54 protein-coding genes (2 of these 54 running past the window's edge) are annotated in these 57,671 nt (G+C 54.2%); 16 read left to right on the forward strand and 38 right to left on the reverse strand.

Translation table 11 applies throughout. The annotated features are described in order from the left end of the window. On the forward strand, positions 1-449 hold the 3' portion of the coding sequence (locus Q0775_RS07395) for a PTS sugar transporter subunit IIA (RefSeq protein WP_298858812.1). 16 nt of this gene lie to the left of the window's left edge; 449 of the gene's 465 nt are visible here — the last part of the coding sequence; the start codon falls outside the window, past its left edge; its stop codon occupies positions 447-449. A 5-nt stretch (positions 450-454) separates the two neighbouring features. Here Q0775_RS07395 and Q0775_RS07400 read toward each other — a convergent pair whose 3' ends face one another. The 7 genes from Q0775_RS07400 to cysQ form a co-directional block, all read right to left on the reverse strand. After that, a complete protein-coding gene (locus Q0775_RS07400; protein WP_298858814.1) occupies positions 455-1,882 on the reverse strand; it encodes a nodulation protein NodH in 1,428 nt (475 codons plus the stop codon). Next, complete coding sequence (locus Q0775_RS07405) at positions 1,883-3,562, reverse strand: beta-1,6-N-acetylglucosaminyltransferase (RefSeq protein ID WP_298859982.1); 1,680 nt, start codon at positions 3,560-3,562, stop codon at positions 1,883-1,885. Positions 3,563-3,582: 20 nt separating this feature from the next. Next, complete coding sequence (locus Q0775_RS07410; protein WP_298858816.1) at positions 3,583-4,593, reverse strand: glycosyltransferase family 2 protein; 1,011 nt, start codon at positions 4,591-4,593, stop codon at positions 3,583-3,585. A gap of 46 nt (positions 4,594-4,639) precedes the next feature. Then, positions 4,640-5,860 carry a glycosyltransferase family 1 protein gene (locus Q0775_RS07415; protein ID WP_298858818.1) on the reverse strand — a complete coding sequence of 407 codons (1,221 nt, stop codon included), beginning with the start codon at positions 5,858-5,860 and terminating at the stop codon, positions 4,640-4,642. Between the two features lie 46 nt (positions 5,861-5,906). Continuing rightward, complete coding sequence (gene galU, locus Q0775_RS07420; protein ID WP_298858820.1) at positions 5,907-6,788, reverse strand: UTP--glucose-1-phosphate uridylyltransferase GalU; 882 nt, start codon at positions 6,786-6,788, stop codon at positions 5,907-5,909. Between the two features lie 185 nt (positions 6,789-6,973). Beyond that, positions 6,974-8,209, reverse strand: coding sequence for a glycosyltransferase family 2 protein (locus Q0775_RS07425; protein WP_298858822.1), 1,236 nt, complete (start codon positions 8,207-8,209; stop codon positions 6,974-6,976). A 30-nt stretch (positions 8,210-8,239) separates the two neighbouring features. Next, a complete protein-coding gene (gene cysQ / locus Q0775_RS07430; protein ID WP_298858824.1) occupies positions 8,240-9,037 on the reverse strand; it encodes a 3'(2'),5'-bisphosphate nucleotidase CysQ in 798 nt (265 codons plus the stop codon). A gap of 115 nt (positions 9,038-9,152) precedes the next feature. Between cysQ and Q0775_RS07435 the strand changes: the two genes are divergently transcribed. Further along, a complete protein-coding gene (locus Q0775_RS07435) occupies positions 9,153-9,977 on the forward strand; it encodes an ABC transporter permease (RefSeq protein WP_298858826.1) in 825 nt (274 codons plus the stop codon). 640 nt (positions 9,978-10,617) lie between these two features. Here the strand turns inward: Q0775_RS07435 and Q0775_RS07440 are convergent. Then, a complete protein-coding gene (locus Q0775_RS07440; protein ID WP_298858828.1) occupies positions 10,618-11,031 on the reverse strand; it encodes an STAS/SEC14 domain-containing protein in 414 nt (137 codons plus the stop codon). Positions 11,032-11,241: 210 nt separating this feature from the next. Further along, positions 11,242-11,841 carry an alpha-ketoglutarate-dependent dioxygenase AlkB gene (locus tag Q0775_RS07445; RefSeq protein WP_298858830.1) on the reverse strand — a complete coding sequence of 200 codons (600 nt, stop codon included), beginning with the start codon at positions 11,839-11,841 and terminating at the stop codon, positions 11,242-11,244. 216 nt (positions 11,842-12,057) lie between these two features. Here Q0775_RS07445 and dnaK point away from each other — a divergent pair, with 216 nt between their 5' ends. The 3 genes from dnaK to radC all read left to right on the forward strand — a co-directional run bounded on the left by dnaK (position 12,058) and on the right by radC (position 16,184). Next, positions 12,058-13,977 carry a molecular chaperone DnaK gene (gene dnaK, locus Q0775_RS07450; protein WP_298858832.1) on the forward strand — a complete coding sequence of 640 codons (1,920 nt, stop codon included), beginning with the start codon at positions 12,058-12,060 and terminating at the stop codon, positions 13,975-13,977. Between the two features lie 79 nt (positions 13,978-14,056). Next, a complete protein-coding gene (dnaJ, locus tag Q0775_RS07455; protein ID WP_298858834.1) occupies positions 14,057-15,220 on the forward strand; it encodes a molecular chaperone DnaJ in 1,164 nt (387 codons plus the stop codon). Positions 15,221-15,434: 214 nt separating this feature from the next. Next, a complete protein-coding gene (gene radC / locus Q0775_RS07460) occupies positions 15,435-16,184 on the forward strand; it encodes a DNA repair protein RadC (protein ID WP_298858836.1) in 750 nt (249 codons plus the stop codon). Here radC and Q0775_RS07465 read toward each other — a convergent pair. From Q0775_RS07465 to secA, 3 genes are all read right to left on the reverse strand, one after another. Then, the gene (locus Q0775_RS07465; RefSeq protein ID WP_298858860.1) at positions 16,181-17,749 is read right to left on the reverse strand and encodes a phosphate ABC transporter substrate-binding/OmpA family protein; all 1,569 of its coding nucleotides are present in this window, start codon (positions 17,747-17,749) and stop codon (positions 16,181-16,183) included. The two genes, radC and Q0775_RS07465, sit on opposite strands and share 4 nt — an antisense overlap. A gap of 17 nt (positions 17,750-17,766) precedes the next feature. Next, on the reverse strand, positions 17,767-18,795 hold the full coding sequence (locus Q0775_RS07470; RefSeq protein ID WP_298858862.1) for a hypothetical protein: 1,029 nt from the start codon (positions 18,793-18,795) through the stop codon (positions 17,767-17,769). A 108-nt stretch (positions 18,796-18,903) separates the two neighbouring features. Further along, positions 18,904-21,603, reverse strand: a complete 2,700-nt coding sequence (secA, locus tag Q0775_RS07475) for a preprotein translocase subunit SecA (RefSeq protein WP_298858863.1) — start codon at positions 21,601-21,603, stop codon at positions 18,904-18,906. A 176-nt stretch (positions 21,604-21,779) separates the two neighbouring features. On the opposite strand from secA, the gene Q0775_RS07480 reads away from it, so the two are divergent. Genes Q0775_RS07480 through Q0775_RS07490 form a run of 3 tightly spaced genes read left to right on the forward strand, consistent with a single transcriptional unit; the run spans position 21,780 to position 24,264 of the window. Then, positions 21,780-22,634: a peptidylprolyl isomerase gene (locus Q0775_RS07480; protein WP_298858865.1), complete on the forward strand. Its 855-nt coding sequence runs from the start codon at positions 21,780-21,782 to the stop codon at positions 22,632-22,634. A gap of 8 nt (positions 22,635-22,642) precedes the next feature. Beyond that, the gene (gene argJ, locus Q0775_RS07485) at positions 22,643-23,869 is read left to right on the forward strand and encodes a bifunctional glutamate N-acetyltransferase/amino-acid acetyltransferase ArgJ (RefSeq protein WP_298858867.1); all 1,227 of its coding nucleotides are present in this window, start codon (positions 22,643-22,645) and stop codon (positions 23,867-23,869) included. After that, positions 23,866-24,264, forward strand: coding sequence for a (deoxy)nucleoside triphosphate pyrophosphohydrolase (locus Q0775_RS07490; protein WP_298858869.1), 399 nt, complete (start codon positions 23,866-23,868; stop codon positions 24,262-24,264). Before argJ ends, Q0775_RS07490 begins: the two co-directional genes overlap by 4 nt. Positions 24,265-24,587: 323 nt before the next feature. Here Q0775_RS07490 and infB read toward each other — a convergent pair whose 3' ends face one another. The 6 genes from infB to pip all read right to left on the reverse strand — a co-directional run bounded on the left by infB (position 24,588) and on the right by pip (position 31,827). Next, the gene (gene infB / locus Q0775_RS07495) at positions 24,588-27,059 is read right to left on the reverse strand and encodes a translation initiation factor IF-2 (protein ID WP_298858871.1); all 2,472 of its coding nucleotides are present in this window, start codon (positions 27,057-27,059) and stop codon (positions 24,588-24,590) included. Positions 27,060-27,068: 9 nt separating this feature from the next. Beyond that, positions 27,069-27,689, reverse strand: coding sequence for an RNA-binding protein (locus Q0775_RS07500; protein ID WP_298858873.1), 621 nt, complete (start codon positions 27,687-27,689; stop codon positions 27,069-27,071). A 24-nt stretch (positions 27,690-27,713) separates the two neighbouring features. Next, positions 27,714-29,327, reverse strand: a complete 1,614-nt coding sequence (nusA, locus tag Q0775_RS07505; protein WP_298858875.1) for a transcription termination factor NusA — start codon at positions 29,325-29,327, stop codon at positions 27,714-27,716. Continuing rightward, positions 29,327-29,905: a ribosome maturation factor RimP gene (gene rimP, locus Q0775_RS07510; protein WP_298858876.1), complete on the reverse strand. Its 579-nt coding sequence runs from the start codon at positions 29,903-29,905 to the stop codon at positions 29,327-29,329. The genes nusA and rimP overlap by 1 nt, the downstream gene beginning before the upstream one ends. A 123-nt stretch (positions 29,906-30,028) precedes the next feature. Continuing rightward, positions 30,029-30,859, reverse strand: coding sequence for an ABC transporter substrate-binding protein (locus Q0775_RS07515; RefSeq protein ID WP_298858878.1), 831 nt, complete (start codon positions 30,857-30,859; stop codon positions 30,029-30,031). Continuing rightward, positions 30,856-31,827 (reverse strand): prolyl aminopeptidase, encoded by a 972-nt coding sequence (gene pip / locus Q0775_RS07520; RefSeq protein WP_298858880.1) that lies wholly within the window; start codon positions 31,825-31,827, stop codon positions 30,856-30,858. Before pip ends, Q0775_RS07515 begins: the two co-directional genes overlap by 4 nt. 50 nt (positions 31,828-31,877) lie before the next feature. Here pip and ubiG point away from each other — a divergent pair, with 50 nt between their 5' ends. Further along, positions 31,878-32,627, forward strand: a complete 750-nt coding sequence (ubiG, locus tag Q0775_RS07525) for a bifunctional 2-polyprenyl-6-hydroxyphenol methylase/3-demethylubiquinol 3-O-methyltransferase UbiG (RefSeq protein WP_298858882.1) — start codon at positions 31,878-31,880, stop codon at positions 32,625-32,627. Here ubiG and Q0775_RS07530 read toward each other — a convergent pair. Genes Q0775_RS07530 through Q0775_RS07545 form a run of 4 tightly spaced genes read right to left on the reverse strand, consistent with a single transcriptional unit; the run spans position 32,624 to position 34,909 of the window. After that, positions 32,624-33,058 (reverse strand): MarR family transcriptional regulator, encoded by a 435-nt coding sequence (locus Q0775_RS07530; RefSeq protein WP_298858883.1) that lies wholly within the window; start codon positions 33,056-33,058, stop codon positions 32,624-32,626. The genes ubiG and Q0775_RS07530 overlap by 4 nt on opposite strands. Beyond that, entirely contained in the window at positions 33,055-33,888 is an 834-nt protein-coding gene (locus Q0775_RS07535) for a carbon-nitrogen hydrolase family protein (RefSeq protein ID WP_298858887.1), read from the reverse strand. Before Q0775_RS07535 ends, Q0775_RS07530 begins: the two co-directional genes overlap by 4 nt. After that, on the reverse strand, positions 33,885-34,142 hold the full coding sequence (gene grxC / locus Q0775_RS07540; protein WP_298858889.1) for a glutaredoxin 3: 258 nt from the start codon (positions 34,140-34,142) through the stop codon (positions 33,885-33,887). Before grxC ends, Q0775_RS07535 begins: the two co-directional genes overlap by 4 nt. Positions 34,143-34,177: 35 nt before the next feature. Then, positions 34,178-34,909 (reverse strand): ComF family protein, encoded by a 732-nt coding sequence (locus Q0775_RS07545; RefSeq protein WP_298859984.1) that lies wholly within the window; start codon positions 34,907-34,909, stop codon positions 34,178-34,180. Positions 34,910-34,936: 27 nt separating this feature from the next. Here Q0775_RS07545 and Q0775_RS07550 point away from each other — a divergent pair, with 27 nt between their 5' ends. Next, positions 34,937-35,737, forward strand: a complete 801-nt coding sequence (locus Q0775_RS07550; RefSeq protein ID WP_298858891.1) for a methyltransferase domain-containing protein — start codon at positions 34,937-34,939, stop codon at positions 35,735-35,737. Positions 35,738-35,788: 51 nt separating this feature from the next. After that, positions 35,789-36,853, forward strand: coding sequence for a ferrochelatase (gene hemH, locus Q0775_RS07555; RefSeq protein WP_298858893.1), 1,065 nt, complete (start codon positions 35,789-35,791; stop codon positions 36,851-36,853). Positions 36,854-36,929: 76 nt separating this feature from the next. On the opposite strand, the gene Q0775_RS07560 is transcribed toward hemH, so the two are convergent. Together Q0775_RS07560 and Q0775_RS07565 are read right to left on the reverse strand one after the other, a co-directional pair. Continuing rightward, on the reverse strand, positions 36,930-37,112 hold the full coding sequence (locus Q0775_RS07560; RefSeq protein ID WP_298858894.1) for a hypothetical protein: 183 nt from the start codon (positions 37,110-37,112) through the stop codon (positions 36,930-36,932). 147 nt (positions 37,113-37,259) lie between these two features. Beyond that, entirely contained in the window at positions 37,260-37,868 is a 609-nt protein-coding gene (locus Q0775_RS07565) for a L,D-transpeptidase (protein WP_298858896.1), read from the reverse strand. Positions 37,869-38,033: 165 nt separating this feature from the next. Here Q0775_RS07565 and Q0775_RS07570 point away from each other — a divergent pair, with 165 nt between their 5' ends. Further along, a complete protein-coding gene (locus Q0775_RS07570) occupies positions 38,034-38,543 on the forward strand; it encodes a CAP domain-containing protein (protein WP_298858898.1) in 510 nt (169 codons plus the stop codon). A gap of 36 nt (positions 38,544-38,579) precedes the next feature. Here the strand turns inward: Q0775_RS07570 and Q0775_RS07575 are convergent, their stop codons facing one another. The 7 genes from Q0775_RS07575 to Q0775_RS07605 all read right to left on the reverse strand — a co-directional run bounded on the left by Q0775_RS07575 (position 38,580) and on the right by Q0775_RS07605 (position 46,878). Beyond that, on the reverse strand, positions 38,580-39,077 hold the full coding sequence (locus Q0775_RS07575) for a L,D-transpeptidase family protein (RefSeq protein ID WP_298858900.1): 498 nt from the start codon (positions 39,075-39,077) through the stop codon (positions 38,580-38,582). A gap of 105 nt (positions 39,078-39,182) precedes the next feature. Then, entirely contained in the window at positions 39,183-40,400 is a 1,218-nt protein-coding gene (locus Q0775_RS07580) for an RsmD family RNA methyltransferase (RefSeq protein ID WP_298858902.1), read from the reverse strand. Positions 40,401-40,439: 39 nt separating this feature from the next. Continuing rightward, positions 40,440-42,272, reverse strand: a complete 1,833-nt coding sequence (locus tag Q0775_RS07585; protein ID WP_298858904.1) for an ABC transporter ATP-binding protein — start codon at positions 42,270-42,272, stop codon at positions 40,440-40,442. After that, positions 42,269-44,110, reverse strand: coding sequence for an ABC transporter ATP-binding protein (locus Q0775_RS07590; protein ID WP_298858906.1), 1,842 nt, complete (start codon positions 44,108-44,110; stop codon positions 42,269-42,271). The genes Q0775_RS07585 and Q0775_RS07590 overlap by 4 nt, the downstream gene beginning before the upstream one ends. A gap of 38 nt (positions 44,111-44,148) precedes the next feature. Beyond that, the gene (locus Q0775_RS07595) at positions 44,149-45,333 is read right to left on the reverse strand and encodes a CCA tRNA nucleotidyltransferase (RefSeq protein ID WP_298858909.1); all 1,185 of its coding nucleotides are present in this window, start codon (positions 45,331-45,333) and stop codon (positions 44,149-44,151) included. After that, positions 45,309-45,905 carry a CoA pyrophosphatase gene (locus Q0775_RS07600; protein ID WP_298858911.1) on the reverse strand — a complete coding sequence of 199 codons (597 nt, stop codon included), beginning with the start codon at positions 45,903-45,905 and terminating at the stop codon, positions 45,309-45,311. The genes Q0775_RS07595 and Q0775_RS07600 overlap by 25 nt, the downstream gene beginning before the upstream one ends. After that, positions 45,898-46,878, reverse strand: coding sequence for an Hsp33 family molecular chaperone HslO (locus Q0775_RS07605; protein ID WP_298858913.1), 981 nt, complete (start codon positions 46,876-46,878; stop codon positions 45,898-45,900). Before Q0775_RS07605 ends, Q0775_RS07600 begins: the two co-directional genes overlap by 8 nt. A gap of 80 nt (positions 46,879-46,958) precedes the next feature. Here Q0775_RS07605 and Q0775_RS07610 point away from each other — a divergent pair, with 80 nt between their 5' ends. Beyond that, positions 46,959-47,405 (forward strand): NUDIX domain-containing protein, encoded by a 447-nt coding sequence (locus tag Q0775_RS07610; protein WP_298858915.1) that lies wholly within the window; start codon positions 46,959-46,961, stop codon positions 47,403-47,405. Here Q0775_RS07610 and Q0775_RS07615 read toward each other — a convergent pair. Continuing rightward, complete coding sequence (locus Q0775_RS07615; protein ID WP_298858917.1) at positions 47,384-48,664, reverse strand: SpoIIE family protein phosphatase; 1,281 nt, start codon at positions 48,662-48,664, stop codon at positions 47,384-47,386. The genes Q0775_RS07610 and Q0775_RS07615 overlap by 22 nt on opposite strands. Positions 48,665-48,790: 126 nt before the next feature. On the opposite strand from Q0775_RS07615, the gene Q0775_RS07620 reads away from it, so the two are divergent. Then, positions 48,791-49,123 (forward strand): Hpt domain-containing protein, encoded by a 333-nt coding sequence (locus Q0775_RS07620; RefSeq protein WP_298858919.1) that lies wholly within the window; start codon positions 48,791-48,793, stop codon positions 49,121-49,123. Here the strand turns inward: Q0775_RS07620 and Q0775_RS07625 are convergent. Both Q0775_RS07625 and ilvA read right to left on the reverse strand, forming a co-directional pair. Next, positions 49,120-49,926: an SDR family NAD(P)-dependent oxidoreductase gene (locus tag Q0775_RS07625; RefSeq protein ID WP_298858921.1), complete on the reverse strand. Its 807-nt coding sequence runs from the start codon at positions 49,924-49,926 to the stop codon at positions 49,120-49,122. The two genes, Q0775_RS07620 and Q0775_RS07625, sit on opposite strands and share 4 nt — an antisense overlap. A gap of 9 nt (positions 49,927-49,935) precedes the next feature. Then, positions 49,936-51,168 carry a threonine ammonia-lyase IlvA gene (gene ilvA / locus Q0775_RS07630; RefSeq protein ID WP_298858923.1) on the reverse strand — a complete coding sequence of 411 codons (1,233 nt, stop codon included), beginning with the start codon at positions 51,166-51,168 and terminating at the stop codon, positions 49,936-49,938. Positions 51,169-51,298: 130 nt separating this feature from the next. Here ilvA and Q0775_RS07635 point away from each other — a divergent pair, with 130 nt between their 5' ends. Beyond that, positions 51,299-52,516 carry an argininosuccinate synthase gene (locus Q0775_RS07635; protein ID WP_298858926.1) on the forward strand — a complete coding sequence of 406 codons (1,218 nt, stop codon included), beginning with the start codon at positions 51,299-51,301 and terminating at the stop codon, positions 52,514-52,516. 161 nt (positions 52,517-52,677) lie between these two features. Here the strand turns inward: Q0775_RS07635 and Q0775_RS07640 are convergent, their stop codons facing one another. After that, entirely contained in the window at positions 52,678-53,373 is a 696-nt protein-coding gene (locus Q0775_RS07640) for an HAD family hydrolase (RefSeq protein WP_298858927.1), read from the reverse strand. A gap of 135 nt (positions 53,374-53,508) precedes the next feature. Between Q0775_RS07640 and msrA the strand changes: the two genes are divergently transcribed. After that, complete coding sequence (msrA, locus tag Q0775_RS07645; protein ID WP_298859986.1) at positions 53,509-54,177, forward strand: peptide-methionine (S)-S-oxide reductase MsrA; 669 nt, start codon at positions 53,509-53,511, stop codon at positions 54,175-54,177. Here msrA and Q0775_RS07650 read toward each other — a convergent pair. The 3 genes in view from Q0775_RS07650 to Q0775_RS07660 are tightly spaced (at most 59 nt apart) and all read right to left on the reverse strand, a layout consistent with a single transcriptional unit that may run on beyond the window. Continuing rightward, positions 54,174-55,040, reverse strand: coding sequence for a ribokinase (locus Q0775_RS07650; RefSeq protein WP_298858928.1), 867 nt, complete (start codon positions 55,038-55,040; stop codon positions 54,174-54,176). The genes msrA and Q0775_RS07650 overlap by 4 nt on opposite strands. Then, positions 55,037-57,295, reverse strand: a complete 2,259-nt coding sequence (locus Q0775_RS07655) for an NADP-dependent malic enzyme (RefSeq protein WP_298858929.1) — start codon at positions 57,293-57,295, stop codon at positions 55,037-55,039. Before Q0775_RS07655 ends, Q0775_RS07650 begins: the two co-directional genes overlap by 4 nt. A 59-nt stretch (positions 57,296-57,354) precedes the next feature. Then, a protein-coding gene (locus Q0775_RS07660) for a glycosyltransferase family 61 protein (protein WP_298858931.1) crosses the window boundary here: on the reverse strand, positions 57,355-57,671 show its 3' end. Its footprint extends 1,402 nt past the window's final position; 317 of the gene's 1,719 nt are visible here — the last part of the coding sequence; the start codon falls outside the window, past its right edge; it ends in the stop codon at positions 57,355-57,357.

The following is a 57,671-nucleotide window of genomic DNA, read 5'->3' on the forward strand; positions in this document are numbered from 1 at the left end:
TACTGACGCCTCAGGCCGTAAAAGTGCTGTCATCAACCACCAGCAAAAAGCGGCTCATCACAGAGCTAGGTGATTTGGCACAAAGCAACTATGGCCTGAATGCATCAAAAGTCGTCGAAGCTCTGCTCGCCCGCGAAGCGCTGGGGCCCACAGGCGTGGGCCGCGGCGTGGCACTTCCCCACGCGCGGATCGAAGGGATCGACGAAGTAGTTGGTCTCTTTGTTCTATTGGAAAAGCCTGTCGATTTTGGCGCGGTTGACCGTCTGCCTGTCGATATCACTTTTGCCTTATTTGCTCCCATTGACGCAGGCGTCGAACACCTAAAAGCGCTGGCACTTGTATCCCGCACCCTGCGTGACACAGCAATTTGCGCCAAACTCCGTGCAAACCTGAGCGCCGATACGCTCTATACCATCCTAACAGAAGCCGAAGCTGTTAAAGCCGCCTGAGCGCTTTAACGCCAGCGATCAAAACCGAACATCATGTAGTCGCGCTGATACACATCCGCGCCCATTACTTCGAGCTCTTCGTCATAGATGTCCTCAAGGCTATGCGCTCCGTAAAATGCCGCAGGCTCTACCCGTGGCGCATCCGCATACCCGACATCCGCCGCCAATGCCGCCAAATCTCGCACCAACGTATCCTCCCGCAAGATCATGTCGGGCAGAGTAAATTCACCAAATCCCTGTACAATTTGCGCCTGTGTCGCCCATGCAGGATCAACCCGCACTGCAGTCTGTCCTGCAAGGTTACCCTTCAGAAAATTCAAAAACGCCACAAACGCCGCACGGTGTGTGGCCGTATCAATCGCATTCTCTTGCCCCTCTTCGGGCAGCGGCAGCCTATAGCGGCGCACCAATGTACGACGAAGCTGTAAATAACTGCCCTGACCAGAGTTCAAAATCCGATGGCAAAAAACCTCGTGCGCACGCAGGATTGGGTGGCGTAAAACTGCGAAACTGCGGTGGCCCACTTTTTGCCGCTTCCATTGGCGCAGGTCTTTTTGCGTCATCTTCATCCCCAGCGCGTTCTGCTTTTCACCATCAAGGGCGGCCAGCCAGCGCCGGACTTCCTGCTGCGGCCCACCCGCAATGGGCATAAATAACAGCGGCGCTTTGATCCCCGTCACATATCCTGGCACATTCGGCCCCCGACGTGGCTCAAAATTCGGCGTGCGCGTAAGGTCGAAACGGTCCAAGCGCGACAGTGCCTGTTCCATTGCGGCATAGTTGCTTACCTTCTCCGATAGCGGGCTCGGGTTCTGCTTTTTAAGATTCTTGTCGAGCTCTTCCAATAACACGGGCACACCTAAATAGGCCGCAATACCGTTCATCACCTCCACGCTTTGGAGATCCTCATAGGCTACATAGAACGCCGTCTGCCCACTGGTCTGCAAACGGTTCAGCAGCAGCAGTTGAAATGCTTGCAATGCCTCGAGATGCGCCTCGAATTCCGCCGGATCAAATACCGCCTGCGCCGTCTTATGCGCCTTCATATCTGTCAGCTTCCACTGCCCCGTAGCCTGCGCAATCTTCCAACTGACATAACTCTCGACAGGGTTGCGGGTCAGGATAATTTTAGCCACCGCGGGATCGTCAAGAACTAGGTCCAACACACGCGGATCATGGTCGTGAAAATAGCGAAACCCGCCCATCGCCTCTGGGTCATGTTTGATCTGACGCAGCAGCGCAGTCGGGTCCGCATCGCGTGTCGCCTGATCCACCCCAAGAATATGTGTGGTATTGGGATAGCCAATGAAATGCGGATTAAATGCCTCACCATGGCATTTGATACCTGGAAATGCGTTCAGGTTTGCCTCAAGAAAATTCGAGCCTGTCCGCATCTCTGCAAACACGACAAAGCTGTTAAAACGTGCTGTCATTTATTTCACCAGATAAGGTTTGCGCGGGACTTCCGTGCTTGAGGTCGGGCCACGCTCGACAGGGAAATCACCCATGAGGTAGGGATGCATCCCCTGGTTCTTGAGGTTTTGCAGGAACTGACCGAACCCGTGCAGATCAACCATCTTGGGCGCCTCGGACAGCCGCCTGATCCGCGCCTGACCGATCTCGTCAAGGATGCCCTGCAACGGCTCCATCGGCGCTTCGATAAACTCCGCCATATTCCAAATTCGAACACGCGCCTTGGTATAGGGAGAACGCAGAACATCCATATGCTCGCTCTCGATCTTTTGCAGAGTGGCCGCAATGCGACGGATATCGGCAAAATCCATATTCGAGCGGAAAAGCGGCACCGACCACGCCCCCGTAATCACCGACACCTGCGCATTAGGGTCTTTGGCAATGCGCCAAATCACATCCTGATTGTCCTGTGGGCCAAACTGAAAACACTGCCGCTCGCCGCGTGTGTTCCAAATCAGGTTCGTCAGAAACGCTTTTGCGTTGTAATCACGTTGCAAAGCATTGTCGCTAAGCGCACCGTTCAATGTGGTTTGGCCCTCCGCAAAATACGCACGCTCCGGCGCAAAGATGTGGCCATGCACCCGCGCACCCGTCGCGTTGTTCAGCCAAACCTCAAAATTCTCGAACAACTCGGAAAACCCTTGGAACATCGAATATTCCGCCGCCGTCACACCGTTCTCCCAATCCTCATTAGGAAACCGTGACTGCATATACAGGCCTGAGCGGCCACGGGTTCGCCGCTCCACCGCCTTCGCGAAAATGCGATCAATCTTGCCAGGGTTCGGTTCGGTTTTTTTCATCGCACCCTCGGCGTCAGTCAAAAACGCCTCGTACAAACGATCCGCGTAAGGCCAGATTTTACGCGCCACAAAGCAATCCGATCGCCGTAAAAGCTGGAGGTGGTCATCGTAGAAAATATGCGGCTTACCCTGAAAATCGAACTTTGATAGGGTAAGCGAACGGCTCTCGATGTTGGTGGAATAGAGACGCGACAAAGTCTGGAAATAACTCTCATCAGGAATCCAGACATTGCGGAAGTACTTGTCATAGGTTGGTCGTTCTGGATCTTGCAGGATCGCCGACAGGGTCTGCCGCGTCAAACACCACCACTGTGAGCCCATATGCGGCACCAACCCATGTGGCATCCGCCGCTTGATCTTAGCAAACCGCTGAACGGCAACGGCCTTGTCAAAGAGATAACGGTTGCGCTTCCATGAGAACGGAAACCGCATCGTGAAACGCTCTTCGTCCAGTCCACCAACAGTCCACGGCACATCCGCGGTTGTTGCACTTTCGATGAAATCGGTGCGAGGACGATCTGCCAGATAGTCGATCAACTCATGCACAGGGCGCAGCGGCAGGCAGGAACCCGAGGCGAGATAGACATGCCGCACATCAGGAAAACTCGCCAGTAGCAGCTCTGACGCGGCCTGCGACGCCGCGACAATGCCCCATGTGCCCCACTCACAGCGATACCGCTTGCTAAACAGGACGTTTGGTACATCCGCTAACGCTGCGACAAAGGTGTTATACGTCTTTTGAGGGACCTTCTTGTCCACGTGAATAACTACAGGCACGTTCGCCGCCGACCAATGCCGTGCAACCTGCTCCGCACGGCCCAGCGCTGTATGCACCAGCATGGCAACACCCATCGACGCGGTCACGCCCAGTTCCCTTTTGACATCAGCCCCAGAATTTCGAGCTGCCGCCAATTGATGTATTTTTCACTCCACTTACACCACAGTTGCGGATTGTCCTTCACCCGCTCGGCATAGGCTTTGTATTCCACAGACCCCGCATAATGCTGCGCCCGTTCAAGCTCTTCTGCCGCCTTTGCGCCAAATGTATCAATAAACTTCGCATGCAGCAGCACGCCACTGGCCTTCTCGCCACCCCACTCGTCATAGACCTGGTTCAAGCCTCGCGGCAGCAACATATGGGTCGAGCTGACGTAAACATATTTGCGGTCCCACTTGACCAAAGGCACCTTGTTGAGCGCTGGTGCTTTCGCTGGCTCATCTGCGAAAAACACCCGCGCGCGTGGCCCACCCTGTATCCACAAGTTTGCAAAAGCAGAGTTTCGCGCCATCGTGTAGTTGCCACTGTCAAACCACGAGGCGATCGCAATCGGATCCTCACCTGCGCGGTAGGGCTGCGCATCCAGCCGCCCCTTGGGATACATATCCAGCAACATCGCCGAGAATGATTTGATTGAGGATGCGTCCAGCCAATCGGTTAACGCCCGCAAAGGCCGCGTATCGCAGAACGGATAAACTAGAAATTCATCAGGATCGACGGTGAGCGTCCAATGCCCATGCGCATATTTACGCTGAAGCCAATTCAGCCAATCCACCCCAAACCGCGAGCGGCGATAGCTGGCACGTGTGAACCACAACGACACATCAGGTTGATTGCGCAAATACTCCGTCGCGCCATCGTCACTATCATTGTCCACGAAAAAGAAATGATTAACTCCCTGCTTACGGTAGTAATCAAGGAAGTAGGATAGGCGGATTTTCTCGTTTCGCTGGGTGCAGAACAGCAAAATATCGTCGGGCCGAATTTGATCGGTCCGGTCCGCAACGCATTTCAATTCGCGCCGCTTCCTGAATGCCCTTATGCGCCAACGCTTCCGCTGGAGCCTTAGACGATATGATCGGATCGCGCCCAAACACAGCCCTCAATACTCGTGATCTGTCAGCCTTCATTCACGCCTATCAGGTTAGACTTAACGCAACCTTGAAATGCGCCTCCCATGAAGGTGCCTCAAATTCGCGGTCCTGATACGTGTCCTGAGCCTGTTTTGACCAATTAACAATCGCATCATGCCATAGCTCCAAAGAAGAATCATCAACATAAACAGCGTTTTTTCCCAGTATTTCGCGGAATGTAGTAATATCTGCGCATATAACCGGAGTGCCAAGCATGAGCGCTTCAACAGCAGGCAGACCAAACCCCTCTGCATAGCTGGGAAAAAGAAGTGCACGTGCGCCCTGAACCAAGGCTGCCAAAGCGCCATCATCAAGGCCAGAAAGTTCACGCACACGAGTCTCTGGCCCCAACGAATCCAACCGCGCAAACACGGCATCATTGTTCCACCCCCGCCCGCCGCAGATCAGCAGCATCGGCGCATTTGGTCCCAATTCCTCCCAGACATCGAGCAACAGCGCATGGTTTTTGCGCGGCTCGATCGTACCCACCGTAACGAAATATGGCTCCTGAGGCGGCAACCCTTTTGGCAAAGATGTAGGATCAGCTACAGGCTGCATTGTCCCCAAATGCGCAACAATTCCCTTCGGCACATCGCCCCAACCGGCCATTGCCCGCTCCGTTCGCATTTGGGTATCAGCAGAATTATAGATTATCAGATCAGCAAATTGGCGCACCCGCTGCATCTTTTTCTCAAATGCTTCTACCGTCCCCGGCCGCTGATACTGGGGATATTCCAGCGGGATCACGTCATGCACAAGCACTGCAATCCGTGCATGAGGCAGACTACGCAAGGCCTCCAACACACGCATGGACAGATTACTGTGTCCGGTATTCAGATACGCCGTTCCCGCAGGCAACAGCTTGCGCAGTGTCACCGCCAGTCGGCTTGGCAGGCAGCGCCCGACCGACAGTTTTCGCGCATCGCTGAGGGCCACACGCGCAACAGGGTGCAGTCCGCGCACCATACGCGACAATAAATCAGGCGAAGTGGGCTGCCCCGCACCTGTCAGCCGTCGGTGAAATTCAGTGAGGCCTGCTCGGTCAAGCACCACGTACCCGATCGGTGTTCGCGCCAATCCCCAAACAGGAATTGCATCCGCGATCAGCGCTTCAAGATAAGCCAGCTCGACACGGTCAACACCTGTCCATACCCGCCCGGCACGTCGCAACAAACGGGTGAAATCCAACAATCGTGCTGGCGGAGGGATACGTGGCTGCTTGTCCAATTTGGTGCATTCTCCACATGGCTCAGGTCATTCCCGAACAGGGTGTTTAGAGACTCGGTGCGATATCGCGCAGGTACCCTGCCAAATCTTCACGAAGCTCGGGACGCGCAAGGCCGTACGCCACAGTTGCCTGCAAAAACCCTGATTTAGAGCCACAATCAAACCGTTGCCCAGAAAAGCGGTATCCATATACCTTACGTTTATTCTCGATCTCGGCGGCAATCGCATCCGTCAACTGGATCTCGCCACCTGCACCTTTTTTCATCTCGTCAAGATTTTTCAAAACCGAAGGCGACAGGATATAACGACCGATCACCGCGAGGTTAGAGGGCGAGTCTTCGGCTTTGGGTTTCTCAACCATGCCTTTTACATCAAGCAGGTTGCCTTCTTCATTTACTACATCAAGGATACCGTAGGATGACGTTTTCTCTGGCGCGACTTCCATGGCCGCGACCATGTTACCACCAGTCTCATCATAAGCTTCAACCATCTGCTGCAAGCAGGGCTTTTCCGCCGCGATCACGTCATCAGGCAGGATTACCGCAAACGGTTGGTCCCCGATCAAACGCCGTGCACACCACACTGCATGCCCTAGGCCCAGTGCCTTGTGCTGGCGCACATATGCAATCGCGCCGCTATCCATATTTGTGTCTTCCAGCACCTTGAGCATGTCGAACTTACCCTTGCGCTTCAATTCTTCCTCAAGGTTCGGCGCGAGGTCAAAGTAATCCTCAAGCGCCCCTTTGCCGCGCGACGTCACAAAAATAAATTCGGTAATGCCAGCGGCGCGTGCCTCATCAATCGCGTATTGGATCAACGGGCGATCAACCAAAGTCATGATCTCTTTCGGGACCGACTTTGTCGCTGGCAAAAAACGGGTTCCCAAACCTGCGACGGGAAAAACTGCTGTGGTAACTTTATTGCCCATGGTACTGCAGATGCCTTTTTATCATTTTTTTATATGTTGTTTACAAATCATGCAGGCCTTTTACAGCAGGATGATACTGTCAACGTCGTGGTTTTCTTGCTCTGTTGCTCAATGACGCCGAAAAATGGCTCAACTATGACAATTTATGTCAAATTTAGCAGATTTGAGTGGACTAGCGCACGACCTTAACTGCCGTCCAACCCGCGAACCGCTGCGACACGCCGCCGCTCTTTGGCACCGCGACGCGCCTTTGTCGTCAGACGGAAAAGCGGCTCATCGCGGTTTGATCGTCCAAAAAGACCTCCGCGCTGAACCCAAACCCCGCTCACATCAAAATACACGCGATGGAACAGAGCCGTCAAAGACAGCGCCAACACTGTCTCGATCCGGTCGGTCCCCACACGCACCGCTGCATCCCGTATCGCCGACGCCCCACGCAAACCTCGCACAACCTTGAAATGCGATGTACGGCGTGGCGCATTCACGGGTCGAAACGGCAGGACCGCATGACGCGCCAGACGTGTCCCGCCAAAGCTGCGCGTCAGCCCTTCCGAGTAACCAGCCTTCAATCGTTTCATAAGACGCCGCACGTCACGCGGCTCCAACCGACCAGCAACCATATGCTTCAACAGACGTTTGCGCTCTTGGGTGATCTGCGCGGCCCAATGTGCCGTCCGCGCCTCTTTTGGAATATGCTTGCGCTGGAACACTGCCCAGCTGGCACCAATTTCAAACAGATCGCGCGGTACGCGGTCGTCACGCCGTGTCGCACTGGCCGCAAAACCGTGATGCACCTGCGCCAGTGGCACCAGCGCCGTGGCATGGCCTGCCCGCGCCAGCCGCATATTTAAATCCGTCTCGTCCAGATAAAAGCGTAAGGCAGGATCAAACCCGCCAATATCCATCAGAACATCACGCCGAAACGCCATGTTAGTGCCTTCTGTTTTGATCGCGCGACCCTTTGGCGGCACCAGAACTGTGGCTTGCAACGGGTCAATTTCGACCTCATGTGCACCCCCATGCGCATCCAGTGTCCGTGCCTTGTACTGAAAACTGATCCCGTTGCGCCCACGTACGAAACCACCCATCGCAACCACATCACTGCGCATCGCAGGAGCCACCAGATGGCGCAACCATTGCGGCTCAGGCACGGAGTCATCATCGATAAATGCAACGATTTCACCCGCCGCATGGATCAACCCCAAATTTCGCGCGGCCGAGATATTGGCCTCGTCAAACGCGATGCATTTGATGTCAGGTAGAATATCCAGCGTTTCGGTCACCGCGATCCCCGCCGGACAGGCCACTACAACCACCTCAAACGCGCGGTACTGGAGCTGCGCAACGGCCGTCAAACACCGCAACAGCGCATCAGGCCGCCCACGGCTCACAACTATGACACTTACTGTCTGCTCACTCATAGAGGGGCTGCTCTCACTTGGATGCCGTCCTCAGGCGTCTTTCAATTCCACACCTGGCGCATAGGCAATAAAGAATGGATTGGCATAATCCGCCTTACCATAGGTCAGTGGACTGTGGTCATCGAACCGCACAACATCGCCGCCAGCGCCCTTAAGCACGGCATGTCCCGCCGCCGTGTCCCACTCCATGGTGCGGCCAACGCGCGGGTAGATATCCGCCTCGCCCGTCGCGATCAGACAGAACTTGAGCGAGCTTCCCGCGCTTTTCATATCCTTGACGTCGTACTTGCCGATATAATCATCAGTCGCCCGATCACGGTGCGACTTACTCGCCACAACCATCAATGCGGAGTTATCCGGATTAGAGACTGATATTGCCTTCATCGGACCCACAGCTTCCTTGTCAAAATCACCCGTTTCTTCAACGGAAGTACCATCCGCTTGGGTAAAGAACATACGCCCTTTCGCAGGGGCATAGACCACACCGCGGGTCGGCACACCGCCCTCGACCAGCGCGATATTCACGGTGAAATCACCACGGCGATGAATGAACTCTTTGGTCCCGTCCAGCGGGTCAACGATCAGGAATATATCACCTGTGGCGCTATGCGTATCCGCCTGCTCTTCGGTAATTAGCAACACTTCGGGAAACGCTGCGCGCAAACCGTTCGAAATGATCTTGTCCGCCGCTTCATCCGCTGCCGTGACAGGGCTGTCGTCCGACTTCGACTTCACTTCAAAATCATCACGCCCGTAAATCTCCATGATCTTGTCACCCGCCTCAAGTGACAGGCGCCGCATCACAGTGGTCAATTTTTCGTAGTCCATGCCCAACTCTTGCCATCCTTCGTTGATATACGTTTTTTATACCTTATGATGCCCTTGTAACGGATCGGCAAGAATTCCGTGCAAGAGTGGTCATATCCGCAAGGCAGTACATCAAATGTTTCAACCCGTTCATACACGCAGGTCTACATTATTCGTCGTTCTGACGATGCTGGAGTTAATTTATCACTCCATCGTGCGTTCCGTGCGAAAGAGCCATAATAATGCGTTCCTCGCTATTGCGACGAATATCCTGCAAGCGGTCATTTTTGTCATGGCCTTTTACGTGATGTTTTCGATCCTTGGTCTGCGCGGCGCGGCGCTGCGCGGTGACTTCCTGATCTACATCATGTCCGGCATTTTTCTCTACATGACCCACTCCAAGGCACTCGGTGCTGTTGTCGGGTCAGAGGGACCAGCAAGCCCGATGATGCAACACGCTCCGATGAACACGATTATCTCGATTTGCTCAGCGGCCCTCGGTGCCCTCTATATTCAGGTGCTGTCGCTTGGCATAATCCTTTTTGTCTACCACGTCGCCTTCACTCCGCTAGAAATCGAACAACCGATGATGGCGTTCTTTATGCTGGTCCTCGCGTGGTTCACAGGTGCCGCCCTAGGGCTTGTTCTGCTTGCGATCAAACCGTGGTTCCCGACGGCCGTTGGCATATTCTCCACCATCTACCAACGCGCCAACATGATCGCGTCCGGCAAAATGTTCGTCGCCAATACCCTCCCTGGCTTCATGCTCGCCATGTTTGACTGGAACCCCCTATTCCACACGATAGACCAAGCACGCGGCTACGCTTTCCTTAACTATAATCCCCGCTACAGCGACCCAATGTACGCCTTCTGGATAGGCTTAGTACTGTTGATGGTTGGCCTCATGGGTGAATTCTACACGCGTAAACATGCATCTCTAAGCTGGGACGCACGGCGGTAGACTATGGATTCAATTTGCTTACCACAGAACATCTAAGTGCCTAAATTTAATTATTATTCACGCCTGAGTATGTGCTGGAAAATGACAGGCGGGCACAATGAAACACTACTTGAGAAAGATACTTCTGACAGCAATCTGATTTAGCTTCGTGCAAACGACGCAAGCATCAGTCGTAGAACCCCTAATATTAGCTACGAAGTGGGCGGGGCCAGTTCTGTGTGTCTAGATGCGATTGAAAATCACTACGCCGGTATTCCAGTGCTCGCACAAGACGGGTATGCAAAAACAAGGCTGGACTATCCCAAGTCACCCTACAACATACAATTTCTCAATTCCGAATTCTCGGTGTTAGTAGAAATCCGCAGCACCCGCCGCTTCACGTCGTGCAGTGGGGCTGCTGGGACGAAATGAATCCGCTCAGGTTTACAACGCCATGACCAATGTCATGCAGGAACAGGTGTACCGCAAAGTTATGGTTAAAGATCGCAAAGGCTGAACCAAAGCTGCCTTTCAAAAAGGTGAAATTTTCGTTCGGCCAGGGTGGCAATCAAAAAGTCTTCTGGAATTACATCAGCTACGGCCTGGCTCGAAAGAAGGAAGTAGCCGCATCCGCTGACTTCAGTAAGTGGATCAACACCCCCTAAACAGGGAAGTTCTCAAAATCATCTTCCTCATCGTTAGCATTGTCCTCATCTCCCAACCACGCTTCGGCAGCGGATGCTTGATCGAGGGCAAAGCTCTTGATCGCGAGCGATGGGATGATGGCACCCTCAATCTGGGCCGCTGTTCTGATCCATGCCGTATCACAAAGCACAGCACACTTATTAAATCGATCGAGCAGACTAAAAAGCTTTGGCATCCTGTAGAACTCAACCGCCATCGCGCCTAGCGTCGGCATCTCAAAGTCGGAAATTGTATAAAGCATAGTCCCGTTGCTGAACCCCTCAGATTCGCGGACAATACCATCAAGTGCGGCTTGCATTTCAGCAGCATCAAGCACCCCAGAAAGTTCAATATTTAGGCGATTGGCCTTCGGTTTTGACACATTCAGCATTCAAAGTTCCTCCTGATTATGCGGCAAAGTATGCACCGTCGTGGACAGTCTCATATTGATGTAGGTCAACGCCCTTTCGAATTAACGTTCCACGATCTAGTAGGTGTCAAAGACGTCGAGCGACATATATTCCCAAGGTGCAAACACCCAACCAACCCATCAATAGGAGTTTTTTCAGAATTCCGGTTCGGTTTCTGATAGAGAAAGCAGCTATCCCACGACACGAAGTGTTAAATTCAGGCGCCCACCCTTCGGTAACAACGTCGACGAGCCCGCCCTAATCCGGTCCACACCGTGATAGGCGAGCCGTGCATCGCCCCCCATAACAACAACATCGCCAGACTTTAACCAATGGCTCTCTGTTTTGCCGCCGCGCGTCACATTTCCCATACGGAACAGCCCCTCATCGCCCAAGGACACCGACACCACAGGCCACTCCATCGACGCCTCATCGCGATCTTGGTGCAGGCCCATCTTCGCCTCCGCTCCGTAGTAATTGATCAAGCAGCACTCCGGCTCCCGTACCAATCCCGTCACGTCACGCCAGAGCGCCAACACCTCCGCAGGAATCGAAGGCCAAGGTCGACCCGACGGATGATTGGGCACATAGCGGTATCCCGTTTTGTCAGAATACCACCCATAGCTCCCTGCCGCCGTCATTCGCACCGACATCGGCTTTCCATAGGGTGTATCAGGTCGGAAAAACGGCGCATCCGCCACAACGCAACGCACAGCCGCCAAAACAGACCGCTGCGCCGCGATATCAAGAAAACCCTTGTGAATATCAAAGCCCTTAACCGACAATTTCACGACACGCCCTCAAATTTGCGATCAATTTTCATGATTTATCCCTAAATCATCACATCTTGGTGTCCGCTATGCTTGCAGCACCGCCACCCCCTCACTATATACCCACCGAGCCGCTGGAAACGACCTGTTAACAGCGACATTTGGATCGGAGCATTGGTGCCACAACGGGCCACTGTTTCGGGTAATCGCCTTGAGCTTAAATAAGGGATCGAAAATATGGCCAAAGTAATTGGTATTGACCTTGGAACAACAAACTCCTGTATCGCCATCATGGACGGCAGCCAGCCCCGCGTGATTGAAAACGCGGAAGGTGCGCGCACAACGCCCTCCATCGTAGCCTTTACAGATGATGAACGCCTCGTGGGCCAGCCGGCCAAGCGTCAGGCGGTCACAAACCCCGAAAACACTATTTTCGGCGTAAAGCGCCTTATTGGCCGTCGTAATGACGATGCCGATCTTGCCAAAGACAAGAAAAACATCCCCTTCAACGTGATTGATGGCGGAAACGGCGACGCATGGGTCGAAGCCAAGGGTGAGAAATACTCCCCGTCGCAAATCTCCGCGTTTATTCTGGGCAAAATGAAAGAAACCGCTGAGTCCTATCTCGGCGAGGAAGTGACACAGGCGGTTATCACCGTGCCTGCATACTTCAACGACGCCCAGCGTCAGGCCACAAAAGACGCTGGTAAAATTGCCGGTCTCGAAGTGCTGCGCATCATCAACGAACCAACTGCGGCGGCCCTGGCCTATGGCCTCGACAAAGAAAACACACAAACCATCGCGGTCTATGATCTCGGCGGCGGTACATTCGACGTCACCATCCTCGAGATCGACGATGGCCTGTTCGAAGTGAAATCCACCAACGGCGACACATTCCTCGGCGGTGAAGACTTTGACATGCGCATCGTCAACTACCTCGCGGATGAGTTCAAAAAAGAGCACTCGGTCGATTTGACAAAAGACAAAATGGCCCTTCAGCGCCTGAAAGAAGCCGCTGAAAAAGCCAAGATCGAACTGTCTTCTTCCAGCCAGACCGAGATCAACCAGCCGTTTATCTCCATGGGCGCAAACGGCCAGCCACTTCACATGGTGATGAAACTGACCCGCGCCAAACTGGAAAGCCTCGTTGGCGATCTGATCAAAGCGTCTATGAAACCCTGCGCCGCAGCGCTTAAAGACGCAGGCCTCAAAGCGTCCGACATCGACGAAGTTGTGCTGGTTGGTGGTATGACCCGCATGCCGCGCGTCATTGAAGAAGTGACCAAATTCTTCGGTAAAGAACCGCACAAGGGCGTGAACCCTGACGAAGTTGTGGCCCTCGGTGCCGCAATCCAAGCGGGCGTTCTGCAGGGCGACGTAAAAGACGTGGTGCTGTTGGACGTGACACCTCTCTCCTTGGGTATCGAAACCCTTGGCGGCGTGTTTACTCGTCTGATCGACCGCAACACCACAATCCCAACGAAGAAATCACAAATCTTCTCGACTGCGGAAGACAACCAGAACGCCGTGACCATCCGCTGCTTCCAGGGGGAGCGTGAAATGGCCGCCGACAACAAACTGCTCGGCGCGTTCAACCTCGAATCTATCCCGCCTGCCCCACGCGGCATGCCCCAGATCGAAGTAACCTTCGACATTGACGCCAACGGTATCGTATCCGTAGGGGCAATGGACAAAGGCACTGGTAAAGAACAGAAAATCACCATCCAAGCCTCCGGTGGTCTGTCCGATGCCGATATCGAGAAAATGGTAAAAGATGCAGAAGAGAATGCTGATGCGGATAAAGAACGCCGTGAGCTGATTGAAGCGAAGAACCAAGCCGAGAGCCTGATCCACTCCACCGAGAAATCGATGGAAGAGCATGCCGACAAGGTCGATCCGACAACCGTCGAAGCGATTGAGCTGGCTATTGCAGCGCTCAAAGACGAACTGGAAACAGACAGCGCCGATAAGATCAAATCCGGTATCCAGAACGTCACAGAGGCCGCGATGAAGCTGGGTGAAGCCATCTACAAAAACGCGCAAGACGCGAACGAAGATGACATGGCAGCAGCCGCTGACGAGGAGCCGAAAGCGGGCGCAGACGATGACATCGTCGATGCTGATTTCGAAGACCTCGACAACGACAAGCGCTCGTAAATCCGCCCAGCGGAACCAATGACAGGGCCGGTCCGATAAGACGGGCCGGCCCTTCACGTTCCTGTAAAGGATACTATTCATGGCAAAACGTGACTATTACGAGATCCTCGGTGTCGCCAAAGGCGCATCCGCCGACGAGATCAAAAAAGGCTATCGCGTAAAAGCGAAAGAGCTGCATCCAGACCGCAACGCAGACAAACCTGACGCAGAAGCACAATTCAAAGAAGCCAACGAGGCCTATGAGGTGCTTAAAAACCCTGACAAGAAAGCTGCCTATGACCGCTACGGTCACGCTGCATTTGAGGGTGGCATGGGCGGCGGTGGCGGACGTCCCGGTGGCGGCTTTGGCGGCGGCGGACAGGGCGACTTTTCCTCTGCATTTTCTGATGTTTTCGACGACCTGTTCGGTGATTTCATGGGTGGACGCGGCGGCCAACAGGGCGGCGGCAGACGCGCTGCGCGTGGCTCTGATCTACGCTTCAATCTACGTGTTTCACTTGAGGACGCCTTTGCAGGTCTGCAAAAATCAATCAACGTCCCCACATCTGTCGCGTGCGATAGTTGTAGTGGTTCTGGAGCCGAAGGCGGCGCAGAACCCACCACTTGCCCTACCTGCTCTGGAATGGGAAAAGTTCGTGCGCAGCAAGGGTTTTTCACTGTTGAACGCACCTGCCCCACCTGTTCGGGATTGGGTCAAATCATAAAAAATCCATGTAAATCCTGCCGCGGCGCGGGTCGCGTGGAAAAAGACCGCTCACTCAGCGTCAACATTCCCGCAGGCGTGGAGACTGGCACTCGTATCCGCCTCGCTGGCGAGGGCGAAGCAGGCATGCGCGGCGGACCCTCGGGCGATCTCTATATCTTTATCGAGGTCCAAGAGCATGAGCTGTTCGAGCGTGATGGTCCAAATCTGTTCTGCAGGGTTCCGGTCACAATGGGCAGTGCGGCCTTAGGCGGCAGCATCGAAGTACCGACCATCGATGGGGGCCGTGGCCGCGTTCAAGTCCCCGCAGGGAGCCAGTCGGGTCGACAAATGCGTCTACGGGGCAAAGGCATGCCACACCTACGCGGCGGAGCAACAGGTGACATGATTATCGAACTGGCAGTCGAGACGCCTGTAAACCTCACCTCCCGCCAAAAAGAAATTCTGCGCGAATTCGAGGAACTTTCAGAAGAGAACAACCCTGAAGGCAGCAGCTTTTTCTCCTCCGTCAAATCCTTCTGGGAATCGATGAAAGGCTAAACCGATTCCAACGGCGCGTCGCCTCATGCTGGCGCGTCGTAGGGCTTCCTTCATTGGCCAATAAACTCATCCCACCGCTTTCCCCAATAGCATTCAACGCCGCTCATACGTCAGCTTCGTGTCGACCTCACGGTGTACGGGGGTGTACGCATGGCACCTCTGTTTTGACATCAGCGTTAATCAATTTCTAACCAAGCTGTCGCATGTTCGTCTTATGACCTTATTTGATGAACAACCGCTCCCCTTCCTGATGGATGAAGCCATCACCACGCTTCCAGTGATAGGCAAACAGCCTTCCTATATCGCGGATCACAGACAACGCCTACGCACGCGCTTCATGGCGGGCGGGGCCACCGCCATGCCCGAATACGAGCTTCTGGAACTGATCCTGTTTCGCGCCATTCCCCGCCGCGATGTCAAACCGCTTGCCAATGCTCTGATGGCCCAATTTGGTGATTTTAACCGCGTGCTCACCGCACCAGAAGCACGCCTGCGCGATGTAAAAGGTATTGGTGATACCGTTATTACAGAGCTAAAGATCGTAGAGGCTGCGGCTCATTGCATGGCCCGTTCAAAGGTCATGCACACCTATGTATTATCAAGCTGGGATAGCCTGCTTGATTACTGCCATACCGTCATGGCACACCGTGAGACAGAACAGTTTCGCGTGCTCTTTCTTGATCGAAAAAACATGCTGATCGGGGACGAGGAGCAATCCAAAGGTACCGTTGACCACGTCCCAGTATATCCACGCGAAGTGGCCAAACGCGCGCTCGAACTTAACGCATCTGCGATGATCCTAGTGCACAATCATCCCTCTGGTGACCCTACTCCGTCACAAGCCGATATCGACATGACAGCCCAGATAAATGCCGCCTGTGAGGCACTTGGCCTGACACTCCATGATCATTTGATTATCGGGAAATCCCAAGAGCTCAGCTTTCGCGCGCAGGGCTATCTTTAGCGCACCCAGACCTCTACACGGCGGTTCGCACGGCGCCCCCACGTGCTGTCATCACAAGCCATCGGCATTGCTTCTCCAAAAGCATCAACCCCCAATTCGACGCGCCCCAGATTAGCCGTGACAGCCGCCTCACTTACGGCGCGGCGTACGGCGTCAGCGCGACGCAATGCAATCTCGCGGTTCGCCTCTGCGGCACCGTTTCCGTCACTAAAGCCCACAAACAGCAACCTCCGTGCATCATATTGACCAACCTCCAGCGCCCGCGCCAACTGCTGCACATTCGATCGGGACTGCGCGTCCAAACGGACCGATCCCGCCTCAAACCGAAACGATGTGCTGAGTCGCGCCATAGGAGTCAGCGTTGAGGTCATCCGCTGTAATTCACCAAGTGTAATTTCGACCCCCGCTTGTGTAATCGCGTTGGTAAACCGGTTTCCTTGCTCCTCCACTGCAATCTCTTCAGGCGTTTGATCGACGAAACCGGAGCGGCGGATCACAATTTGCGCAGCAGGACCCCGCGTGAACGCGAGAAACTCACGTGCAAGCCGCGGCAACCGTCGTGCAGGAAAATACAGAAACATCGGCGCAGTCAGCGGATAATCCTCAGTCTTGATCGTTCGGCGCGACGCCTGCATCGAAAATCCACACGCACCCGTGAGCATCAATGCCTGCGTGTTCCCCCGGTCTGCATAGCTGGTCAGTCCAAGGGCAAATGTATCCGCTGCAACAGCATCGGAAAGCGAAGTGGGACTTGGATGGCGCGTCGCCTCTTTGGAAAACTCTATAAGGTTTGAGGGACGCAAAAGCTGATCTGCAATCGCCTGCCCCAAACCCGAAGCAGAATCTGGCAAATGCAGGTCAATCGGCACATCAGGGCCGCCCAAATCTTGCCAATTAGTGATCTTACCTGCCAAAACCAGCGCCAGATCGGCGGGTGAAATCCCACGCACAGGATTGTTTCCAGACACCACTGGCACGATCGCATCAAGCGCCAACACGCGACTCCGATTTATGCCAGTCATATCCCCCATTCCCGCTTCACGGGCACGTCGACGCTCTTCGGGACGAATCTCACGGAGTGACATAACAATATCTGCTTCATCCGCCAGCAGGTCGGCGAAACCCTCATCCGTATTCGTAACCCGAAAATGAAAACGCGCCGTTAGTTTTCCATCATCGGCGCGGCGGATCAAATAGGTAAAGGTAGTGGGATCTTCGCCCGCCTCACGCTCAGTTGTGTACCCCTGCTTTTGCGCGAATGTTTCGATCAACGCAGGCATAACAACAGCCCCTAAAGTGGGTGCCCCCGAAATAGAAAGCTCGGCCACAAAATCCTGCAAATTGGGACATCCAGGCCCCTCACACAGCACGCCAGACCCGTCGACAGTCAGTTCACCATATTCAGTCTGGAGACGATAAAACTCCCCGTCAAAGCCAAGCAACGTCCCACTCAGCGCCACCTTGCTGTCGCGCGAGGTGAGCGTAATGTCCTGTGCAATAACTGACAGGGTTGTTCCAAACAAGAATAGTGCGGCGAAAACCGCCGCACCTATCACTCTGATCATGGGACCTCGGCGTTGCGTTAGTTAATTGTAGCAACTTTCAGGTCTTCGAAGAGATTATTCAACACTAGAAAGTTCCCTGTAGCGTCGCAGTCCGGAACTGACAGCGTCAAATCTCGGGATGTGATATCTTTGCCGCTAAACGTCTGTAGCGTTTTCGCCTCAATCTCCAAACCGCAGTTGTTGCTACCCACTTCGGTTTCAACACTCAGGGCAACATCGCCTGAACTCTGCGCGGCACTTGCAGGGAAGGTATAGACCTCAGCCAGCAGACCATCAGGAATTTCGGGATCACCCAAACGTTGAATATACCCACCCTGACCTGTAACGGCATATGTCATGTCTCGCATTGCACCAGCCCAAACATGGCCCTCACCGCCGTAGTCAGCGCCAAATTCACGAGCATGAAGCTCAAATCCGGTGTCGCCCTTCCACTGGAGTGCTACGCGGTCAAAATCAGATATTTCTTCAACCGTTGTTTGCGCAACGGCACCTTCACCATTTGTAAACGCGATCACAAATGTAGCGTCCTTCGCCATCGCTGGAATGGTGAGGCCAAATGCACCAGTATCATCGGTTACTTGATTGAACAGCAGACCCGAGTGATGGACAGTTACTCGCTCGTTTGGCAGGCAGGATGCGGCCAAAGTCAGGTTTACCATCGCAGCCGCCACTGGGCGGGCATTGGCCGTTATCTCACAAGGTACTTCTGGCTGGGCCTGAGGTGTATCCATTGCAAGCTGATCAGGCATAACAGTCATAGAGTCTGCTTGCACCATAGGTAGGTCTGGTTCTGCGGGTGCAGCGATCTCTTGCGCCGCCGCAAGTGTCACAGCTTCCTCAACTTTTGGCGCTGTTATACTTTCAGCAAATTCAGCAGAGGTCAGGATAATTTCTTCGACATCCAACACCGCAGCGTCCGCATTGATCAAAGTAGCACCTTGATATTCAGGATCAGGCACTGACGTGCCCTGTTGCATGAAGAAGCCGATCCCGACTGCACAGGCCAGCGTTCCAGCAGTTGTGATGATTTCCTTACGGTACTTCATGATCTCGGTCCCTTGCTATGGAATAGCTCAGGTCCGCTTATCGTAGCAAAACGGGGCCGCAATAGGGCAGCCCCGCGCTGTAAATGTGACGTTTTTAAGTTAACTCTCTTAGGTCAGGCGGCCATGACAGTGCTTGAACTTGTCACCTGAACCGCAGGGGCATGGATCGTTTCGGCCAGGATTGCCCCAAGTTTTCGGGTCATCTTCGTTAAAGCCATTGTCAGGGTTAAAAGATGGCGCCGCACTTGCTAATGCATCATCTGCCTCTGCATCCGCTGCTTCTTGCTGGGCAGCCATCTGTTCCATCATGCGGCGCTGATCTTCCTCGCTCGCAGGCTCGATTCGTGACAACCGCTGGGTCACGTCCTGACGCAAGCTATCAAGCATACCTTCGAACAGTTGGAACGATTCGTTCTTGTACTCATTAAGCGGATCACGCTGGGCATAGCCACGGAAACCAACAACCGAGCGCAGATGCTCAAGCGTGAGCAGGTGATCACGCCATTTGGCATCAATAGTTTGAAGCAAGAAATGCTTTTCGATGTTGCGCATGTTCTCGGGGCCAAACTTTTCAGCTTTTTCCGCCATGAGCTTATCAGTCGCTTCAATTAAACGCTCACGGATGATTTCGTCGTCAACGCCATCCTCTTCGCACCATGCAATTACCGGAACATCGATGCCCAACTGTTCGATCACCGCGGCATAGAAGCCCTCGGTGTCCCACTGGTCCGCATATGTTTTAGGAGGCATATATTGATCGATCAGGTCGTCGATCATCTGGTGGCGCATATCCTCGGTAATCTCGTGGAGGTCTTGGCTCTCCATGATATCGCGGCGCTGGCCAAAGATGACTTTGCGCTGCTCGTTCATTACATCGTCAAACTTCAACAGCTGCTTGCGCATGTCAAAGTTGCGGCCTTCGACTTTCGCCTGTGCACGCTCCAGCGATTTATTCACCCATGGGTGAATAATCGCTTCGCCTTCTTTCAGGCCCAAGGTGGTCAGGACTTTCTCCAACCGCTCGGAGCCGAAGATGCGCATGAGATCATCCTCAAGCGACAGGAAAAATGCGGAACGACCCGGATCACCCTGACGACCAGAACGGCCGCGCAACTGGTTATCGATACGGCGGCTCTCGTGACGCTCAGATGCCAGAACGTAAAGGCCACCAGCCTCCAGAACCTTCTTCTTCTCGTCTGCCGTCTCCGCCTCGATCCGCGTGCGCAGTTCAACGGGATCAGCTTCTGGATCGGCAGCCAATGCTTCGAGGACCTTCAACTCGACGTTACCGCCCAGCTGAATGTCGGTGCCACGTCCAGCCATGTTTGTCGCAATAGTAACGGCGCCAAACTTACCAGCGTCACCAACAATCTGTGCTTCCTGCTCGTGCTGGCGGGCGTTCAGAACATTGTGCGGAATATCTTCGGCTTCAAGCATTTTGCTGAGCATCTCGGACTTTTCGATGGACGTTGTCCCGACAAGGCACGGCTGCCCACGACCATGGGCCTCTTTCGTCTTTTCGATCATCGCCGCATATTTCTCGGCGGCTGTGCGATATACGGCATCATCTTCATCGATACGGGCGATTGGCACGTTGGTCGGCACTTCGACAACGCCAAGGCCGTAAATCTCCATGAATTCGTCAGCTTCGGTCAGCGCAGTGCCCGTCATGCCCGCCAGCTTGTCATAGAGGCGGAAGTAGTTTTGGAAAGTGACGGACGCCAGCGTAATGTTCTCTGGCTTGATCTCGACGCCTTCTTTAGCCTCGATTGCTTGATGCAGGCCATCGCCCAAACGACGGCCAGACATCATGCGGCCTGTGAATTCGTCGATCAGGACGACTTCACCGTCGCGCACGATATAGTCTTTGTCTTTCTCGAACAGTTTGTGCGCACGCAGGCCTTGATTGACGTGATGCACGATTGATGTGCTTTCGGGGTCATAAAGGGTCATGCCCTCTTCGAGCATTTCACGGGCGCGCAACTGCTCTTCGAGGAACTCGATACCTTCATCGGTGAAGGTCACGTTGCGGGTTTTTTCGTCAAGCTCATAGTGCTCGGGCACCAGCGTCGGGATTACAGTATCAATCGTGAGATACATGTCGGAACGATCGTCGGACGGGCCGGAAATGATCAGCGGCGTCCGCGCTTCGTCGATGAGAATACTATCGACCTCATCTACGATGGCGAAGTTGTGCTGCTTCTGGAAAATTTCGCTCAGCTCGGCCTTCATGTTGTCGCGCAGATAGTCAAAGCCAAGTTCATTGTTGGTCGCGTAGGTGATGTCACAATCATAGGCAGCGCGCTTGAGATCATCGGGCATATTCGGGATGATATAGCCGGTGGTGAGGCCCAGCGAGGCAAACACTTTGCCCATCCACTCTGCATCACGTTTCACCAGATATTCGTTCACGGTGACGATGTGCACGCCCTTGTGCGTCAGCGCGTTGAGATAGGCGGCGAATGTCGCGGTGAGCGTTTTACCTTCACCTGTCTTCTGCTCAGCCACGTTCCCTTGGTGCAGGAAGATCGCGCCCATCAACTGTGTGTCAAACGCCCGCAGACCCAAGGTGCGGCGCGCACCCTCACGGCAGTTTGCAAATGCCTCGGGCAGCAGATCATCAAGGCTCTCACCCTTCAGCGCGCGTGTTGCCAGCTCCTCAGTTTTATCTTTGATCTGCTCATCGCTGAGCTTTTGGAACTCCGCCTCAAGGGCGTTGATCTTCTCTACCAATGGGCGGGCGGCCTTGATCTTGCGATCATTTGGCGATCCAAATACCTTTTTGGTGATTTTTCCGAGTCCCAGCATGCGATCTCCAGCCGAAGTTTAAATTCTATTGCGCGATCTGCTTGCCCCGCAAACACCCAGTCCATAAATAGAAGGGGAGAATGGTGGCATTACGCCGCGCCCAACAGCGATGTAAGGGCCACCATGTAGCAAGTCAATGTAACCGGACAGATACTGCCGGAATGATAGGACGATCCATGCAAAAACGACTCACTTTTCTGGCACCACTGGCATTTGCCGCCGCACTTGCCCTGCCTGTTTCTGCGCAAGAAGCTGTAACAGCCGATCCATCTGTTGTTGTTGCAACAGTTGGCGACACTGAGATCACGGTAGGTCACATGATTGTGGCATGGGCCAGTCTGCCACAACAGTATCAGGAACTTCCCGACGACGTGCTGTTCCAGGGCATCCTCGACCAATTAGTGCAACAGTCCGCGCTGGAGCAGCAATTCACCGGCGAGTTGCCCCGTCGTGTCGAAATCCAGATCGAGAACGAGCGCCGCTCACTTACTGCAGGTGAGGCCGTCAACGAGATCATGGAAGGCCCCCTCGACGAAGCAGAAGTACAAGCCGCCTATGACGCTGACTATGGTGTTGTTGATCAGGAGCCTGAGTACAATGCATCGCATATTCTGGTAGAGACAGAAGAAGCGGCGTTGGAAGTTGTCGCCGCTCTTGAGGGTGGCGCCGAGTTTGCAACAGTTGCACGTGAAAAGTCGACTGGACCTTCTGGTCCAAATGGGGGGCAGCTTGGCTGGTTCGGCAAGGGTGCGATGGTGCCAGAATTTGAACAGGCCGTAGTTGCACTGGAGCCAGAAGCCATTTCTGCTCCCGTAAAAACACAGTTCGGTTGGCACGTTATTCGTCTGAACGAGACTCGCATTCCCGAAGCGCCCACTCTGGAAGAAGTACGCGATCAGATCGAGCTTCAGATTCGCCAGATTCGCGCACAGTCAAAGATCGAAGAAGTGACCGCAGCAGCGAACGTCGATCGTAGCGGTGCCGAAAGTGTAAACCCTTCTGTCATCAAACAAGTCAACGTGCTGGAGTAAGCAAAACCATGGCAAAGATAACCGCCGTCTCTCCTCTGGCGCCCGCCGCGTTTCCTGCATTACCAGTCATCGAAGGTGTCAAATTCTCAACGGCGGTAGCAGGGGTGAAATATCAGGGCCGCACAGATGTTATGCTTGCGACCCTGATCCCCGGCACTGTTATTGCTGGCGCATTTACGCGTTCGGCAACTCGCTCAGCTTCCGTACTGGATTGCCAGGCAAAGCTGGGTCTGGCCAGTGACGAGGCGGCGGCAATTTTGGTCAACTCCGGCAACTCCAACGCCTTTACAGGCAAGGGCGGAGTTGCGTCGGTCGAGGCGATTACAGCGGCGGTAGCGCGTGTTTGCGACCTGCCGCAGACGCGTGTGTTCACTTCCTCCACCGGTGTCATCGGGGAGCCGTTGCCACATGATCGCATCACTGCTGTTCTGGATGCTCTTTCCCAAACGGGTGACGCCAACAGCATCGAAGCCGCTGCAAAAGCAATCATGACGACCGACACATTCCCCAAGGGATCGAAAGCAACGATCGAGATTGACGGGAAAACTGTTTCCATCGCTGGTATCGCAAAAGGCTCTGGAATGATTGCGCCCGATATGGCGACGATGCTTGTCTATATCTTTACCGATGCCCTGATTTGCCAAGACGCCTTGCAGGCTCTGGTTTCTCAAAGCAACGAACAGACCTTTAACGCGATCACCGTAGACAGCGATACTTCCACCTCCGACAGTTTAATTGTGGCCGCGACAGGAGCAAGCGGTGTTGCTGTGGATGGGAATTCAGATTTTGCGGAGGCGTTGCACAGCGTGATGCTGGACCTAGCACATCAGGTCGTGCGCGATGGTGAAGGTGCAACCAAATTTGTCGAAATTGTTGTGACCGGTGCAGGCAGCGATGCAGAGGCTAAGATACATGCCATGTCCATCGCTAACTCGCCGCTGATAAAAACCGCTATCGCAGGCGAAGATCCGAACTGGGGCCGTGTCGTTATGGCCGTGGGGAAATCAGGCGCAGCAGCAGATCGGGACCGCCTCAGCATCCGTTTTGGCGAGGTCGAAGTGGCCAAGAATGGGTTTCGCAGCGAAGGCTACTCAGAGGAAGCGGCAACGGCACACATGAAAGGCCAGAATATCGTCATTGGTGTCGACATTGGCATTGGCTCGGGCACGGCGACTGTCTGGACCTGCGATCTAACCCATGGCTATATCAGCATCAACGCCGACTACCGCTCATGAAGATGGTCCTAGTCTCGGCCGTTGCACTGATCGACGTCGACGGGCGTGTCCTGTTGGCGCAGCGTCCCGAGGGAAAATCCATGGCGGGTCTGTGGGAATTCCCTGGTGGAAAGGTCGAAACCAACGAGACGCCCGAGGTTGCGCTTATTCGTGAGCTGCACGAGGAGTTGGGGATTGATACATGGGCTTCGTGTCTCGCACCTCTGACCTTTGCCAGCCACTCATATGATGATTTCCATCTGATGATGCCCCTGTTTGCATGCCGTAAGTGGGAAGGCACACCCCAGCCACGTGAAGGTCAGGTTCTAAAATGGGTGAAGCCCACTAACATGCGGGACTACCCAATGCCAGCAGCAGACATTCCCCTCATCGCCGTTCTGCGTGACTGGCTTTAGATAAATTAGGTAATCCTGAAGAATTTTGGAACAATCTTATGCAATTTGGTTGATTGTGCTGGAAACAGGGATAGTTCCCTGTAATCTATTCTTGCATGGTTCTGGGGAGGATTTAAAATGCTACGTACAATCACACTAGGAAGCTGCGTTTCCATTCAGGGAACATTCGTTCGTTCAATGCCAGATGGCCGTATTGCTGTTAAGGTAGATAACACGATATATTCCGGCGTTCCCGTCACGAAAAAGTAAGCATAGTGATATCAAGACATTAAAAAAGGGACGGTGCAAACACCGTCCCTTTTTCTATTTGTATAAAGCCTCGCTTAGGCCAGCGTACGAGTCACTTCTTCACGTGTGAAGATTTCGATCACATCGTCGGGACGAATATCATCGTAGTTCTCGAACGCCATACCACATTCTTGACCAGACTGGACTTCTGGCACTTCGTCCTTGAAGCGCTTGAGCGTCTTGAGCGTCCCTTCGTGGATAACCACGTTGTCGCGCAGCAGACGTACACCCGCAGAGCGGCGTGCCACCCCTTCGGTAACCAGACAACCAGCGACTTTGCCGATACCCGTAACCTTGAAGACCTCTTTGATCGTGGCATAGCCAATAAAGGTTTCCTTGATCTCGTTGCTGAGCAGTCCAGATGCCGCCGCCTTCACATCGTTCACCAGATCGTAGATGATCGAATAATAACGGATTTCGACACCTTTCTGGTTGGCGGTGTTACGCGCAGATGCGTTTGCACGGACGTTAAAGCCCATGATCGGCGCGCCTGACGCCTCGGCCAGACCAACATCCGTCTCGGTAATCGCGCCAACACCAGAGTGTAGGACACGAACGCGAACTTCGTCGTTGCCGATTTTCTCCATCGCCTGAACAATCGCTTCGGCAGAACCCTGCACGTCCGCTTTGACCAAGATTGGAAGCTCGGACACGTCCTCATCCGCTTTGGCATTTGCCATAAGCTGCTCAAGAGTTGTCGCCGCGCCAAGTGCTGCACGTTTGTCTTTTGCAGCGTTTGCACGATATTCCGCGATCTCACGCGCCTGTGCTTCAGTCTCGGTCACGTTGAGAACATCGCCTGCCTCTGGTGTGCCGTTGAGGCCAAGAACCTCGACAGGAACCGAGGGACCGGCTTCTTTGATGCGGTTACCTTGATCGTCGATCAGCGCACGAACCTTACCGTACTGCTCACCCACAACAAAGATGTCACCCGTGCGCAGCGTACCATTCTGAACCAGAACCGTGGCGACAGGACCGCGACCCACATCCAGCTTCGCCTCGATCACGGCACCAACGGCAGCGCGGTTCGGGTTCGCTTTCAGCTCAAGGATCTCGGACTGTAGCGCGATCGCTTCGAGCAACTCATCAAGACCCTGGCCTGTGATCGCAGACACTTCAACGTCCTGCACATCGCCGGACATCTTCTCGACGATGACTTCGTGCTGGAGCAAAGCTGCGCGCACTTTGTCAGGATCAGCCGATGGTTTGTCGACCTTGTTGATCGCCACAATCATCGGCACTTTAGCTGCTTTCGCATGGGCGATGGCTTCAATCGTTTGCGGCATAACAGCATCGTCCGCCGCAACAACCAGAACCACGATGTCCGTTACCTGTGCACCGCGTGAGCGCATGGAGGTAAAGGCAGCGTGACCTGGTGTATCAAGGAAGGACAAAACCTGTCCGCCTTCGGTTGTGACCTGATAGGCACCGATGTGCTGGGTGATACCACCGGCTTCGCCAGCAACAACTTTCGCCTTACGGATCGCATCCAGCAAGGATGTTTTACCGTGATCAACGTGACCCATAATAGTGATGACAGGGGGGCGACCTACCAGATCGGCCTCATCATCTTCTTCCAGCTTGATCACGTCTTCAACATCAGCGTCCGAGACACGGACAACCTTGTGGCCGAACTCCTCGATGATCAGCTCTGCGGTATCTGCATCAATCGTTTCGTTCTGCGTAACCATAAGGCCAGACTGCATCAGTGCTTTGACAACAGCGCCCGTCTTCTCTGCCATACGCGCGGCAAGTTCGGACACCATAATCGCTGGAGGCAACTGAACGTCGCGAATAATCTTCTCGCGCTCAACATTGCCGCCCATTGCTTTCGCACGGGCGCGATCCTGCTTGCGCTTCATCTGCGCCATGGAGCGTTGACGACCGCCCTCACCGCCACGAAGTGCCTGATTGACGGTCAGCTTACCTGAGCGACGATCATCGTCCTGACGGTTCTTCTTGTTGGTTTCCTCGCGGTCACGCTCTGTCTTGCGGGGTGTGGCAGCGGGAAGTGCTTTGTTTGGGGCAGCACGCGCTGCCGCCGGCTCTGCCTTCGGACTTGCTGCCGCTTGTGCATCTGCCTCGGCTTCACGCTTAGCGCGTTCTTCCTCTTCGGCTTTCGCCTTAAGGCTTTCCTCGCGTTGGCGATCCTCGGCCTCTTTGGCTTCGATCTCGGCGCGGCGGCGCTCGCGGTCTTCTGCACGTGCTTTTTCTTCTGCTTCACGCGCGGCGGCCTCTTCGACCTCACGCGATTTTGCAGCTTGTACAGCCTTCAGGCGACGTTCCATTTCGGAATCAGTAATACCTGCGGGACGCTTGGAAGGGTCGCCTACTGGACCCGCACCGGGGCCACTTGGCTTTTGGCCACCAGGCTTGGGCACCACAACGCGCTTGCGCTTGGTCTCCACGACTACGTTCTTGGTCCGCCCATGGCTAAAGCTTTGCTTTACATTGCTTGGACGTGAGCCGCCGAGGCCCAGTGTTTTTCTGCCGTCATTATCGCTCATCTAGCTCGTCTATCCTTTCGGCTGGTCGATACCAGCCTCGTTTTTGCGCACGCCGTTCAACCTATGGGCTTCCTCTACAACACGCAGAGTGAGTCCACCAGAGGCGAGCGCCCCATGTATCACAGTTTGGCGACCGAATGCCAAACCCAATTCATCCGCCGTCAGACACCCGATATAGTGTCCATAATGCGGAGTGCTCAGTTTTGATTTGCCGCGTCCTGATCCGTCCACAGCTTGGATCAACACTAAAGCTTCTTCCGTTTGCAGCCAGCTCTTGACCTTCTCATAGCCTGCGACGGCTTTACCCGCTTTTCGCTGCATCGAGATAAGGTCCACCACACGGCGGGCCAACTGCTTTTCAACTTCATCCACCAGATTCTCTGGTATTTTAACAGGTTGCTTCGCGCTACGCGAGAACAACCCTTTCTTTACAGCCAACTCAAGCGCGTCACGATCCGCACTCACCCACATGCCACGCCCAGGCAATTTGCCCATTACGTCAGCAAATACCTGACCCTCAGGACCAATAACGAAACGTATCAACCTATATTTTGGTTGCACCTCACCTGTGGCAAGGCACTTACGTTCTTCGCCGCTCTCGCGATCTTTGGATGCGCCACCGCGTCCCATGCTGGTTCTACCCGAGACCTACGATCAGGCCTCGGCCTCCTCGTCTGTTTCAACATCACCTTCGGCATCTGCTTCAATATCCGCAGGATCTACCCAGCCCAGCATAACACGGGCTGTCATAATCATCGCCTGCGCTTCTTCAAGCGTCATCTCAAAAGGCTCAAGCGTGCCGTCATCCTTAACGCGCTCGCCGTTTTCTGTGGTCCAGCCACCGGCCAGTTCCCAATCCGCGCAAGTCGCGAAATCCTCAAGCGTTTTCACATCATCTTTGGCAAGAGCTTCGACCATCTGTGGCGTTAGACCTTCAAAGTTGATCAGGCTATCCTCGGCGCCCAGCGCGCGGGCCGCATCAAGCGCGGCCTTATTCTGCGCCTCAAGCACGTCTCGGGCACGGGCCTGCAACTCGCCTGCGGTCGCTTCATCGACGCCGTCGATAACCAACAGTTCACCCACTTCGACATAGGCGACTTCTTCAAGGCTGGTGAAGCCTTCGGACACCAGAAGCTGGGCAAAGAATTCGTCCAGATCAAGGTTATCCATGAACAATTTAGTGCGCAATTCAAACTCGGCCTGACGGCGCTCAGATTCCTGCTCTTCTGTCATGATGTCGATGTCGAGGCCGGTAAGCTGGCTTGCCAGACGTACGTTTTGGCCACGACGACCAATCGCAAGACTCAACTGCTCTTCGGGAACAACGACTTCGATTTTACCAGCTTCTTCGTCCAGAACAACTTTGGACACCTCGGCGGGCTGAAGGGCGTTCACAAGGAATGTTGGCGTGTCTTCATTCCATGGAATGATGTCGATCTTTTCACCTTGAAGCTCGTTCACGACGGCCTGAACGCGGCTACCGCGCATACCAACACAAGCACCGACAGGGTCGATGGAGTTATCATAGGAAATCACGGCAATCTTGGCGCGGGAACCCGGATCACGCGCAACCGCTTTGATCTCGATGATACCGTCATAGATTTCTGGCACTTCCATCTTGAACAACTCAGCCATGAACTCGGGCGCTGTACGACTCAGGAAAATCTGCGGACCGCGCTGCTCGCGACGTACTTCCTTGATATAAACGCGGATACGGTCGTTCGGGCGATACGATTCGCGGCCGATCTTCTCGTTGCGGCGCAGGATCGCTTCACCGGCGCCCACATCGACGATGACGTTGCCGTACTCTTCACGCTTGACCAAACCATTGATGATCGTGCCTGCGCGGTCTTTGAATTCTTCATACTGACGGTCACGCTCGGCTTCGCGGACCTTCTGTAAGATAACCTGCTTAGCAGATTGTGCTGCGATGCGGCCCATCTCTACCGGCGGCACTTCTTCGATGAATTCCTGACCAACCTGCGGATCAGCCATATATTCTTTGGCTTGAGCAACAGTGAACTCCGCCTGATAATTTTCAAGCTCATCATCCGCCACAACTGTGCGCACACGAGTAAATGTCGCGCGGCCTGTTTTGCGGTCAATCTCTACGCGGATGTCCATTTCCGCGCCATAGCGGGACTTGGCTGCGCGCGCGAGGGACTCTTCCATCGCTTCGATCACCAGCACGGGATCGATCATCTTTTCACGGGCAACAGCTTCGGCAGTTTGCAAAAGCTCAAGCTGGTTTGCGGATGTAATGGCCATTATTTTTCTCCCTCGTCAGACAGGTGCGTCTGAACTTCGTCAAATTGAGTCTCGTCGATTACGCCGGACGCTTTGCGCTGGCGTAGCATTTCTTTGATCAGCTCGTCTGTCAGGACCAGCTTGGCATCTGTCAGCCATTCGAATTTCAGGCCAACAGTGCCTTCCTCGATGTTGATGAGAACTTCGCCCCCCTCAACACCCGCAAGCTCACCTTTGAAACGGCGACGCCCGTCGATCAGATCATCGGTTTCGATCTTGGCCTCATAGCCCTCGAAATTCGTAAAATCCTTGAGGCGTGTCAGGGGACGGTCGATACCCGGGCTGGAAACCTCAAGCGCATATTCGTCAATAATCGGATCTTCCACATCAAGCACGGCACCAACAGCAGTGCTGATCTGCGCCAGATCGTCCACTTCGATCCCGCCGTCAGGCTTGTCCGCCATGATCTGCAAGGTAGAGGTCTTACCGCTCATCAAGCGTACGCGCACCAGCTCATACCCCATGTCTTCAATGACGGGGGTAATGATCTCGGCGAGGCGCCGGTCCATAGCTGCTTTTGCGATCAGATCGTTGTTCATATTCTCACTTAGGTTCAGGCACAAAAAAACGGGCGCGCGGCCCGTTCGTGGTTTCGATGGGCGCTTGGTTTGGACCCGAGCGACACGCTGTTAAAGTTCATATACGCGCGGTGCGGCAGAACATCAAGCCCCCCACCACCGCTGGGCGGCACGCAGATCGTCAAACACGCCACGCCCCAGTGTCATGGGCATTGCCACGCTGCGTGCGACAGCAATACCGTCCCATACCGCAATATCGTTCAGTCCGGTCAGCACGGAGGCATCAGCGATATCGGCGCCGTCCACCAGATACTCGGCGACAGCCTGCGCACGCACCGCAGAGGAAGGGATCGAGACAAGCTCGACCTCGTCAAACCATCCCGCCTGCCCGTCTTTCCAATGTGTCGCGACACGCTCCGCCAACAGCTGCTGACCTGCCGCAAACCGACGCACGCGGTAAAGGCCCGTGCCAATACCCCCCTGAGCATCGTGCGCAGGGCGAATAATGTTTGTGGCATTGCTCAACTTGAATGGAAAATCAGGATCAGGATCAGTCAGTGTAACCTCTACGCTGGCCTGCGCAAGCGCACGGACATCGCCCAACGCTGCAAGGCTATGTACTACATCATAAGCCGTAAACGACGTACCATCATGAAAAGTAACGCCATTTCGCAAATCAAACGTCCAGATGCGGGAATCTGTGGAACTGTTCCACGCTACCGCCAACTCCCCGCGCAAGGTTCCGTCAGCAGCCACTTCGGTCAGCGCCTCATAGACAACGCCAAGGCGGGCAACCTGCATAAACAACCCATCGCCACGGGTCCAATCATCACTGCGAGCCGCGCCAGATAGTGCAAGCCGCAGCTTGCCGCCCCGCTGTGGTAACGGACCAGCACTCACCCCTGTCGCAGCAAGCAATGCAGCAGCGGCAGCACTGGAAAACAACGCACGGCGATCAAGGGGTTTGCGGCTCATGTAACTGCGATCCTGTCCATAGCACGGACCAGTTCGGCACTGATCCCCGGCTCTGACAGGGCGTGGCCCGCATTGCGCACCATCTTGAGTTCGGCCTTGGGCCATACCTTTGCGATGGAGTGGGCGCTGCCAGGGGGACATATCATGTCATATCGCCCCTGCACGATTACGCCGGGTATATGCGCGATGCGGTCCATCTGGGCAAGGATCTGGCCATCATACTCCAGAAACCCGTTGTTGATGAAATAGTGATTCTCAAGCCGCGCAAAAGCACGGGCATACTCCCCCGGTCCTTCCATCATCTGCCCTGTGGAGGAGATCGAGGCGAGCGCGTTTTCCCATCCCGACCAAGCACGGGCGTAGCGGGTCTGCTGGTTCATATCGTCAGAGAACAGCCGACGGTGATACGCCTTGATATAATCATCCCGCTCGTCCTGCGGCACAATCGCGGTGAACTTGTCCCAGACTTCGGGCCAGAATTTACCAGCACCGCCGCCATAGAACCAATCAAGCTCGACCTGCGTCATAAGAAAGACGCCGCGCAGTACGATATTGCGCACCGCCGCTGGATGGCTCTGGGCATAGATTAGCGAAAGTGTCGCACCCCAACTGCCGCCAAAGACGACCCATTGCGCAATCCCCAGCGTTTCGCGAATCAGCTCGATATCAGCAACAAGGTGCCAAGTGGTGTTGTCTGTGCACGATGCATGCGGCGTTGAGCGCCCGCAACCACGCTGATCAAACAGGATAATGCGAAAAATTGCTGGGTTGAAATAACGCCGCATCGACGGGCTACACCCACCGCCGGGGCCACCATGCAGGACCACAACAGGGATACCGTTCGGGTTGCCGCACTGCTCTACATAGACATCATGCCCTTGGCCCACAGGCAGCATCCGCCGGTCGAACGGGTCAATCGGGGGGTACAGATATTGCACTGCGCGCTTTTGATCGTGGGTCTTATCCATTAGCAGCCTATATAGCTTGAGATCAGACATTGAATACAGGAGCGTCCAAAATGCAAGCGCATCAAAGCACCGTTGACGACGGCGAAGTCGCAAAGTTCGAAGCCATGGCCGCCGAATGGTGGGATACCGAAGGCAAGTTCAAGCCGTTGCACATGCTAAACCCCTGCCGCCTTGATTACATCACCAACCAAATCGCGGGAGAGTTTGACCGCGACCTTACCGCGCCCGAGCCGTTCAAGGGTCTGCGCATCCTCGACATCGGCTGTGGCGGTGGTTTGCTGGCAGAGCCAATGGCGCGTTTGGGTGCAACTGTGATCGGTGCGGATGCGGCCGCAGGAAATATCCCTGTTGCCCAAGTTCACGCGGAGCAGTCAGGGCTTGAGATCGACTATCGCCACACCACGGCAGAGGCATTGGCCGAAGCGGGTGAGCAGTTCGATGTGGTTTTGAACATGGAAGTGGTTGAGCATGTCGCCTCCCCCATTAGCTATCTAACGGCTTGTCGTCAGCTGCTCAAACCCGGCGGGCTGCACATCTGCTCAACTATAAATCGCAATGCAAAATCCTATCTCATGGCGATCATTGGCGCGGAGCATGTCATGCGTTGGCTGCCCAAAGGGACACATGAGTGGTCAAAATTTATCACGCCGGACGAGTTGTTCAAGCTGTTGGAAGAAGCAGGTCTGGAGCCTGTGGATCGTAAGGGTTTCGTCTTTAATCCCATTATGTGGAGCTGGAGCCTGTCGGCAAAGGACCTCAGCGTGAACTACGTCACAGCGAGCCTGAAGCCTAAAGCCTAATCAATCTGGTTTCGCAGCTCGCGCAGGATCGGCAGCGCGGCGCGCACCTTATCCTCACCCAGATCATCAACCACTTTGGTGATCATGGGCGCGATCTTACCCAATGCATCCTCGCGGGCCTGACGGCCTGCGGGGCTAATACTGACCACTTTGCGCCGCGCATCATCCCAATCGGGACGAATGTGAATGTATCCTGCCCACTCCAGCTTCGTCAGAGTGTTTGACATGGCGCCGCGTGTGACGTGGAAAATCTCAGCCAGTTGCGCGGGCGAGCGTTCCACATCACGCCATGCAAGATTGTTCAACACCGCAAAATGAGAGATTTCCATACCCTTGGGCAGCACCTTGCTCAGGCGATTGCGCAATATCTGCTCTGCGCCCAGCACTTCGCTGAACAGCATAATCGCAAGAGTATGGGAATCTTCGCTCATATTGGTCCGTCGAAAGGGCGTTTGTGACGCATGCTTGGGACTTTCGCGCGTGCCGCTTCAACCTGCGCGATGTCCAACTCAAATACATATACCCCTGCATCAGTACCTGCGTCTAGAATCACCTCACCCCATGGAGTAACAACCAGCGAATGACCGTAGGTATCGCGTGTTTTATGAGCAGCGCTGGCATGCGTGCCCGTTTGCGCGGGTGCAATGACAAAGCAGCCCGTTTCAATTGCACGGGCGCGTAACAGCGAGTGCCAGTGCGCGGCCCCTGTCACAGGAGAGAATGCAGAAGGAACAGTGAGTATCTGCGCACCCGCTTCGGCTAATGTCTGATAAAGAGCGGGAAAACGAACGTCATAGCAGATGGTCATGCCGATATCGGCCAAAGGCATGGCTACCAGCACTGCTTTTTCGCCCGGGCGGTACGCTGATGATTCTCTATATGTCTCGGTCGGTGTGACCCGTACGTCGAACATATGGATCTTGTCGTAACGCGCTTTGATTTCGCCTGTAGGATCAATCAGAAAAGAGCGGTTGGCAAATCGCCCGTCCGCATCATCCGTCTTGAGACCCAGAGAGCCGATCAAGAGCCAGATGCCATGCGCCTTTGCATCCTCGCGCAGTGCTGCCAATGTGGGATCGTCGGCCTCATGAAACAGCACGCTGCGCTGGTGATCCCGATTGGTTGAAATACAGTTGGTCACTTCTGGCGTGAGGACAAACTCTGCCCCCTGCGCCACGGCATCCGCCAACATCGTACGCGTCACAGCCAGATTGGCAGCCGGATCATCGCTCACGTTTAGCTGGAGGATCGCTGCTTTCATGCGGCGAGGAGTGCGTCAAGTTTACCTGCGCGCTCAAGCGCATGAAGCTCGTCACAACCGCCCACGTGGATGTCGCCCACAAAAATCTGCGGCACAGTGCGTGCGCCGCCTGCACGCTGGATCATCTCGGGTTTGCGATCAGGATTGGCCAACACATCCACTTCGGAAAAGCTTACGCCCTTCTGGCTCAATAGGCGCTTGGCAGCATGGCAAAAGCCGCACAGTGGAGAAGTATAGATTTCGACAGGTTTCATCACGCAGTCCTTTTCAACAGGTGTTGGAAAAGGATTTAAGCGTCTTTGCCCGCTCTTGCTAGGGTTAGAACGCGCACGGGGCCCGAGGAGGCATCCATACAGGCCCGCGTACAGGCCGACAAAGTGGCCCCTGTGGTCATCACATCATCAATAAGCAGGACGGGTCGGCGCTTGAGCAGTGCACCACGTTTAGGGTGAGGGCGGATTGCGTCCTCAAGGGTTTTGAACCGCGCATCATGGCTCATCCCGTCAAGCGAGGCTGTACGCCGTGACCGCACCAGCGCATCGGGGCACCATTCGAGGTTCAGCTTGTCGGCGACAACCTTGGCCAACAGCGCCGATTGATTGTAACGCCGCTTGAGCAGCCGCGACCAATGTAATGGCACAGGCACAACAATCGCATCCTCCGTCACCAAACCGCGCATCATATTTGCCATCCAAAGGCCTGCAGGACGCGCCATCTCCTGCCTATCCCCATGTTTGAGTGCGAGAACTAATTTCCGCCCCGTATCGCGGTACATCAATGCGGCGCGGCCCTGCACCCACGGTTTGGGGGATTGCATACAGCCATCACAATGATTGGCGTCTCCCTCCCCACCAGCGGGCAGAGGTGCGCCGCAGCAGTCACAAATCATACCGCCTAAAAACGCGGTATCGCGCCAGCATGTCCCACATAGGCCAAAGTCACTCTCGACCGTATCACCGCAAGTAATGCAGCGCGGCGGATAAATCAGCGACACTGCTGTTTGAAGTTGTGTCAGCACCAGCCTATATCCTCCCCTATGACCATACCAATGACAGATACTCACGCGCTGCATACGCACCGCACTCGCACAACTCCTGAGGGAATGTTTCTCCACAAAGCTGCGGCGAATGAGCTTCAAGATCGTCTGGATATGGTTAATAAGTCGTTTACCGCGCCGGCGATTGTGACGGGGTTCACCGATTTTTGGGCGCCATTGTTTCCAGAGGCAAGGATTGTTTCCGATGTGGAAACACTGGACCTTATTCCAGGCTCCCATGATCTGGTCGCGCATGTCATGGGCTTGCATTGGGCGAATGATCCTGTCGGGCAGCTTATCCAATGTCGCCGCGCACTCAAACCTGACGGGCTTTTCATCGGCGTTAGCTTGGGTGGGGATACATTACAGGAGTTGCGGCGCGCGCTGGGCGAGGCCGAGATTGCCGTCACTGGCGGCTTGTCGCCGCGTATCGCACCAATGCCGGAACTGCGTGATCTAGGTGGGCTGCTACAACGTGCAGGGTTTGCCCTTCCCGTTGCGGATACTGCCGTGCTGACCGCTGAATATCGCGACATCTGGCATTTGATGCATGATTTGCGCGCAATGGGTGAAACCAACGCCTTAACTGCCCGATTGCGTCACCCAACTCGCCGCACTGTGTTCAAGAAGGCGCAAAACCTCTATGCAGACCACTTTGCCGCACCCTCTGGCCGTTTGAAAGCCAGCTTTGAGCTGCAAGTGATTACAGGCTGGTCTCCAGACGCGTCACAGCCAAAACCTTTGCGTCCCGGATCCGCGCAACAGCGGCTCAGCGATGCCCTCGGGACGCCTGAAAAGCCCCTACGCGATTGACCCCGCGTGAAATCTAACTATGTGAAGGCTCACACTATGCAGGATAGTCCGATGAAAGATATGCGCCCCACCGAGACGGCAACATGCCCCATCCACGCAGACGCGGACCACCCACCCGTGCCGCGCCCGAAGATTGGTGTGCTGGTTGGCAATCTGGGGACGCCTGACAATTATGACTATTGGTCGATGCGTCGCTATCTGGGCGAGTTCCTGTCGGACCGCCGTGTCATCGACTATTCCCCATGGCTTTGGCAGCCCCTCTTGCAACTGGTCATTCTGACAAAGCGACCCTTCACCTCTGGTGCCGCTTACAAATCCATCTGGAACGAAGAGGCCAACGAGAGCCCGCTGCTCACAATCACCAAAGCACAAACCGCTAAGATCGCCACCGAGATGCAAAAGACCTACGGCGATGATGTCATGGTCGAATATTGCATGCGCTACGGCAATCCTTCGACGCAAAGCAAGGTTGAGAAGCTGGTAAAAGCAGGATGTACAAAAATTCTTTTCTTCCCGCTCTATCCACACTACGCGGGTGCGACATCAGCGACCGCCTGTGACAAGTTCTTCGAGGCATTGGCCAAAGAGAAATGGCAACCTGCAAGCCGCACCGTTCAACCCTATTTCGATCGCCCTGACTATATCGACGCCCTAGCCAAGTCGATCGAGACAAAATACGCCGAACTTGAAACGCGTCCCGATATTCTGGTTTGTTCCTACCACGGTGTACCAAAGCGCTACCTGATGGAGGGCGACCCCTATCACTGCCAGTGTCAAAAAACGACTCGCCTGCTCAAAGAACGCCTGGGCTGGAATGACACGGAGATCAAAACAACCTTCCAGTCCAAGTTTGGGCCTGAGGAATGGTTGCAGCCTTACACCGTTGAAGAAGTCGCGCGTCTTGCAGAGCAAGGCAAAAAGAACATCGCTGTGTGTGCGCCAGCATTCTCTGCAGATTGCATCGAAACATTAGAGGAGATCAACGAAGAGATTTTCGAAAGTTTTGAAGAAGCTGGCGGCGAGCACTTTACCTATATTCCATGTCTCAACGATGATGATGCGCACATTACTGCGCTGTCGAATGTCATCCGTGAAAATCTTGCCGGCTGGATCTAGTTCAACTATCTTGTTTGAGAATACAAAAAAGGCGGCGCAATGCGCCGCCTTTTTTGGTTTAGGCTAGGCCTAAATCTTAGTCTGTAGCAACTGCTGCTGCGACCAGAACCAAAAGCAAGAGTGGAACCAGAACGCCGGCAGAAGAGCTGGACGCTTCTTCAACAATGATTGGCGCTTCGATGATCGGGTCTGCAAGCGAACCAGCAAACGCGGAAGAAGCAACAACTGTCAGAGCAGCGGCAAGAACGAACTTTTTCATAGTAATAACCTCCAGAAGATGACGCATCACGATTCTCAGCATGAAATGCGCCTAAGACATACCTCGTAGTAACTTTTTCTAAATAGCATCTCCCGAGCAAAGGGAACATCCATTCAGCAAGCGATTACGGATATCGCCATAATGTCGTCAAATAAGCAACACTTGTGTGCCGACTTTGCATTTTCCAAACAACTCGGCGATGTGTTCATTATACAGACCGATGCAGCCGTTGGACGAGCGACGACCAATCTTGCGCGTGTCATGGGTGCCGTGGATCCGGTAATAGGTCCAGCTCAGGTGCATTGCATGAGTACCAAGGGGGTTATCAGGGCCAGGTCCGATAAACTTGGGCCATTCGGGATTACGCTCTAGCATGGAAGGCGTCGGGCGCCAGCTGGGGCCAACGACCATTTTCGTTACCTGAGTACGGCCACGACGCGTGAGTTCCTGCGTCAGCGGAACGCTGGAAGGGTATAATTTGTACTCACTCTGATCCTCAGACCAATAGTGTACAGCGCGGCTGTCGATATCGACAAGAATTGCACCGTTTTTTGTATTGTCAAAATAGGGCTGCCAGCTCAACGTGCGGAAGCTGGATATATTGCGACGAACCACTTCGGTCACATCGCGCTCTGTCTCGGTTGTAGCGAGGCTGTTCACATCTGACGATTGCGCTAGTGCAGGTGTTGCAAGCATTGCAGCGCTTCCCGCGAGGAATCCGCGGCGCGTATTCATTTTAAAAGTGTTGTTCGACATTTTATGTCTCCAGCTGAAAAAGCTCTATTGAGTGTCATATATTGCCACAAAGACACGTTTTCAAATCAAACCAGTGTGAGATAGGCGGATCACTGCGAAGTGAGTTTGAACTGTTGCAACTCAGCATGTATTGCAAACCAACACATTTGGGCTTGGAGTAGCGTAATGATCCGTCTTTTCACTCTTTTACTGGTTACAGTTATGACGCTGTCTGCCTGTCAACCTGCTGCCCCCACGCTGGGCGCTGACGGTCGTCCTGTTCCAAAGGCATATAAGATTAGTCAGCGTGAAGCAGATAAGATTCCGTTTCGCATGCTCGATTCGGTAAATTCACTACGCGCTGCCGCTGGCTTGACTCAGGTCGAGCTGGATTCGCAGCTTACAGCCGCCGCTGCAACCCACTCCCGCGATATGCAGGTTCAGAACCGTCCATGGCACTTCGGCTCGGACGGATCTTCCCCTGTCGACCGCGTACGCCGTGTCGGCTTTGCTGGCACGCTGGTGGGAGAAGTCATTTCCGAGACGTACGAGAGCGAACTTGAAACGCTCGGCGCATGGATGAGCCAGCCTGACACACGCCGCATTATCATGTCGCCAGAGGCACGCAAAATGGGTTTTTCGTGGTTTCAGGAAGACAACGGCAAAATCTGGTGGACGATGGTCGTCGGAACCTGATGCAATCGTCCTTAGCTAACACATGAGTGCCAGTAGCTAAGGATTAATCGCGATTGGCGTTCCGTCTTTCACCATAGCATACAGCTTTTCGATTTCTTTGTTCGTGATGGCAATGCAGCCCCACGTCCAATCACCTTCATCCTTACGCAAAGGATGTTTTTGTCCGTGAATGAATATCTCGCCGCCGGGTGATTTACCTAGAGAATTTGCAACTCTAATGTCTTCTTCATTCGGGTATGAAATCCCCAAAGACAGATGAAAGCGGCTGTTTGGGTTGCGGCGATCAATTCTGTAAACACCTTCGGGCGTTCTGCCATCCCCTTCGATCACCTTATGACCTTCAGGAGCAAAGCCAAGCATGATTTCGTGCTCTCTAAGCACCTTATCATTGCTCAGAATATACATTTTGCGCTCGCCCTTATTCACGACGATGCCAGTCACTTCAGGGCCATTATAGCGCTTGAACTTGCTCGGGGTGCAAGCCCCAAGGGTCGCAACTGCTGCGCCACCCAAAATCAGATGTCTACGTTTCATACACTGCTGCCTCTATCCGTTGTCGGATCATTATTGACTACACCATATCAATAATCTCGCAGATCACAAAGCTGTCAATTATAGTGTGCCACAATTTTTTGTAGATCAGTTGCGGCTAAGTTGCGCAGCCAACTCAACATGCGAAGACCAACGGAATTGATCAACAGGCTGTACCCAGTCAAGTGTGAAACCTCCCGAAATCATCTGCGACACATCCCGTGCAAACGTGACAGGGTTGCACGAGACATACGCGACCCGCTTGATATCACTACGCAGCAATTCAGCTGTTTGTGCCTCCGCTCCATTACGCGGCGGGTCCATAACCACGGCATCATATTTCTTGAACTCATCTGGCAACAACGGACGACGATAAAGATCGCGTGCGACATGGGTGACAGTTTTAAGACCTTTGGCCATACGCCACCCCTTATCCATCGCGGCCATCATCTGCTTGTCGCCCTCAACGGCAAAAACCTCAGCTTTTTCAGCAAGCGGAAGGGTGAACGTACCGCAGCCTGCAAACAGATCAATCACACGTTTTGCATCACCAACCGCTTCCTGCACCGCTGCAAGTAGATGGGCCTCACCATGCGCAGTGGCCTGCATAAAAGCGCCGGGCGGCGGGCACACATCAGCCACACCAAACCGTTGTACGGGTGGCGCGCGCTGGGCGATCACTTCGTCATCCCACGTCAGACGCGCAAATCCGCGAGTGTCACACAGCGCTGCAAGTGTGATGCGGAGTGGTCCATCAATCGGCTTGCCCCCACTTACTTGCACATCAAGGCCGACCCGCGATGTTGTCACCGTCACAGCAAGCGTCGCTTTACGGCTGCCACCCAGCTCTGCCAGCGATTCTGCGATGTAACGCGCAGCAAGCAATTCAGGCTCAACCAATTTACAATCTGGTATCTCGATCACTGCGTCAGAAGCGCGGCCATGAAAGCCCGACATTGCCCCCTTCTTGGTACGGCGCGCAGCGAAGGTGGCGCGGCGGCGCGATTGCGCGGGGGACGTTACGATCGGTCTGATCTCGGTCTTGATCCCCTGCGCAGCCAAGGCCTGAGCAATAATATCGGTCTTAAACGCCTCAACAACAGCATCAGAAGCGTGCTGAAGCTGGCACCCGCCACAGGATTTGAAATGCTTGCAAGGCGGAGCAACGCGATCATCGGATGGGGTGATGATCTTCACATCGGTCAGGATCGTCCCGTTTAGGGTACCTGTCACAACTTCACCGGGGAGTGTCATCGGTACAAATACCGGACCCTCGGCAATACCGTCCCCAAAAATACCAAGTCTTTTTATGCAATATTCTGTCATGCTCCCGCCATAGCGCCGTGTGCGTCCTGCCGCCAGCCCCTATTCAGCAGCCTTCAGGTCAAGAAAGCCACCCGACTGGCGCTCCCAATAGCCCGCGTAGAGACCTTTAAGCGCGAGCAGCTCATCGTGGGAGCCTGCCTCAGCAATCCGACCTGCGTCCAGAACTACGATTCTGTCCATCTTCCGCAAGGTGGACAGCCGGTGCGCGATTGCCATGACGGTCTTACCTTCCATCACACGCTCCAACGCAGACTGGATAGACGCCTCTACCTCACTATCAAGCGCACTTGTCGCCTCGTCCAATACTAGAATCGGTGCATCTTTTATGATCGCTCGGGCAAGTGCGATGCGCTGGCGTTGCCCCCCTGACAGTTTCACGCCGCGCTCCCCCAAATGGGCGTCATATCCCGTGCGCCCTTTGTGATCCTCAAGCTGAAGGATGAAGTCATGGGCTTCTGCCTGTTTCGCGGCCGCTATCATCTCATCGTCTGAGGCATCGGGTCGGCCGTACATGATATTTTCCCGTGCGGAGCGGTTGAACATCGCCGTTTCCTGCGTGACCATCGCGATAGAACGTCGCAAGCTTTCTTGAGTAACGTCAGTGATATCCTGACCATCAATCAGAATTCGTCCCTTTTCCGCTTCATAGAGCCTAAGCATGAGCGCCACCAAGGTCGACTTACCCGCACCAGAAGCCCCCACAACACCCAGCTTTTCACCGGCACGAATGGTCAGATCAATCTGTTCGATTCCGCCAGTTTCACGGCCATAGGCAAATTGAACGCCGTCAAAATGGACCTCTCCACCTGCAGCAACGAGACCCTCGGCATCTATTGCATCTTCGAGCCGTGTGCGCGGTGTGAGGGTGCGCATACCATCCTCAATCTCGCCGATGTTCGAGTATATCGCCATCATCGTAAAGCTAACCCAGCCCGTCATTTGTGCAATGCGGATCGAAATCGCTCCCGCAGCAGCAATGTCACCCGCGCTTGCCATATTGCGCTGCCACAAAAACACGGTCGCGCCGATCAGCAATACGGGCAGAATCCCCGCAAGACTCATCAACGAAAAACGAAAGCCAGCCGCGAGCCAACCGTAGTCCAAAGACCGTTTTCGGAAACTTTGCATTGCATCCAACGCGGCACGGTCCTCGTGGTCATCATGGGCAAAAAGTTTGACCGTTTTGATATTGGTAATTGTGTCCACAACCTGACCCGACACCAAAGAGCGCGCACCTGCGCGCGCTGCTGAGCGGACCCTGATGCGCGGCAAGAACCACTTGATCAGCGCGAAGTAGAAGAACAACCAAACCGCCAAGCCAAAAGCAACCCAACCGTTAATCGCCGTGAGCAACAGGACAGACCCAACAAGGGATGCCAGCGCAAAGGCCACCACATTGATCATCTCGGCAGCGACATCTGTGACAGCCCGCGCGGTCTGCATTTGCTTTTGCGCAATGCGGCCTGCAAAATCGTCATCAAAAAAGCTTACGTTCTGGCCCAAGGACCAGCGATGCAAACGCGACAGCACCAGCGGGTTCAGGTTTGGCTGAACAATGATCGCATTCGATCCAGCAGATAGACCAAATAAAACAGGCCGCGCGATGAGGAAAAACGCGATTGAGATAGTGATGACAGCCGTGTTGCGGCCATCAAAAAATGCCTCTGGCCCGCTCGCAACCGTGGCGTCAATCACCCAACCAAGGATGAGCGCTGTTCCAGCCTCTAATGCGCCAGCGATCGCAGAAAATGCCGCGGCCAACCAAAGCGCGGGCCATGCACCTGACAAGCACCAGCGCATAAAAGCCCCCAGTTCCTGCGGCGGCGGTCCGTCGGCGGGGCGGAATGCGTTGATCCAGTTTCCAATGTTCACGTGTTGTCGTCTTCCGTCTTCAGAAAGCCACCCGATTGGCGGACCCAGAATTTTGCATATAGCCCACCTGCCGCCAAAAGCCCGTCGTGGTTGCCATCCTCTACAATGCGGCCCTCATCCAAAACCAGAATGCGGTCCATCTCGGCGATGGTGGACAAGCGGTGCGCAATGGCGATCACAGTCTTACCCTCCATCATACCATAAAGCGTGCTTTGGATCGCTGCTTCAACTTCGCTATCAAGAGCGCTGGTCGCTTCGTCCAATAGTAGAATTGGCGCGTCTTTCAAAATGACACGCGCAAGGGTTACGCGCTGGCGTTGACCGCCTGACAGCTTTACGCCCCGTTCCCCAACACGGCTGGCATATCCCATGCGTCCTTCAGGGTCTTGAAGCTCCCCGATGAAATCATGCGCTTCCGCTTGTCGCGCCGCTTCCATTGCCTCCGCCTCGGTTGCATCAGGGCGGCCATAGCGGATGTTCTCCATAACCGAACGATGGAGCAATGCGCTGTCTTGTTGCACCATGCCGATCTGGCGGCGAAGGCTGTCCTGAGTCACGGCTGTAATATCTTGGCCATCGATCTTAATCTGGCCCACTTCTGCATCATAAAACCGTAAAAGAAGCTTAAGTAGGGTCGATTTTCCAGCACCTGAACGCCCGATAAGCCCGACCTTTTGTCCCGGTTCAATCACTAGATCGATTGCGTTCAATCCACCTGATGAGCGCCCGTAGTGATGGCTCAACCCAGTCATCTCGATCCGCCCATCGCTAAGCTGGAGCGGCTTTGCATCAGGGGCATCCACAAGCGTAATTGGCTGGGCAATTGTCTCCATCCCTTCGGCAACAACGCCAAGCTGTCGAAAGAATGCAGAGAGCGCCCACATGATCCACGCTGTCATTGAATTGAGCCGCAGCGTCAGCGTGGCGGCGGCAGCAACTGTACCCACACTGGCATCGCCTTGCACCCAAAGCGCAAGGGCCCAGCCAACAACACCGACGATCAAAAGACCATTGAGCAAGACAAGAGAGAAATCCATTTTTGTAAAAATGCGCTGCTCAATCTGAAACGTTCGACGAGCTTCTTCAATCGCCTCTTTGGCATATTCCTCTTCACGGTCATGATGCGCGAACATCTTGACCGAATGGATATTGGTATAGGCATCAACCACCCGCCCCGTAACGGCAGAACGTGCATCGGATGCAGCCTTTGACGCGGGACCAATCCGCCGTATCGCCCAGCGCGACAGCAGCACATACAAGGCGAACCAGATCACCAATGGCAGCAGCAGACGCAGATCGGCATTGGTCAATAAAATTGCCGCACCAATAAGATACGCCAACGAAAAGGAGATCGCATCAAAGGCTTGGAACACAACCTCGCCCGCCGCGGGCGGGGTCTGCATGATGCGGTTGGCGATACGGCCCGCAAAGTCATTCTCGAACCAGCCCACAGATTGCCGCAAAACCTGACGGTGCGCACGCCAACGGATCAATGTGCCAAAGTTCGGCATGATCGCATTATTGATCAACGCCACATCAAAAGCCTGAAAGATTGGCCGCAAGAATACGATAAACAGTGCGACGATGATCAACTCGGTGCCATGCTGTGCCCACATTTTTTCGGGCCCTTGCTCCAGAACGTCGACAATGCGCCCCATATAATAGATCAGGCCAACCTCGATCGCGGCGACGACAATTGACATAAATGCTGTCAGCGCAAAAATCTTTTTGAACGGCTGACTGTATCCCATGAAGAATGACCACAAATCCTGTGGCGGACGATCTTCCTTTTCATACTCAACGTAGGGGTTCACCAGATTTTCAAAGAATCGAAACATGCGCGTAGCCTTAAATAAGTGGGTCGTACGACGCTGTGTTAAGGCGCGGGTAGTGAAAGCAGGTCTTGTTTACTCATTGCGAAACCTGACGCAATCCATGCCGTTTTCAACTGGGAAAGACGCGAGCCCAATTCGGCACCCTGATACTTTGGGATAAGATCAGCTGCTTTGACCGGAAACTCCTGACGGGCGGCAAATGCCAGCTGCTCAAGTTGCCCTGCGTCAGGCAGCGTCTCTCCGATTGCACAGCGGATCAGGTAGGCTTGGACAGCTATATCTTCGCCATATTCAAACGCAACCGCCGCAAGAGATACTTCCTCAAACGCGGCGACCTTTATAGCGTCATACATCCGCTGGTCTACCTTACTCAGGCGTAGCTGTGTCGGCACACCCTCCCCGCCCAACGCGACCAACCGCCCAATCCAATTCGGTGCGATGCTTGCCATGGTTTCGCTATGGATCATCAACATCACAAAGCGCACATCGGCACCGGGCAAAATGGTCCCTAAAACGCCTGTTTGGGACATAGAGGCCAGTGCAGTAGAAGGATTAGGAGCGCTCAAAAGCTTGCTCAGCTCGGCGCCAATACGTTCTGCTGAAAGCGTCTCTAATCCGTCCAAATTTCCTGAAATTGCGGCAAGAGCATCGGCATCCATGCCACGTGAGGTATCCCCGTACCACGCATGAAAGCGGAAGTACCGCAGAGTCCGAAGATAATCCTCGCGAATACGCTGATCGGCATCCTCAATAAACCTGACACGCCGCGCACGTAAATCGTCAAGTCCGCCAAGTGGATCAAGAACGTTGCCATCTGAATCGGCATAAAGCGCGTTCATGGTAAAATCCCGACGTCTGGCATCGTCGGTAATGTCATTGGAAAATGCCACAACAGCGCGGCGGCCATCGGTCTCTACATCACGACGAAAGGTGGTCACTTCGTAACCGGTTCCACTTGATACGACCGTAATCGTGCCGTGATCAATTCCAGTGGGGACGGGTTTGAGTCCAGCCGCCTTGGTAAGGGCCGTGACCTGCTGTGGTGTTGCGTTGGTCGACATATCGACATCACTGACCGGAGCGCCCAAAAGCGCGTTGCGCACACAACCGCCAACGTAAAAAATTTGATGGCCACCACTGACAATCGCATCACAAACAGCCTGCGCAGATGGAGCGCTAAGCCATGGTGCATCTGCAGATGCTATTTTTGAATAATCTCGGTCCATGCCCGCAGCATACGCGCAGTCGCGCCCCAGATGTAATAGGGGCCGTAAGGGACTACAAAATAGTGGCGCATCTGCCCACGCCAACGCCGTGACTGGATGATATAATTGTCAGGGTTTAACACGTGATCAAGCGGCACAGAAAAGACTTCGTCTACTTCGCCCGGCTCTGGTACAATCGAAAACGGCTTGTGCACAAATCCTATGACGGGGGTCACTTGGAAACTTGTGACAGTCTCATGCGGGGGCAAAGCCCCGAGTATCTCCACACAGTCAGGCGGCAGGCCGATCTCCTCATGCGCCTCACGCAAGGCTGCGGCGATGACATCGAAATCCCCCTCGTCCTGCTTGCCACCAGGAAACGCAATCTGACCTGGATGATGTTTGAGCGCAGCCGAACGTTTGGTCAGTAATAAAGAGAGCCCCTGATCCGTTTCTATGATAGGCGCAAGCACTCCGGCGGGACGTAGTGTTCGCTCTGCTGGCAGGACGGTATCTGGATTTAAATCAAAGTCGGACGACCCAACGCCCGTTTGCGCCAACGCCGTCCGAAAATGATCAAGGGTGCTACGCATTCTTCTCAGCATCGAAACCCACAGTTAAGGGATCAATGTCATAGTGCGCGCCACAGAACTGACAGTCCGCAGTCACGCGCCCCTCATCTGTTGTCATCGTAGAAATATCCTTGGCCGAATAGATTGACAGGCTTTGCCGCACGCGATCTTCGGAACAAGAGCAACCAAAATGCACGCGCTGCTTGTCAAAGACGCGGGGGCGCTCCTCATGGAACAAACGCAACAAAACATCGGACGGCTCTAGGGTTGGCCCGATTAGTTCGAGATCGTCCACCGTATCAAGCAGAATGTTCACACGGTTCCAGTTTTCCTTTTCGTCATCCTCAAGCAGATCAATCGGCTGCATGATTTCACCAGAACCCTCCGACTGGGCGGCAAAGGGCGATGCCTTTGGCATATGTTGCAACATCACGCCACCTGCACGCCAATGCTCGGATGTATCAGCAGTGGTTGATCTGCCAAAGCTTAGCTCAAATCGCGTCGGTAGCTGCTCGGACTGGGCAAAGTATCCTTCAGCAGATTTTGACAGGCTCTCAGGCGACAGCGGTGCGATGCCCTGGTAGGGTGTGGTACCCTTTCCCTGATCAATCATTACAGCAAAATACCCTTTGCCGACCTGCTCGATCGGAGCGCCATCGGTGAGGCGATTCGCGTCATAACTGGCGTAGGCACGAATGCGGGCAGGTGCGCCTTCTTCGCTGGGACCATAATAATCTGTTGCAATCATCCGGACAGGACCGTCCGATTGTACTTGTAACTGTAACTTCCAGCGCAACTTCATCGTCTGACCGATCAATGCGGTAAGCAATGCCATTTCGGCCACAAGCGCCTCAACGACCGGCGGATAGTTATGCTGCTCCAAAATACCCGCCAATGCAGTATCAAGCCGTGCAATGCGCCCGCGCATGTCGGAGTTGTCAAGTTGGAAAGGCAGAACCGTATCGTCCCACCCGCTGTTGTTTGCGTCTGTCATTTTCGTCTATCCTTACCGCGAAGCACTTGGCATACCGCTTCTATGTAGGGCCGACAAGCCGCGACAAAAAGGGGGCTGTAATGATCAGACGTGTTGGAGAGACCCCAAAGCCGGGCCAGACTTACAAATTGCGTGCGGGGGCCTATGCTATTTTGCCTCTCAAACGGCGATTTTTGCTCACCGCCAGTATGCTTGAACCGATTGAGTTCCAGCTTCCCGGTGGCGGGATTGATCCGGGAGAAAGCCCCTTGCAAACGCTTTACCGTGAGGTGCGGGAAGAAATCGGTTGGTCCATTAGTCAGCCCCGCCGCCTTGGTGCTTTTCGCAGATTTGTGTTCATGCCTGACTATGACATTTGGGCAGAAAAACTGTGCCATGTTTACGTGGCGCGACCTATACGCCAGATCCATCCCCCTACAGAGCCAAACCATGAAACACTGATCCTTGATGCTGATGACGCAATTGCATCGTTGGGCAATGAAGGAGACCGCATGTTTATGGCGGCCTATGTCGCCTCTAGGCCCTGATATTCGAACAGGATCGCAGAGACATCATCAGGAAAATCCTCACTCCCGTTGAACTCTGTGAGCCGCCATATCATTGCTTCGAGAAATGCTGGACCGTGCGTCGCAGATAGATCATTCATCAGGGTGATTAAGCCGTCTTCGTCGAGCATCGTACCGTCTGGTCCTGGACATTCAGTAACTCCATCCGACAAGATCAATATCCGGTCCCCGCGCGCCAAAGTGAGTTCAAACTTTTCAAAACTCACCCCGGAAAGCAGCCCGACGGGAAAACCGCCCGTGCCGATCAGCTCGATTTCACCTCCTACGCGTTGGATCGCGGGATGGGGATGACCCGCCTGCGAGAGTATCATTTGACCTGTCTCAAGCTCGACAAAGGCAAGCAGAAGCGTAAAATAATGCTCTGTCTCCATTTCATTCAAAACCAGATTATTGAGATCAGCAACAACCTCGTCCGGCGAACGTGGGACGAATTCGCCTTTAGTGTTCTTGTGCAAAGCAACATTTTGGTCCGGCGCTGCACTCGAAAGGTATCCGGCAAGTCGCGCTGTCATCAGCGCAGAACTGATACCGTGACCAGACACATCAAGGGCGTATAGGCCAACATGTTTTTGTCCAGCTTCAAAGAATCCGACCAGATCGCCGCCCACGTGCCCTGAAGAGCGCAGCATCAGGGATAAATCCCCAACAGGCAGCGCTCGAAACCGTTCCTTCACCAAGGATTGTTGAAGCTTTTTCGCTTCTTGCAGATCGCTGTCGATGTTGTCGTACAGCTGTTGTAATTCGCCCAATGTCTCGCTGAGAGCGCGGTTTGCTTGCACCATGCTCCGCTGCATCTCAATGAGCCGCTCACCCGCCGTTATGCGTGCGCGCAGCTCATTGTTATCGACAGGTTTACTCAGGAAATCATCTGCGCCGCTGTCCAGTCCACGCGCAACCTCTTCCTTGTCACTTTTTGACGTGAGGAGAATAAAGTAGGTGTACTCGTCGCCGTCTAATGCTCGAAACCGCTGGCACAGCTCAAGACCAGACATGCCCGGCATCATCCAGTCGCTTAATACAAGGTCAGGCCGATTATCCGCAGCAAGGTCAAGCGCCTCTTCACCACCTTCTGCTTCCATTACCTCAAATCCCCACTTTTTGAGAGCAATGGTCAGAAGTTTACGCTGCAACTTACTATCATCTACCACTAGCACACGTCGGATCGCCCCAACATGAGGCAATGTGGAAAGCGGGATAGGGCGGGTTGGAACTGAGGGCATAGTACTTTCGCTAATTGGACGTAATGTCACAAATAGCGGCCTCGTCTTAACAGGCCGTGAAGCCCCCTCCTCACAAACTTTTAACGAGTTGCCCTTACAGCTTTTCGGGTAATCAGGAGACACAAGATGATCAACTGGACAAGGGTCAAAACATTGCGGGATGAGGTTGGAGCGGAGGATTTCGACGACATTGTCGACATTTTCATCGACGAAGTTTCGGAAATGGTCGACCGCTTGCGCAAAGCGCCGAAAATACAAAATCTAGGCGAGGATTTACATGCTTTAAAAGGCAGCGCACTCAACCTTGGTTTCACAGAGTTTTCGGCCCTATGTCAGACAGGTGAAACACTCGCAGCCGAAGGCAAAGCAAATGAAATCGACCTACCTCCCATCCTTTCCTGCTTTGATAACAGCAAAGATGCATTTTTTGAGGGTTTGAAGAATCCCGCTCATATTTAGATCAACTTATAAAAATTCTGGACGCTGATACCACCATACTCGGACATTGCCTTTGCCCGTAGCATTTGCATACCCTTAATCCATCTCGCTGGATCAGCCCCCCTGAGCGCATTATATTTCGCTACATCAGGGTGGGGCATGATGACAAAAGTTCCGTCAGCAACACCTTGCCAAACCGATTTGGCCACGTCTCCCGCAGTCAACAGATTCCCTTGCGCATCGCCATCGCCCAGACCCAAGAGCGGCGTTGCAACGTATTGGGGACAGACAACTGAAACGCCAATTCCATCATTTCCATGCGTGATTAAAAGAGATTCGGCAAAGCTGACAGCAGCGTGTTTGGTCGCAGAATACGCCGCATCGCCGATCTGGTTTAGGAGCCCCGCAGCAGAGGCAACATTCACAAAATGCCCCGATCCTCGTTCAATCATGGCAGGCAACAATGCACGAGCAGCCCAAACATGCGCCATAACATGGACGTTCCAATTTAGCGTCCAATCCGCATCGGAGGCTGACGCCGCATGAGAGGGATCACCGCGCCCCAATCCAGCATTCGAGACAAATATATCTACGGGTCCATGCGCTTCTTCAGCATTTTGGATCCCCGCAATGATTTGCGCCTCGTAGGTCACATCACAGGCCACTGCCATGCCGCCAATTTCCTGCGCAAGAGCATTTGCCGCATCAATGTTGAGATCGGCAATGCAGACCTTACCACCCGCTTCGGCGGCTTGCCGTGCAAGTGCGGCACCGATGCCGCTTGCTCCACCCGTAACAACGATCGACTTGCCCGAGATATCCATAGCGCTCTCCTAAATCACGAATTGGGCAAGCGTCTCATCATTGGTGATATCTGTATAGGTGAACCCTGCGTCATCAAGCTGGGCGAGGAAGCGTGGGAACGTGTCAGGGTTCAGCGTTTCAATTCCGATCAGAACCGAACCGAAGTTGCGTGCCGATTTCTTGAGATACTCAAAGCGGCAGATATCGTCGTCAGGGCCGAGAATGTTCAGGAACTCTTTGAGCGCTCCAGGACGCTGGGGCATACGTAAAATAAAGTACTTTTTTAGACCCGAATATCGCTGCGCACGTTCCTTCACTTCGGGCAGCCGCTCGAAATCAAAGTTGCCACCAGAAGTGACGCAGACAACAGTCTTGCCCTTGATCTGCTCCGCAACTTCGCCCAGCGCCTCAATGCTCAAGGCACCTGCTGGCTCCAACACTATTCCCTCAACGTTTAGCATTTCGATGATGCTCACGCAGATGCGGTCCTCGGTCAGATGCACAACATCGCTACGCTTGGCGTCTTTCAGTTTTTCAAATGTTCGCACGCCGATTTTGGCAACCGCAGCACCATCAACAAAACTATTGATCGGTGATACATCAATCGGCGCACCCTCTTCCAAAGCGCGCCCAAGGCTGGGCGCACCTGTCGGCTCTACATAAGTATAAGTACAGCGATCCCCGAAAAAGGCACGCGTGCCCGCAGACAGGCCCCCGCCCCCGACAGGCAGGATAATATGATCGGGTACGCCGCCCAACTGGTCCTCAATCTCAACCGCGACAGAGGCCTGCCCCTCTATTACATTATCATCGTCAAACGGTGATAAGAAATAAGCACCTTCATCCGCGCAGAATGCTTGCGCAGATTTTAGGGTTTGATCAAAATAGTCGCCGACAAGGCGCACTTCGATGTTGGCTCCACCGAACATCTTGGTCTTTTGAATTTTCTGCTGAGGTGTGGTGACAGGCATAAAAATGACGCCCCGCACGCCGAAATGACTGCACATAAAAGCAACACCCTGTGCGTGGTTGCCAGCAGACGCGCAGACAAAAAGCTGATGTTCTGGGATCAGTTTGCGCATGGCATTAAACGCGCCGCGCAATTTGTATGAACGCACGGGACTAAGGTCTTCACGCTTCAAGTAAATTTCGGCACCATACCGCTCTGACAGATGTTCGTTCTTAAGGAGGGGCGTAGCAGGAAACACCGCACGCATGGCACGAGTGGCGGCAATTGCGCCCATTTGGAAATCATCGCTCATGTGCTGCGGCCCTTGTATTGCGCCTGTCTTGGATAGGACCCCCAGACACCCCCGTCAATAAACCCATCTCACTTGCTGTACGGCGCGAAACCCGATACGCCACCCGCGAAACGCGACAAAGGAAGAGATCATGTCTGCACCCAAAAAAGTTGTGCTCGCCTACTCCGGTGGCCTCGATACCTCGATCATCCTCAAATGGCTCCAGACCGAATATGGTTGTGAGGTTGTAACCTTCACCGCTGATCTGGGTCAGGGCGAAGAGTTGGAGCCTGCGCGCGCCAAAGCGGAGATGATGGGTGCGTCGGAGATTTACGTCGAAGATGTCCGCGAAGAGTTTGTGCGTGATTTTGTATTCCCGATGTTCCGTGCCAATGCAGTTTACGAAGGGCTGTACTTGTTGGGCACTTCCATCGCGCGTCCGCTGATCTCTAAACGTCTGGTTGAGATTGCCCATGAGACTGGCGCAGATGCCGTAGCCCACGGTGCGACTGGCAAAGGTAACGATCAGGTTCGGTTCGAGTTGGCCGCCTACGCCCTAGATCCTAACATCAAAGTAATTGCCCCATGGCGCGAATGGGATTTGACCAGCCGCACCAAGTTGCTTGAGTTTGCAGAGCAGAACCAGATCCCCGTTGCAAAAGACAAGCGCGGCGAAGCGCCCTTCTCGGTTGATGCGAACCTATTACATACCTCGTCAGAGGGCAAAGTTCTGGAAGATCCTGCCGTAGATGCGCCAGAGTATGTTTACCAGCGCACCGTCGCGCCAGAGGATGCACCAAACGAGCCTGAGTATGTTGAAGTCGGATTCGAACGCGGCGATGCGGTTTCCGTGAATGGCGATAACCTCTCCCCCGCTGAAGTGCTGACCAAGCTGAACGAGCTGGGCGGCAAACACGGCTGTGGTCGTCTTGATCTGGTTGAAGGCCGTTTCGTTGGCATGAAATCACGCGGTATCTATGAGACACCCGGCGGCACGCTGTTACTCGAAGCGCACCGTGCAATCGAATCTATCACGCTGGACCGTGGCGCAATGCATCTCAAAGACCAGCTAATGCCGCAATACGCCGAGTTAATTTACAACGGTTTCTGGTTCTCGCCAGAACGCACAATGCTGCAAGCCGCCATCGACGCCAGCCAAACACACGTCACAGGTACTGTTCGTTTGAAACTTTACAAAGGACATGTGCGCACCGTTGGGCGCTGGTCTGATTACAGCCTCTATTCCGAGGCGCATGTAACGTTTGAAGATGATGCGGGAGCCTACGATCAAAAAGACGCGGCAGGATTTATCCAACTTAACGCACTCCGCCTAAAGCTGTTGGCCGCACGCGACAAGCGGATGAAGTAGAGACGCGCCAATCCTGCTTCGTCCTAAACCAAAAAATAGCGACCCAGACTGAGAGAGCCTGGGTCGCTTACTCGTTAACCATACCGGAAACCGGCTACACAACCGTAGTTGCATAGATACTGTTTAAGAACGCTGAACATTTAACAGCGGAATTTATCCAATCACGGGGAAATGCGGGCATCACGTAACCCTGAGTAGTAAGGGAGCGCGGCATCCAGTATGGATCTGAGTGTTTCTGGCACTTCTGGCAATGGCCCTTCTGCCCCCGCAATTCCAGTGCTTTTGTGCACCGCCCCATACCAGTGTTTCGCCCAGACACCGTCCTCTGCTCTTGGGCCAGCAGGCCATTTGAGCATTGCAGGATCAAATGGCAAATTAATCGCCTTACACAGTGCACGTAGCATCATTTCAGGCTGGGCCCGAATATCAGTGCTGTCGATCACAATCCCGCCCAGCTTGTTGTAGATTTCTGCTTGCTGAACAAATCCGATGTCTTTCAATGTTGGCGCTTCGCGTTTGGCAGCATAGCTCGCAATAACACGCGCAGGGTGCCTGATCAGGTGCACATTCACGCAATCCTTGGCCCAGTCCAGCGGGAAGTTAGACAGCATGTGATGTGGCATATGCTTCATATAGATATGCGGTGTGCCGTCTCTCTTGCAGGTTTCTGCAATGCTATGCGGGTCGGTTTCATGCCCCGCAACGATTTCAGCCGTCATGGGGTGGTCCGCGCCCGTGGCCAAAAGATAGGCCGCATAGAACGGCTCATCCATAATCGAAAAGTCAGCCCTCGCCCCAAATGCGTACATCATTGCCGTGCTCAAGTTACGCGGGCCGGACCACATTGCTATTCGCATCTTCATATCCTCTGAAACGTTCACGCTATTCTGCGGGTTTAGGTCGCACACATCACGGTAAACTGAATACACCAGATCGTGAAAATGCCAATCGCCCGTTGCGTGCTAGGATCATTCGGTCCAGCCTTTGGAAAAATGGAGAGTATTGTGAACATCATCGAGAATCTCAAAGTCTTCAGTCTTGCAGGACTGATTGTAGTGGGCCTTTTCGTCCAAGCAATGCCTGCACAGGCCGCAGGTTCCGAAACACTCACCGTTGCCGGAGGGTGCTTTTGGTGCGTTGAAGCTGATTTCGAAACGGTAGAAGGTGTCACCGATGCTGTCTCCGGCTATGCTGGTGGGGCCACGTCGAACCCGACCTACAAGGAGGTCACTGGGGGTAACACAGGTCACTACGAAGTTGTCCAAATTACCTTCGATCCAGCCATCGTGAGCGCAGACACCCTTCTCGATCTCTTTTTTCGCTCGGTTGATCCGACGGACGCCGGAGGTCAGTTTTGTGACCGTGGCCTCAGCTATCGCACTGCAGTTTTTGCAACTGACAATCAGAAAACAGCAGCGGAGAACGCAAAGGCTGATGCTGAAAAAGAGCTAGGCAAAGAAGTCGTTACGCCAGTTTTGAGCGCGACCAAGTTTTACCCCGCAGAGGCCTACCATCAGGATTATGCTAAAGGTAAGAAACTGGTACTCACACGCTTTGGCCCCAAAAGCCAAGCAAACGCATACAAAGCGTATCGCAAAGCCTGCGGTCGTGACGCACGGGTAAAAGAACTGTGGGGGTCGGCAGCTCCGTTTGTGGATTAAATCCCGAAATGGTCCTGAATTTCCTTGAGGTCAGGGATCACATCCGCAGTGCCGCGCCGCGTCACCATGAGGGCACCTGCTTTGAGCGCAAGGTCAATTGCTACCTCCATTTCCATACCGCGATCCAAGGCCGCAACCAGATAACCTGTAAAGGTATCACCAGCGCCAGTAGTATCCACAGCATCTGCAGGATAAGCGTCAAAGTGCTTTTCCCCTGCATTAGAGACCCATCTGCAACCTTTTGCGCCTAATGTAATCACAACGTCCGCAACGCCCAGCGCTTCAGCGGGTTTGCCTGTAGAGGCCTCCAACTGTGCCGCCTCAACCTCATTGAGAACGAGCAAATCAATACGACCTAACAAGCGCTCGATCGCAGCCGCCTCAAAAGGTGCGGCGGCATAGGCGACACGCAAACCCAGTGATTTCGCTGTAGTCGCCGCATATTCCTGACCATTGGTTTCATTCTGCATGAGCAGAAAATCTTTGTGCGACGCTTCGGACAGGGCAGCGCCGATAATTGCTTCTGTAAGGTGCACATTTGCCCCTTGAAACAGAACGATACTGTTCTCACCCTCCGGATCTATCACAATATTTGCGTGGCCCGTTGGCACTTCGATCTGAGCGATATGTGGGGTGTCGACGCCGTATTCTATCAATCGGTCGCGAGTCCAGCGTCCATCCGGACCAATCGCACCGATATGGGAAACACGTGCGGCAGCACGGGCCGCCGCGACCGACATATTCGCACCCTTTCCACCAAGCCCGAACCCATAGCTGAGCGCTGCCAGTGTTTCGCCAGGCGCAGGTAAATGAGGCACCTCATAAAAGTTATCGATATTGATCGAGCCGAGGTTCCAGATCATCCGCCCACCTTGGAGGCTGCGAGGATCGCCATGTTGAGAATATCGTTTGTCGTCGATGTGGAGGAAGCAATCTGAATCGACTGATCCAGCCCCGTGAGGATCGGACCGATTACTGTCGCCCCTGCCATTTCCTGCATCAACTTGACCGAAATACTGGCAGAGTGTCGGGCGGGCACAACCAATATATTCGCCGGACCTGTCAAGCGGGAGAAAGGATATTTTTTCTGGCTCTCGACATTGAGTGCGACATCAACGGTCATTTCACCCTCAAACTCAAAATCGACGCCACGACTATCAAGAACGTCGGGCGCTAAGTGCATCTTCTCTGCCCGTTCGGACACAGGATAGCCAAAGGTTGAAAAGCTAACAAATGCCACACGCGGCTCCAGCCCCAGATGCCGCGCAACACGTGCGCCACTTTCTGCAATATTGGCAAGGTCCTCCGCATCGGGCCATTCATGCACAAGCGTATCGCCAATCAACACAATCCGGCCCTTGTGGAGTACAGCCGTAATCCCAGCGGCCCCCGCTTTTGCATTGGCATCGAACACATGATTGATCCGGTCCAAAACATGCGCTGATTTACGGGTCGCTCCAGTCACAAGGCCGTCTCCGTGCCCATGTGCCAGCATCAAGGCCGCAAATACATGACGGTCCGTTGCAGCAAGGCGGTGAATGTCTTTGCTATCAAAGCCGCGGCGCTGAAGGCGTTTGTAGAGGAATGATTTATACATATCCAAATGCTGGGTGTTGCCCGCATTAACGACTTCCAATTCCCGCGTCGCGTCTTCCATGCCAGCCTTGATCAGCTTTGCCTTCACATCGTCGGCGCGACCAACAACCAGCGCTTTTCCCAACCCTTGCCGCTGATACATCACAGCTGCGCGGAGCACTTTTGGATCATCACCCTCTGCGAAAATCATACGCGCTTGATTTGTCCGAGCACGTGCATTGATACCCCGCATCACGTTTGCTGTCGGATCAAGACGGGATTTCAAGCTTTGCTCATAGGCATCCATATCAATGATGGGACGGCGCGCAGCCCCCGTATCCATCCCCGCCTTTGCAACAGCAGGTGGAATGCGGTGGATCAAGCGCGGGTCAAATGGCGTCGGAATGATATAGTCACGGCCAAAGCTTAGGTTCTTGCCGTAGGCGAGCGCCACTTCGTCCGGCACGTCCTCACGCGCCAGCTGGGCAAGGGCGTGGGCGCAGGCGATCTTCATCTCATCGTTGATGGCGCGTGCATTGATATCCAGCGCCCCACGAAAAAGATAAGGAAAGCCGAGGACATTATTCACCTGGTTCGGGTAATCACTACGCCCTGTTGCAACGATGGCATCGGCACGCACAGCGTGTGCTTCTTCTGGCGTTATCTCGGGATCGGGGTTCGCCATGGCAAAAATTACGGGATAGTCGGCCATGCTCGCAACCATCTCGGGCGTAACGGCACCTTTGACCGACACACCAAGAAACACATCAGCGCCATCCATCGCGTCGGCAAGGCTTCGCGCCTCCGTGGTGGCGGCATGGGCTGACTTCCACTGATTCATACCTTCGGTACGACCCTGATAAATCACACCTTTGGTATCACACATGATACAATTGTTGTGCCGGGCACCCATTGCTTTGAGCAACTCAAGACAGGCAATGCCAGCAGCCCCCGCACCATTGAGAACTATGCGCACATCTTCAATTTTCTTGCCCGATATCTTGAGCGCATTAAGCAAACCAGCCGCACAGATAACAGCAGTGCCATGCTGGTCATCGTGAAAAACGGGGATGTCCATTTCTTCTTTCAGACGCTGCTCAATGATGAAACACTCGGGCGCCTTGATATCTTCGAGGTTGATGCCACCAAATGTCGGGCCCATCAACTTGACCGCATTAATGAAGGCTTCGGTGTCTTCGGTGTCCAGTTCAAGGTCGATCGAGTTCACATCGGCAAACCGTTTGAACAATACGGCCTTCCCCTCCATCACAGGTTTGGACGCCAGAGCACCAAGATTGCCAAGGCCCAGAACAGCAGTCCCATTTGAAATAACAGCGACTAGGTTTCCCTTGTTGGTATAGTCGTATGCCAGCTGCGGGTCGGCAGCGATTGCCTCACAAGGGACCGCAACACCCGGAGAATACGCAAGCGACAAGTCACGCTGCGTCGCCATTGGAACTGTGGCGGAAATCTCGAACTTTCCCGGTGTAGGCTCAAGGTGAAAGGCAAGTGCCTCTTCGGATGTTACTTTGTTTTTGGTCACAGGCTTGGCACTCTCAATTTGATTTTATCTTTCATAGCTGGCGCCGCGTCTGCGCACAATCAGGCGACAAACCTTAGCCAATCATGGTTGGCAACAAATGCATCGTGGCGTTCAGGAAAATCGGCGGCAAGGCGCGACAGTGCCCAGCGGATGACTTGTGCACGCTCGCAGCGATTTGCGCACCAAATTATCCTGATAAGGGTCTGCCAGCGCGCTGGATCTGCCTTGAATGCTTGCTCAAGGGCGATAAGTTCCGATTTCGGTTGATCCAACGCTTTGTGGCAATCGGCACATAAGATACACAGATCCAGGTCGGCAGTGACCATCTTCTCGTGCTGAGCCAGAAGAGCCAGCGCCCGAGCGGCGGCGCCTGCCT

This window comes from uncultured Sulfitobacter sp., from assembly GCF_947499945.1.
Taxonomy (GTDB): domain Bacteria; phylum Pseudomonadota; class Alphaproteobacteria; order Rhodobacterales; family Rhodobacteraceae; genus Sulfitobacter.

What these genes read in the sequence shown, in the direction of transcription:
- Q0775_RS07400 (WP_298858814.1), bottom strand. Translation starts at nt 1,882, where the DNA reads ATGACAGCACGTTTTAACAGCTTTGTCGTGTTTGCAGAGATGCGGACA.
- Q0775_RS07405 (WP_298859982.1), bottom strand. Translation starts at nt 3,562, where the DNA reads ATGCTGGTGCATACAGCGCTGGGCCGTGCGGAGCAGGTTGCACGGCAT.
- galU (WP_298858820.1), bottom strand. Translation starts at nt 6,788, where the DNA reads ATGGGCAATAAAGTTACCACAGCAGTTTTTCCCGTCGCAGGTTTGGGA.
- Q0775_RS07425 (WP_298858822.1), bottom strand. Translation starts at nt 8,209, where the DNA reads ATGAGTGAGCAGACAGTAAGTGTCATAGTTGTGAGCCGTGGGCGGCCT.
- cysQ (WP_298858824.1), bottom strand. Translation starts at nt 9,037, where the DNA reads ATGGACTACGAAAAATTGACCACTGTGATGCGGCGCCTGTCACTTGAG.
- Q0775_RS07435 (WP_298858826.1), top strand. Translation starts at nt 9,153, where the DNA reads ATGTTTCAACCCGTTCATACACGCAGGTCTACATTATTCGTCGTTCTG.
- Q0775_RS07440 (WP_298858828.1), bottom strand. Translation starts at nt 11,031, where the DNA reads ATGCTGAATGTGTCAAAACCGAAGGCCAATCGCCTAAATATTGAACTT.
- dnaK (WP_298858832.1), top strand. Translation starts at nt 12,058, where the DNA reads ATGGCCAAAGTAATTGGTATTGACCTTGGAACAACAAACTCCTGTATC.
- dnaJ (WP_298858834.1), top strand. Translation starts at nt 14,057, where the DNA reads ATGGCAAAACGTGACTATTACGAGATCCTCGGTGTCGCCAAAGGCGCA.
- radC (WP_298858836.1), top strand. Translation starts at nt 15,435, where the DNA reads ATGACCTTATTTGATGAACAACCGCTCCCCTTCCTGATGGATGAAGCC.
- Q0775_RS07465 (WP_298858860.1), bottom strand. Translation starts at nt 17,749, where the DNA reads ATGATCAGAGTGATAGGTGCGGCGGTTTTCGCCGCACTATTCTTGTTT.
- Q0775_RS07470 (WP_298858862.1), bottom strand. Translation starts at nt 18,795, where the DNA reads ATGAAGTACCGTAAGGAAATCATCACAACTGCTGGAACGCTGGCCTGT.
- secA (WP_298858863.1), bottom strand. Translation starts at nt 21,603, where the DNA reads ATGCTGGGACTCGGAAAAATCACCAAAAAGGTATTTGGATCGCCAAAT.
- Q0775_RS07480 (WP_298858865.1), top strand. Translation starts at nt 21,780, where the DNA reads ATGCAAAAACGACTCACTTTTCTGGCACCACTGGCATTTGCCGCCGCA.
- argJ (WP_298858867.1), top strand. Translation starts at nt 22,643, where the DNA reads ATGGCAAAGATAACCGCCGTCTCTCCTCTGGCGCCCGCCGCGTTTCCT.
- Q0775_RS07490 (WP_298858869.1), top strand. Translation starts at nt 23,866, where the DNA reads ATGAAGATGGTCCTAGTCTCGGCCGTTGCACTGATCGACGTCGACGGG.
- infB (WP_298858871.1), bottom strand. Translation starts at nt 27,059, where the DNA reads ATGAGCGATAATGACGGCAGAAAAACACTGGGCCTCGGCGGCTCACGT.
- Q0775_RS07500 (WP_298858873.1), bottom strand. Translation starts at nt 27,689, where the DNA reads ATGGGACGCGGTGGCGCATCCAAAGATCGCGAGAGCGGCGAAGAACGT.
- nusA (WP_298858875.1), bottom strand. Translation starts at nt 29,327, where the DNA reads ATGGCCATTACATCCGCAAACCAGCTTGAGCTTTTGCAAACTGCCGAA.
- rimP (WP_298858876.1), bottom strand. Translation starts at nt 29,905, where the DNA reads ATGAACAACGATCTGATCGCAAAAGCAGCTATGGACCGGCGCCTCGCC.
- Q0775_RS07515 (WP_298858878.1), bottom strand. Translation starts at nt 30,859, where the DNA reads ATGAGCCGCAAACCCCTTGATCGCCGTGCGTTGTTTTCCAGTGCTGCC.
- pip (WP_298858880.1), bottom strand. Translation starts at nt 31,827, where the DNA reads ATGGATAAGACCCACGATCAAAAGCGCGCAGTGCAATATCTGTACCCC.
- ubiG (WP_298858882.1), top strand. Translation starts at nt 31,878, where the DNA reads ATGCAAGCGCATCAAAGCACCGTTGACGACGGCGAAGTCGCAAAGTTC.
- Q0775_RS07530 (WP_298858883.1), bottom strand. Translation starts at nt 33,058, where the DNA reads ATGAGCGAAGATTCCCATACTCTTGCGATTATGCTGTTCAGCGAAGTG.
- Q0775_RS07535 (WP_298858887.1), bottom strand. Translation starts at nt 33,888, where the DNA reads ATGAAAGCAGCGATCCTCCAGCTAAACGTGAGCGATGATCCGGCTGCC.
- grxC (WP_298858889.1), bottom strand. Translation starts at nt 34,142, where the DNA reads ATGAAACCTGTCGAAATCTATACTTCTCCACTGTGCGGCTTTTGCCAT.
- Q0775_RS07550 (WP_298858891.1), top strand. Translation starts at nt 34,937, where the DNA reads ATGACAGATACTCACGCGCTGCATACGCACCGCACTCGCACAACTCCT.
- hemH (WP_298858893.1), top strand. Translation starts at nt 35,789, where the DNA reads ATGAAAGATATGCGCCCCACCGAGACGGCAACATGCCCCATCCACGCA.
- Q0775_RS07560 (WP_298858894.1), bottom strand. Translation starts at nt 37,112, where the DNA reads ATGAAAAAGTTCGTTCTTGCCGCTGCTCTGACAGTTGTTGCTTCTTCC.
- Q0775_RS07565 (WP_298858896.1), bottom strand. Translation starts at nt 37,868, where the DNA reads ATGTCGAACAACACTTTTAAAATGAATACGCGCCGCGGATTCCTCGCG.
- Q0775_RS07570 (WP_298858898.1), top strand. Translation starts at nt 38,034, where the DNA reads ATGATCCGTCTTTTCACTCTTTTACTGGTTACAGTTATGACGCTGTCT.
- Q0775_RS07575 (WP_298858900.1), bottom strand. Translation starts at nt 39,077, where the DNA reads ATGAAACGTAGACATCTGATTTTGGGTGGCGCAGCAGTTGCGACCCTT.
- Q0775_RS07580 (WP_298858902.1), bottom strand. Translation starts at nt 40,400, where the DNA reads ATGACAGAATATTGCATAAAAAGACTTGGTATTTTTGGGGACGGTATT.
- Q0775_RS07590 (WP_298858906.1), bottom strand. Translation starts at nt 44,110, where the DNA reads ATGTTTCGATTCTTTGAAAATCTGGTGAACCCCTACGTTGAGTATGAA.
- Q0775_RS07595 (WP_298858909.1), bottom strand. Translation starts at nt 45,333, where the DNA reads ATGGACCGAGATTATTCAAAAATAGCATCTGCAGATGCACCATGGCTT.
- Q0775_RS07600 (WP_298858911.1), bottom strand. Translation starts at nt 45,905, where the DNA reads ATGCGTAGCACCCTTGATCATTTTCGGACGGCGTTGGCGCAAACGGGC.
- Q0775_RS07605 (WP_298858913.1), bottom strand. Translation starts at nt 46,878, where the DNA reads ATGACAGACGCAAACAACAGCGGGTGGGACGATACGGTTCTGCCTTTC.
- Q0775_RS07610 (WP_298858915.1), top strand. Translation starts at nt 46,959, where the DNA reads ATGATCAGACGTGTTGGAGAGACCCCAAAGCCGGGCCAGACTTACAAA.
- Q0775_RS07615 (WP_298858917.1), bottom strand. Translation starts at nt 48,664, where the DNA reads ATGCCCTCAGTTCCAACCCGCCCTATCCCGCTTTCCACATTGCCTCAT.
- Q0775_RS07620 (WP_298858919.1), top strand. Translation starts at nt 48,791, where the DNA reads ATGATCAACTGGACAAGGGTCAAAACATTGCGGGATGAGGTTGGAGCG.
- Q0775_RS07625 (WP_298858921.1), bottom strand. Translation starts at nt 49,926, where the DNA reads ATGGATATCTCGGGCAAGTCGATCGTTGTTACGGGTGGAGCAAGCGGC.
- ilvA (WP_298858923.1), bottom strand. Translation starts at nt 51,168, where the DNA reads ATGAGCGATGATTTCCAAATGGGCGCAATTGCCGCCACTCGTGCCATG.
- Q0775_RS07635 (WP_298858926.1), top strand. Translation starts at nt 51,299, where the DNA reads ATGTCTGCACCCAAAAAAGTTGTGCTCGCCTACTCCGGTGGCCTCGAT.
- Q0775_RS07640 (WP_298858927.1), bottom strand. Translation starts at nt 53,373, where the DNA reads ATGCGAATAGCAATGTGGTCCGGCCCGCGTAACTTGAGCACGGCAATG.
- msrA (WP_298859986.1), top strand. Translation starts at nt 53,509, where the DNA reads ATGGAGAGTATTGTGAACATCATCGAGAATCTCAAAGTCTTCAGTCTT.
- Q0775_RS07650 (WP_298858928.1), bottom strand. Translation starts at nt 55,040, where the DNA reads ATGATCTGGAACCTCGGCTCGATCAATATCGATAACTTTTATGAGGTG.